The sequence below is a fragment of the Streptomyces sp. NPDC041713 genome (genome assembly GCF_055591085.1).
Genome location: NZ_JBVIZY010000010.1, coordinates 221,107 through 278,777 on the forward strand (window position 1 = coordinate 221,107; position 57,671 = coordinate 278,777).

The 57,671-nt window shown below is 71.8% G+C and carries 46 protein-coding genes (2 of these 46 only partly in view); 28 read left to right on the plus strand and 18 right to left on the minus strand.

Annotated elements, in window-relative coordinates; all coding sequences use genetic code 11:
• From ACZ6CV_RS28085 to ACZ6CV_RS28120, 8 genes are all read left to right on the plus strand, one after another.
• Nucleotides 1–1,441, plus strand: the 3' portion of a protein-coding gene (locus ACZ6CV_RS28085) for an ABC transporter substrate-binding protein (RefSeq protein WP_469253428.1). It extends 146 nt beyond the left edge of the window; only the last 1,441 of its 1,587 coding nucleotides appear in the window; the start codon falls outside the window, past its left edge; its stop codon occupies nt 1,439–1,441.
• A gap of 80 nt (nt 1,442–1,521) precedes the next feature.
• Complete coding sequence (locus ACZ6CV_RS28090) at nt 1,522–2,487, plus strand: ABC transporter permease (RefSeq protein ID WP_469253555.1); 966 nt, start codon at nt 1,522–1,524, stop codon at nt 2,485–2,487.
• On the plus strand, nt 2,480–3,400 hold the full coding sequence (locus ACZ6CV_RS28095; protein WP_469253429.1) for an ABC transporter permease: 921 nt from the start codon (nt 2,480–2,482) through the stop codon (nt 3,398–3,400). Before ACZ6CV_RS28090 ends, ACZ6CV_RS28095 begins: the two co-directional genes overlap by 8 nt.
• Nucleotides 3,401–3,444: 44 nt before the next feature.
• Nucleotides 3,445–4,410, plus strand: a complete 966-nt coding sequence (locus tag ACZ6CV_RS28100) for an ABC transporter ATP-binding protein (RefSeq protein ID WP_469253557.1) — start codon at nt 3,445–3,447, stop codon at nt 4,408–4,410.
• The gene (locus ACZ6CV_RS28105) at nt 4,403–5,071 is read left to right on the plus strand and encodes an ABC transporter ATP-binding protein (RefSeq protein ID WP_469253430.1); all 669 of its coding nucleotides are present in this window, start codon (nt 4,403–4,405) and stop codon (nt 5,069–5,071) included. Before ACZ6CV_RS28100 ends, ACZ6CV_RS28105 begins: the two co-directional genes overlap by 8 nt.
• A gap of 174 nt (nt 5,072–5,245) precedes the next feature.
• Complete coding sequence (locus tag ACZ6CV_RS28110) at nt 5,246–6,106, plus strand: phosphatidylinositol-specific phospholipase C/glycerophosphodiester phosphodiesterase family protein (RefSeq protein ID WP_469253431.1); 861 nt, start codon at nt 5,246–5,248, stop codon at nt 6,104–6,106.
• Between the two features lie 140 nt (nt 6,107–6,246).
• Entirely contained in the window at nt 6,247–6,441 is a 195-nt protein-coding gene (locus tag ACZ6CV_RS28115; protein WP_355812679.1) for a hypothetical protein, read from the plus strand.
• A gap of 80 nt (nt 6,442–6,521) precedes the next feature.
• Entirely contained in the window at nt 6,522–8,090 is a 1,569-nt protein-coding gene (locus ACZ6CV_RS28120) for a hypothetical protein (protein WP_469253432.1), read from the plus strand.
• 34 nt (nt 8,091–8,124) lie between these two features.
• On the opposite strand, the gene ACZ6CV_RS28125 is transcribed toward ACZ6CV_RS28120, so the two are convergent.
• Complete coding sequence (locus ACZ6CV_RS28125) at nt 8,125–9,414, minus strand: phosphodiester glycosidase family protein (protein WP_469253433.1); 1,290 nt, start codon at nt 9,412–9,414, stop codon at nt 8,125–8,127.
• Nucleotides 9,415–9,461: 47 nt separating this feature from the next.
• Nucleotides 9,462–9,887: a DUF779 domain-containing protein gene (locus ACZ6CV_RS28130; protein ID WP_469253434.1), complete on the minus strand. Its 426-nt coding sequence runs from the start codon at nt 9,885–9,887 to the stop codon at nt 9,462–9,464.
• A 131-nt stretch (nt 9,888–10,018) separates the two neighbouring features.
• Here ACZ6CV_RS28130 and ACZ6CV_RS28135 point away from each other — a divergent pair, with 131 nt between their 5' ends.
• Nucleotides 10,019–10,696: a L,D-transpeptidase gene (locus ACZ6CV_RS28135; RefSeq protein WP_469253435.1), complete on the plus strand. Its 678-nt coding sequence runs from the start codon at nt 10,019–10,021 to the stop codon at nt 10,694–10,696.
• Nucleotides 10,697–10,752: 56 nt separating this feature from the next.
• On the opposite strand, the gene ACZ6CV_RS28140 is transcribed toward ACZ6CV_RS28135, so the two are convergent.
• Nucleotides 10,753–12,528 carry a choice-of-anchor A family protein gene (locus tag ACZ6CV_RS28140; RefSeq protein ID WP_469253436.1) on the minus strand — a complete coding sequence of 592 codons (1,776 nt, stop codon included), beginning with the start codon at nt 12,526–12,528 and terminating at the stop codon, nt 10,753–10,755.
• A gap of 467 nt (nt 12,529–12,995) precedes the next feature.
• On the opposite strand from ACZ6CV_RS28140, the gene ACZ6CV_RS28145 reads away from it, so the two are divergent.
• The 10 genes from ACZ6CV_RS28145 to ACZ6CV_RS28190 all read left to right on the plus strand — a co-directional run bounded on the left by ACZ6CV_RS28145 (nt 12,996) and on the right by ACZ6CV_RS28190 (nt 25,943).
• Nucleotides 12,996–14,474, plus strand: coding sequence for an esterase (locus ACZ6CV_RS28145; RefSeq protein WP_469253437.1), 1,479 nt, complete (start codon nt 12,996–12,998; stop codon nt 14,472–14,474).
• 548 nt (nt 14,475–15,022) lie between these two features.
• The gene (locus tag ACZ6CV_RS28150) at nt 15,023–16,063 is read left to right on the plus strand and encodes a phytanoyl-CoA dioxygenase family protein (RefSeq protein WP_469253438.1); all 1,041 of its coding nucleotides are present in this window, start codon (nt 15,023–15,025) and stop codon (nt 16,061–16,063) included.
• Complete coding sequence (locus tag ACZ6CV_RS28155) at nt 16,045–17,364, plus strand: DUF6271 family protein (protein ID WP_469253439.1); 1,320 nt, start codon at nt 16,045–16,047, stop codon at nt 17,362–17,364. The genes ACZ6CV_RS28150 and ACZ6CV_RS28155 overlap by 19 nt, the downstream gene beginning before the upstream one ends.
• 71 nt (nt 17,365–17,435) lie before the next feature.
• Complete coding sequence (locus ACZ6CV_RS28160) at nt 17,436–18,596, plus strand: type III PLP-dependent enzyme (RefSeq protein ID WP_469253559.1); 1,161 nt, start codon at nt 17,436–17,438, stop codon at nt 18,594–18,596.
• Nucleotides 18,593–19,201 carry a GNAT family N-acetyltransferase gene (locus ACZ6CV_RS28165; protein WP_469253440.1) on the plus strand — a complete coding sequence of 203 codons (609 nt, stop codon included), beginning with the start codon at nt 18,593–18,595 and terminating at the stop codon, nt 19,199–19,201. Before ACZ6CV_RS28160 ends, ACZ6CV_RS28165 begins: the two co-directional genes overlap by 4 nt.
• Nucleotides 19,185–20,375 (plus strand): MFS transporter, encoded by a 1,191-nt coding sequence (locus ACZ6CV_RS28170; RefSeq protein WP_469253441.1) that lies wholly within the window; start codon nt 19,185–19,187, stop codon nt 20,373–20,375. The genes ACZ6CV_RS28165 and ACZ6CV_RS28170 overlap by 17 nt, the downstream gene beginning before the upstream one ends.
• Before the next feature lie 235 nt (nt 20,376–20,610).
• A complete protein-coding gene (locus ACZ6CV_RS28175; RefSeq protein ID WP_362369658.1) occupies nt 20,611–21,525 on the plus strand; it encodes an AurF N-oxygenase family protein in 915 nt (304 codons plus the stop codon).
• Nucleotides 21,526–21,554: 29 nt separating this feature from the next.
• Entirely contained in the window at nt 21,555–23,258 is a 1,704-nt protein-coding gene (locus ACZ6CV_RS28180; RefSeq protein ID WP_469253443.1) for an FAD-dependent oxidoreductase, read from the plus strand.
• Between the two features lie 623 nt (nt 23,259–23,881).
• Nucleotides 23,882–24,835: a DUF5829 family protein gene (locus tag ACZ6CV_RS28185; protein WP_469253445.1), complete on the plus strand. Its 954-nt coding sequence runs from the start codon at nt 23,882–23,884 to the stop codon at nt 24,833–24,835.
• Between the two features lie 226 nt (nt 24,836–25,061).
• Nucleotides 25,062–25,943 carry a calcium-binding protein gene (locus ACZ6CV_RS28190; RefSeq protein ID WP_469253447.1) on the plus strand — a complete coding sequence of 294 codons (882 nt, stop codon included), beginning with the start codon at nt 25,062–25,064 and terminating at the stop codon, nt 25,941–25,943.
• 83 nt (nt 25,944–26,026) lie between these two features.
• On the opposite strand, the gene ACZ6CV_RS28195 is transcribed toward ACZ6CV_RS28190, so the two are convergent.
• On the minus strand, nt 26,027–27,322 hold the full coding sequence (locus ACZ6CV_RS28195; RefSeq protein ID WP_469253449.1) for a PAS domain S-box protein: 1,296 nt from the start codon (nt 27,320–27,322) through the stop codon (nt 26,027–26,029).
• Nucleotides 27,323–27,612: 290 nt separating this feature from the next.
• On the opposite strand from ACZ6CV_RS28195, the gene ACZ6CV_RS28200 reads away from it, so the two are divergent.
• Genes ACZ6CV_RS28200 through ACZ6CV_RS28210 form a run of 3 tightly spaced genes read left to right on the plus strand, consistent with a single transcriptional unit; the run spans nt 27,613 to nt 32,332 of the window.
• Nucleotides 27,613–28,968, plus strand: coding sequence for an ATP-grasp domain-containing protein (locus ACZ6CV_RS28200; protein WP_469253450.1), 1,356 nt, complete (start codon nt 27,613–27,615; stop codon nt 28,966–28,968).
• Complete coding sequence (locus tag ACZ6CV_RS28205; RefSeq protein ID WP_469253452.1) at nt 28,965–30,989, plus strand: PEP/pyruvate-binding domain-containing protein; 2,025 nt, start codon at nt 28,965–28,967, stop codon at nt 30,987–30,989. Before ACZ6CV_RS28200 ends, ACZ6CV_RS28205 begins: the two co-directional genes overlap by 4 nt.
• On the plus strand, nt 30,986–32,332 hold the full coding sequence (locus ACZ6CV_RS28210; protein ID WP_469253454.1) for an MFS transporter: 1,347 nt from the start codon (nt 30,986–30,988) through the stop codon (nt 32,330–32,332). The genes ACZ6CV_RS28205 and ACZ6CV_RS28210 overlap by 4 nt, the downstream gene beginning before the upstream one ends.
• Nucleotides 32,333–32,394: 62 nt before the next feature.
• Here ACZ6CV_RS28210 and ACZ6CV_RS28215 read toward each other — a convergent pair whose 3' ends face one another.
• The gene (locus tag ACZ6CV_RS28215) at nt 32,395–33,000 is read right to left on the minus strand and encodes an HAD family hydrolase (protein ID WP_469253456.1); all 606 of its coding nucleotides are present in this window, start codon (nt 32,998–33,000) and stop codon (nt 32,395–32,397) included.
• Nucleotides 33,001–33,287: 287 nt separating this feature from the next.
• Between ACZ6CV_RS28215 and ACZ6CV_RS28220 the strand changes: the two genes are divergently transcribed.
• Nucleotides 33,288–34,634, plus strand: a complete 1,347-nt coding sequence (locus ACZ6CV_RS28220; RefSeq protein ID WP_469253464.1) for a phosphatase PAP2 family protein — start codon at nt 33,288–33,290, stop codon at nt 34,632–34,634.
• A gap of 64 nt (nt 34,635–34,698) precedes the next feature.
• On the opposite strand, the gene ACZ6CV_RS28225 is transcribed toward ACZ6CV_RS28220, so the two are convergent.
• The 6 genes from ACZ6CV_RS28225 to ACZ6CV_RS28250 all read right to left on the minus strand — a co-directional run bounded on the left by ACZ6CV_RS28225 (nt 34,699) and on the right by ACZ6CV_RS28250 (nt 40,135).
• Entirely contained in the window at nt 34,699–35,562 is an 864-nt protein-coding gene (locus ACZ6CV_RS28225) for an LLM class flavin-dependent oxidoreductase (protein ID WP_469253481.1), read from the minus strand.
• 55 nt (nt 35,563–35,617) lie between these two features.
• Nucleotides 35,618–36,166 (minus strand): glycine-rich domain-containing protein, encoded by a 549-nt coding sequence (locus tag ACZ6CV_RS28230; RefSeq protein ID WP_469253483.1) that lies wholly within the window; start codon nt 36,164–36,166, stop codon nt 35,618–35,620.
• 23 nt (nt 36,167–36,189) lie between these two features.
• Entirely contained in the window at nt 36,190–37,425 is a 1,236-nt protein-coding gene (locus ACZ6CV_RS28235; RefSeq protein WP_469253485.1) for a hypothetical protein, read from the minus strand.
• Between the two features lie 155 nt (nt 37,426–37,580).
• Nucleotides 37,581–37,742 (minus strand): hypothetical protein, encoded by a 162-nt coding sequence (locus ACZ6CV_RS28240; RefSeq protein WP_355819701.1) that lies wholly within the window; start codon nt 37,740–37,742, stop codon nt 37,581–37,583.
• Nucleotides 37,743–37,901: 159 nt separating this feature from the next.
• Entirely contained in the window at nt 37,902–39,422 is a 1,521-nt protein-coding gene (locus ACZ6CV_RS28245) for a SulP family inorganic anion transporter (RefSeq protein ID WP_469253487.1), read from the minus strand.
• A 53-nt stretch (nt 39,423–39,475) separates the two neighbouring features.
• The gene (locus ACZ6CV_RS28250; RefSeq protein ID WP_469253489.1) at nt 39,476–40,135 is read right to left on the minus strand and encodes a carbonic anhydrase; all 660 of its coding nucleotides are present in this window, start codon (nt 40,133–40,135) and stop codon (nt 39,476–39,478) included.
• Between the two features lie 295 nt (nt 40,136–40,430).
• On the opposite strand from ACZ6CV_RS28250, the gene ACZ6CV_RS28255 reads away from it, so the two are divergent.
• On the plus strand, nt 40,431–40,982 hold the full coding sequence (locus tag ACZ6CV_RS28255; RefSeq protein WP_469253490.1) for an AAA family ATPase: 552 nt from the start codon (nt 40,431–40,433) through the stop codon (nt 40,980–40,982).
• 54 nt (nt 40,983–41,036) lie between these two features.
• Here the strand turns inward: ACZ6CV_RS28255 and ACZ6CV_RS28260 are convergent, their stop codons facing one another.
• The 3 genes from ACZ6CV_RS28260 to ACZ6CV_RS28270 all read right to left on the minus strand — a co-directional run bounded on the left by ACZ6CV_RS28260 (nt 41,037) and on the right by ACZ6CV_RS28270 (nt 44,612).
• Entirely contained in the window at nt 41,037–41,561 is a 525-nt protein-coding gene (locus ACZ6CV_RS28260; protein WP_469253491.1) for a GNAT family N-acetyltransferase, read from the minus strand.
• A gap of 112 nt (nt 41,562–41,673) precedes the next feature.
• Nucleotides 41,674–42,630: a trypsin-like serine peptidase gene (locus ACZ6CV_RS28265; protein ID WP_469253493.1), complete on the minus strand. Its 957-nt coding sequence runs from the start codon at nt 42,628–42,630 to the stop codon at nt 41,674–41,676.
• Between the two features lie 203 nt (nt 42,631–42,833).
• Complete coding sequence (locus tag ACZ6CV_RS28270; RefSeq protein ID WP_469253495.1) at nt 42,834–44,612, minus strand: coagulation factor 5/8 type domain-containing protein; 1,779 nt, start codon at nt 44,610–44,612, stop codon at nt 42,834–42,836.
• 353 nt (nt 44,613–44,965) lie between these two features.
• Between ACZ6CV_RS28270 and ACZ6CV_RS28275 the strand changes: the two genes are divergently transcribed.
• The 3 genes from ACZ6CV_RS28275 to ACZ6CV_RS28285 all read left to right on the plus strand — a co-directional run bounded on the left by ACZ6CV_RS28275 (nt 44,966) and on the right by ACZ6CV_RS28285 (nt 50,488).
• Complete coding sequence (locus ACZ6CV_RS28275; protein ID WP_469253497.1) at nt 44,966–46,078, plus strand: DUF1996 domain-containing protein; 1,113 nt, start codon at nt 44,966–44,968, stop codon at nt 46,076–46,078.
• Between the two features lie 136 nt (nt 46,079–46,214).
• Entirely contained in the window at nt 46,215–47,975 is a 1,761-nt protein-coding gene (locus ACZ6CV_RS28280; RefSeq protein WP_469253498.1) for a discoidin domain-containing protein, read from the plus strand.
• Nucleotides 47,976–48,019: 44 nt separating this feature from the next.
• Nucleotides 48,020–50,488, plus strand: coding sequence for a glycoside hydrolase family 3 C-terminal domain-containing protein (locus tag ACZ6CV_RS28285; RefSeq protein WP_469253500.1), 2,469 nt, complete (start codon nt 48,020–48,022; stop codon nt 50,486–50,488).
• On the opposite strand, the gene ACZ6CV_RS28290 is transcribed toward ACZ6CV_RS28285, so the two are convergent.
• The 4 genes from ACZ6CV_RS28290 to ACZ6CV_RS28305 all read right to left on the minus strand — a co-directional run bounded on the left by ACZ6CV_RS28290 (nt 50,449) and on the right by ACZ6CV_RS28305 (nt 56,206).
• Nucleotides 50,449–52,131, minus strand: a complete 1,683-nt coding sequence (locus ACZ6CV_RS28290; protein WP_469253501.1) for an ABC transporter family substrate-binding protein — start codon at nt 52,129–52,131, stop codon at nt 50,449–50,451. The genes ACZ6CV_RS28285 and ACZ6CV_RS28290 overlap by 40 nt on opposite strands.
• Before the next feature lie 61 nt (nt 52,132–52,192).
• Nucleotides 52,193–54,328, minus strand: a complete 2,136-nt coding sequence (locus ACZ6CV_RS28295; protein ID WP_469253503.1) for a dipeptide ABC transporter ATP-binding protein — start codon at nt 54,326–54,328, stop codon at nt 52,193–52,195.
• On the minus strand, nt 54,325–55,224 hold the full coding sequence (locus ACZ6CV_RS28300) for an ABC transporter permease (protein WP_469253504.1): 900 nt from the start codon (nt 55,222–55,224) through the stop codon (nt 54,325–54,327). The genes ACZ6CV_RS28295 and ACZ6CV_RS28300 overlap by 4 nt, the downstream gene beginning before the upstream one ends.
• Before the next feature lies 1 nt (nt 55,225).
• Complete coding sequence (locus ACZ6CV_RS28305; RefSeq protein ID WP_469253506.1) at nt 55,226–56,206, minus strand: ABC transporter permease; 981 nt, start codon at nt 56,204–56,206, stop codon at nt 55,226–55,228.
• A 357-nt stretch (nt 56,207–56,563) separates the two neighbouring features.
• Between ACZ6CV_RS28305 and ACZ6CV_RS28310 the strand changes: the two genes are divergently transcribed.
• A protein-coding gene (locus ACZ6CV_RS28310; RefSeq protein WP_469253507.1) for a LacI family DNA-binding transcriptional regulator crosses the window boundary here: on the plus strand, nt 56,564–57,671 show its 5' portion. The gene runs 62 nt beyond the window's last position; 1,108 of the gene's 1,170 nt are visible here — the first part of the coding sequence; the start codon lies at nt 56,564–56,566; its stop codon lies beyond the right edge, outside the window.

Here is a 57,671-nt window from a genome sequence, read left to right on the forward strand (position 1 = left end):
CAGCCCGCTCCTCGGCTACGGCAAGGACGGCAACTCGAAGATCTTCGACGGGCTGCTCACCCACGACGCCGACATGAAGCTCAAGCCGGCCCTCGCCGCCGCGCTGCCCAAGGTCGCCGACGACGGCAAGACCTACACGTACGAGCTGCGCAAGGGCGTCAAGTTCAGCGACGGCAAGCCCTTCTCGGCCAAGGACGTCGTCTTCACGTACGAGACGATCCTCGACAAGAAGACCAACAACGCCTCCAAGACCGAGCTCGACGCGGTCAAGAGCGTCGAGGCGAAGGGCGACGACACCGTCGTCTTCCACCTGAAGTACCCCTACGCGCCGTTCGCCGAGCGGACCGTGCTGCCCATCGCGCCCGAGCACATCGCGGCGAAGCAGGACGTGAACACCGGCGCCTTCACCACCAAGCCGATCGGCACGGGACCGTACGAGCTGGTCAAGTGGTCCAAGGGCGAGAAGCTGACCTTCAAGGCCAACCCCGGCTACTGGGGCGGCGCTCCCAAGGTCAAGAACTTCACCATGGCGATCATCAAGGACGACGACATCCGCGCCACCCGGCTCGACGCCGGTGAGCTCGACGGCGCGATCCTGCCGCCCAACCTGGCGAAGAAGTACAAGAACGACAGCGGCAAGAAGCGCTACGCCGCCAAGACCTTCGACTACCGCGTGGTGACCCTGCCCACCGGCAACAAGGTCGCGGGCGACACCGCCGTCCGCCGCGCGCTCGACGTCGGCGTCGACCGCAAGGCGATGGTCGACTCGATCCTGTACGGCGAGGGCAAGGAGGCCTACGGGCCCGTCCCGACCGACAGCCCCTGGTTCACCCAGGGCACCGAGCGCAAGTTCGACGCGGCCAAGGCGAAGAAGATCCTCGACGACGCGGGCTGGAAGCCGGGCAAGGACGGCATCCGCGAGAAGGACGGCATCAAGGCGTCCTTCCCGCTCTGGTACCTCTCGGGTGACAAGCTCCGCCAGGACCACGCCCTCGCCTACGCCTCCGACGCCAAGAAGCTCGGCATCAAGGTGGAGGTGCAGTCCGGCACGTGGGAGGTCATCGAACCCCGCATGCCCAAGGACGCCGTCCTCGCCGGCGGCGGCTCCCCGGCCGACCCGGACTTCGACCAGTACGCGCTCCTGAAGTCCTCCCTCGCGGGCGACGGCTTCAACAACATGGCGCACTACGACAACCCCAAGGTCGACAAGGCCCTGGAGGACGCCCGCAAGAGCGGCGACCACGCCGAGCGCCAGGCCGCCTACGACACGATCCAGCGTGAACTGGTAAAGAACCCCGGCTACACCTTCCTCACCCACATCGACCACCTCTACGTCGTGGACAAGAAGTTCGGCGACCTGACCACCCAGGTCGAGCCGCACGACCACGGCCTGGCGTCCGGCCCCTGGTGGAACGTCGAGGACTGGCAGCCGAAGAAGTGACACCCGCGACGACCAAGGCACCAGGGGAGATGACCAAGGCACCAGGGCAGGCGACGCGCCGTCGCCTGCCCTGGGGGCCGATGGCCCGGCTCGCGGGCCGGCGCGCCCTGTTCGCCGTGCCCGTGCTGCTCGTCGTCACCTTCGGCGTCTTCGCCGTCGCCGCGGCCTCGCCCTTCGACCCCGTCAAGGCGTACGCGGGCACGGCCGGGCTCACCGCCTCGCAGGAGAACCTGGACCAGCTGCGCGCCAACCTCGGCGTCGACCGGCCACTGGCCGCCCGCTGGTGGGAGTGGCTGACCTCCGCGCTCTCCGGCGACTTCGGGGACTCCAGCACGCTGCGGCAGCCCGTCGCCGACGTCATCGGCGAGCGGGTCGGCTGGTCCGTGCTGCTCGCCGCGACCGCGTTCCTCGTCGCGATCCTGCTCGGCACGGCCCTCGGCGTGCTCGCCGCCCGCCGCCCCGGCGGCTGGGTCGACCGCGCCGTGACGTCCCTCGCGTACACCCTGGAGGCGGCGCCGCCGTTCTGGCTCGGCCTGCTCGCCGTCTGGCTGTTCGCGCTGAAGCTCGGTGTGCTGCCCTCCGGCGGTCTGACCGACACGGCCAGCTCGACGGTGACCGCCGGACAGGTCGCGAGCCATCTGGTGCTGCCCGCGGGCGTCCTGGCGATCTCGCAGGTGCCCTGGTTCGTGCTCTACGTGCGCCAGGGAGTCGGCGACGCGCTGGGCGACGATCCCGTACGGGGCGCACGCGCGCGTGGCCTCGCCGAGCGCACCGTGCTCCTCGGGCACGCGCTGCGCTCCGGCATGCTGCCCGTGCTCACGCTCATCGGCTCCCGCGTACCCGAACTGATCACCGGAGCGCTCCTGGTCGAGACCGTCTTCAGCTGGCCCGGCATCGCCGCGGCCACCGTGCAGGCCGCCACCGCCGTGGACTTTCCGCTGCTCGCCGCGCTGACCGCACTCGCCACGGTGGCGGTGCTGCTGGGCAATCTCGTGGCCGACCTCCTGTACGGCCTCGCCGACCCGAGGGTGGGATTCGATGGCTGAGACCACCGGGACGACGGGGACGACTGGGACGAAGGGGTCGGCCGGGTCGGCCGGCATCGTCTGGCGGGCCCGGGGCGGTGTGCGCCGCTCCACGCGCGCGTGGCGGGTGCGTACCTCCGCGGTGCTCGTCGCCGCGGTCGTCCTCGCCGTGCTCGTCGTACCGCCCCTCGTCCATCTCGACGAGCAGGCCGTCGACCTGGCCTCGAAGCTGCGGCCGCCGTCGCTCGCGCACCCCTTCGGAACCGACGACGTCGGGCGCGACTTGCTGCTGCGCTGTGTCTACGGACTGCGCGTCTCGCTGCTCGTGGGGGTCGTCGCGGCCGTCGTCGCCACCGTCATCGGCACGGCGGTCGGCGCCCTCGCGGCCGCCTCCGGAGGGTGGGTGGACCGGCTCGTGATGCGGCTCGTGGACGTCTTCTCCTCCGTGCCGCACCTGCTGCTCGGCATCTTCATCGTCGCCATGTTCCGGCCCGGTGTCTGGCCGGTCGTCGTCTCCGTGGCACTCACCCACTGGCTGTCCACCGCCCGTATCGTGCGCGCCGAGGTGCTCTCGCTGCGCGCGCGGCCCTACGTCGACGCGGCGATATCCGGCGGCGCCTCGCGGCTGCGCGTCGCCGTGCGGCACCTGCTGCCGGGCGTCCTGCCGCAGGCCGGCCTCGCCGCCGTCCTGATGGTGCCGCACGCCATCTGGCACGAGTCGGCGCTCTCCTTCCTCGGCCTCGGGCTGCCGACCCACCAGGCCAGCCTCGGCACGCTCGTGCAGAGCGCGCGCGGTTCGCTGCTCGCGGGCGACTGGTGGCCGACGCTCTTCCCCGGCCTCTTCATCATCGTGCCCACCCTGGCGATCGCGGGCCTCGCGGGCGCCTGGCGGGAGCGGATCAATCCCCGGCGCCGATCGGAGCTCATGCTGTGACGGTTCCCGTCCTCTCCGTGGAGGGTCTCTCCGTACGCTTCCGCATGCGCGGCGGCACCCACGTCCGCGCGGTCACCGACGCCACCTTCGACCTCGCGGCGGGGGAGTGCCTCGCCCTGGTCGGCGAGAGCGGCTGCGGCAAGTCCGTGCTCGCCTCCGCGCTGCTCGGGCTGCTCCCGGAGAACGCGGAGACCGCAGGCAGCGCGCTCATCCCGGCGGCCGACACCGCCGCCACCGCCGCCACCGGCGACACCTCCGGCACCGGCAACCGCGTCGACCTCCTCACCGCCGACGAGCGCACCCTGGCCCGTACCGTGCGGGGCCGCCGCGTCGGCCTCGTCCCGCAGAGCCCCGCCGCCCACCTCACGCCGGTCCGCACGGTGCGCTCCCAACTGGAGGAGACGCTGCGCGAACTCACGGGAGTACGACGGCCACACCTCCCGGCCGCGGCGGAGGCGGCCGCCGAGCGCGCCGCGTTCCCCGCGGGCCACCTCGACCGCTACCCCCACGAGCTGTCCGGCGGCCTCGCGCAGCGGGCCGCCACCGCGCTCGCCCTCATCGGCGACGCGCCGCTGCTGCTCGCCGACGAACCGACGACCGGTCTCGACCGCGACCTCGTGGACCGCACGGTGGACGAGCTGCGCCGGCACGTCGGTGACGACCGCGCGCTGCTCCTGATCACCCACGACCTGTCCGCCGCCGAACGGATCGCCGACCGCGTCGCCGTCATGTACGCGGGACGCATCGTCGAACTCACCGACGCCGAGGCCTTCTTCGGCGCTCCGGGCCCCCGCCACCCGTACGCCCGCGGGCTCCTGAACGCCCTGCCCGAGCGGGAGTTCACGCCCGTCCCCGGCATGCCGCCCGAACTGTCCGCGCTCCCCGAGGGGTGTGCGTTCGCGGCCCGCTGCGACCGCGCCGACGAGGCGTGCCGGGCGCTGCCCTTGCTTACCGACGGCACGGCCTGCCACCACCCTCACGCGGACGTGCTGGAGGCGCCCCGTGCTTGAACTGCGCTCCATCACCGCCGGTTACGACCGGCGCGCGCCCGTCGTGCGCGGCGTCGACCTCACCATCGCGCCCGGCGAGTCCGTGGGACTGCTCGGCCCCAGCGGCTGCGGCAAGTCCACGCTGGCGCGGGTCGCCGCGCTGCTGCACCGCCCCGACGCCGGGCAGGTCGTCGTCGACGGCGAGGCCGCCGCCGGGTGGCGCCACCGGGCGCCGCGCGCGCAGCGGACCGCGTTCGGCGTCGTCTTCCAGCAGCCCCGGCTCTCCGCGGACCCGCGGCTGACCCTCACGGCGCTGATCGCGGAGCCGCTGCGGGCCGTCGGCCGTGGCGCCGACGCGGCCGCGCTGGTCCCGGAGCTCGCGGCCCGCGTCGGCCTCGGCACTGACCTGCTGGGCCGCCGCCCGCACGAGGTCAGCGACGGCCAGCTGCAACGCGCCTGCCTGGCCCGCGCGTTGGTGCTGCGCCCGCGCTGGCTGATCTGCGACGAGATGACGGCGATGCTGGACGCCTCGACGACGGCGGCCCTGGTCCACGTCGTGGAGGAGTACCGCGCCGAGCGCGGCGCGGGACTCCTCGCGGTCGGCCACGACCGTGTCCTGCTGGAACGGTGGTGCGACCGCACGGCGCACTGGGACGACCTGACGGCCCCCACCACCGGGTAGCAGACTGCCCCACCCCGGGCGGACGTGAACGCACGGCGTCGATAGCGCCAACTCCCGTACAGGCAGGGTCTCCCGGCGCGGGCTGGGCCTCATACTCACTGGGTCCCGCCCGTCGTCGTCCCCCGCGCCGTCGCACCCCGACGGCGCACCGACCCGCCTTCCCGGGAGGCAGACATGGCCCTCACCACCCGTCGCAGAGCCCTCAGCACCCTCGGCGCCGCCCTCGTCGGCGGCATCGCGACGCCCGCCTACGCGCACGTGAGCCACCGCGGCCACCCACCCCGGCCGCTGCTCCGCGCCCACGCCCACAACGACTACGACCATCCGCGGCCCCTCTTCGACGCGCTCGACCACCGCTTCCACAGCGTCGAGGCCGACATCTACCTCGTCGACGGACAGTTGCTCGTCGCCCACGACCCCGTCGACCTCGACCCCACCCGCACCCTCGAATCCCTCTACCTGGACCCGCTGGCCGCCCGGGTGCACGCCAACCACGGCTCCGTGTACCGGGGTTACCACCGCACCCCCTTCCAGCTGCTCATCGACATCAAGACCGAGGGCGCGGCCACGTACACCGCGCTGCACGAGCATCTGCGGCCCTACCGGCGCCTGTTCAGCACGTACGTCCACGGGAAGGTGCGTCGCGGCGCCATCACCGCCGTCGTCTCCGGTGACCGCGCGGCGCGCGGTCCGATGGCGGCGCAGCGTGTCCGGTACGCGTTCTACGACGGGCGGCTCACCGACCTCGACACCCCGGCGCCCGCCTCGCTCATCCCGCTGATCAGCGACAACTGGGCCCTCAACTTCAGCTGGGTGGGAACGGGCCCGATGCCTGCCGCCGAACGGGCCAAGCTGCGCGGCATCGTCTCCGGGGCCCACGCGCACGGACAGCGCGTCCGGTTCTGGGCGACTCCCGACCTGCCGGGACCCCAGCGCGATGCGGTCTGGGGCGAGCTGCTCGCCGCCGGTGTCGACCACCTCAACACCGACGACCTCGCCGGCCTCGAAGCGTTCCTCGACGCGCACAGCCGCTGACCGCGCTGATTAACACCACAGCCAACACCACAACAAGGAGCACCCGTTCGGAGCACAGGTCAGACGCCCGGACGCACCCTCCGCTACGCCACACTGACGGCCGTGAGCCCGCGGTGTCGCGTGGCGGAGGAGGTACTCCCGTGGCCATTTCGATCTCAGTCGTACTGCTGCTCCTGATCCTTGCGGTGGTCTTCCTGCGCAACGGAGCACTGAAGATCTCGCACGCCATCGTCTGCGCCCTGCTGGGCTTCTACCTGGCGAGCACCAGCATGGCCCCCACCATCCGCGAGGGCCTGACCGCCACCGCGGGCATCGTCAGCGGCATCCAGCCATGACCGACGGCCTTCTTTGCGTCTTCATGAACAACTGACGCCGTTTCATGGACACTTGCGGGGCCCCGCTCTAGCTTCGGCGCATGCCCAGCAGACTGCGCCGCCTCGTTCCCGTCAGCGCCGTGGCCCTGACCGTCTCCCTCACGGTCCCCGCGTACGCCGACGAGATCCCCAACGCCCCCGGCCACCGGCTCGTCGAGAGTTACGAGGGCGCGCCCGCCGACGCCCACCCGCTGCCCGGCACCCCACCGCCCCAGCACCCGTACCTCGCCGCCAACGGCCGCAGCGGCATGCACGCCGACGCGACGGGCAGCGGAACGTACCCCTGGAACGGGCCGCTCGGACAGCGGCCCGCGGTCACCAGCGAGAAGATGGCCGCGCTGGGCGGCGAGTGCGCCACCGTCACCTTCGACCGCGCCGGGCGCATCGTCACCGTCTGCGGCACCTTCACCGGCTTCCTGGTCAAGCTGCTCGACCCGACGACGCTGGACACCCTCGCCGAGTACAAGCTCCCGCAACGGCCCTCCACGATCGAGGCCATCACCCGGCTCGACTTCTCCAGGATCTTCAAGGACACCTCGGGCGGCGCCTACTCCTACCTCGACAACGAGGACAGGCTCGTCCTCGCCGACTCCCGCCAGCACATCGTCCGGCTCGCGCACGAGCAGGCGGCGGACGGGAGTTGGCGCTTCGTCGTCGACAAGGAGTGGGACCTCACGGCACACGTGCGGCACGACTGCGTCAGCTGGACCAACCTCCACCCGAGCGGCACGTGCGACCCGGTCACCTCCGTGATGCCCGACTGGGAGGGCCGCATCTGGTGGGTGACCCGGCAGGGACGCATCGGCACCGTCGACCCGAAGAGCGGCGACATACGCTCCGTCCGGCTCGACGGCGAGGAGATCCAGAACTCCTTCTCCGTCGCCGACGACGGCGTCTCCATCGTCTCCGACCACGCCCTCTACAGCTTCCGGGCAGGCCCGGACGGCACACCGAAGGCGATCTGGCGCCAGACCTACGACCGGGGCACCGGCACCAAGCCCGGCTCGGTGAACCAGGGTTCCGGCACCACGCCCGACCTCTTCGGCGAGGACGACGACTACGTGGCGATCACCGACAACGCCGACGACCGGATGAACGTCCTCGTCTACCGGCGCGGCGCCGACGTGCCCGCCGACGAGCGGCTCGTCTGCAAGGTCCCCGTCTTCGGCTCCGGCGCCTCCACCACCGACAACTCCCTGATCACCTGGGGCGACAGCCTGGTCGTCGAGAACAACTACGGCTACGAGAACATCACGTCGCTCACCTTCGGACGCAGCGTCGTCGGCGGCGTCAGCCGGATCGACGTGCGCGAGGACGGCAGCGGCTGCGACACGGTCTGGGAGAGCGGCGAACGCTCACCGTCCACGGTGCCCAAACTCTCCACCGCCAACGGCCTGTTGTACTTCTACACCAAGGAGCCCAACCGCCTCGGCATCGACGCCTGGTACCTCACGGCGGTCGACTTCCGTACCGGCGACACGCGGTGGAAGCGGCTCGCCGGCACGGGCATCGCGTACGACAACAACTGGGCGCCGGTGACGCTCGGCCCCGACGGAACCGCCTACGTGGGCGCCTTCAACGGCTTGGTAGCGGTGCGCGACACGAAGTGACCGGCCGCCCCGCGACGGGCCGGCCGGTCACCCCTCACTTCCGGGAGAACACGCCGATGCCGTTGGGCACCGGGCGTTCCGCACCACCGCTGGGGTGGTTGCGCACCGTCACGGCATCGGCGCCCGGCGCCCGCGCGACCAGCGTGGACGTGGCCGACACCAGGGTGGAGGAGCCGCCGCCGTCCAGGCTGAAGCCGTCCCGCGCGCCCAACTCCCGCAGGGTGTCGGTCACTTCGGCGATCGTCAGGCCGGTGCGGAACTCCGGGGAGCCGTCGAGCGAGAGGAGCAGCAGCCGGCGTCCGTCGTCGGAGATGCCGGCCGCCGTGCGCACCGCCGAGGTGGCGTTGTCGAGGCCGGGCAGCGGCACACCGCCCCGCAACACGGGGAAGCCGCCGAGGGCGAAGCGGAAGGGGACGTGCGAGGCGGCGGCCACCAGGCGGTGGCTGACCGAGATCCGGTCGCCCGTCGAGAGCTTGCGCAGCTGCTGCGCGCCCTCCTCGCGTCCGACCAGGACCGTGCTGCCGCGCGCGATGGGCCCGGTGCCCGGCGTGTCGGACGAGGCCACCACCCGGCCGCCGCGGACCGTCACCTCATGGGTGTCCGTGCTGCAGGGCGCACCGCGGCTCGTGTCGGTGCCGCAGGTCGCGCGCGTCCGCGAGACGGAGCCCCAGTCGTCGGTGAAGGCGCCCACCGACCCCACCGGCAGCGCGTACTGGTTGAGGCCGCCCAGCGGGAGGCTGCCCCCGGGGGTGCGGACCTGCCCCTCCAGGGCGAGGTCGTCCAGGCGGGCCCGGCGGTCGGTCCCGACCCCGAGGACGGCCTCGGTGGTCACGCCCGGCGGCATGGCGGGACCGAAGCGCTGCCCGTTCGGCACGGCGGCCTTGAGGGCGCGGCCGTTCGCGACGGCGGGGCCGACGGGCGCGCCGGTCGCCTCGACGCCGGGGTGCTGGGTCTCGGTGATGTTGAAGAAGTCGCCGTTGATGCCGCCGACGGCGCCGACGCCGTCCGCGAGCGCGGAGACGGGTGCCCGCGCGGCGACCTTGCCGGGGTAGAGCAGCCCGACGCTCGTGCGCGGGTCGCGCAGATCCACGTCGAGGACGTGGGCGCGGGCCGTGCCGCGCGCGGTGGGGATGTCGAAGTACCGGTACTCCACGCCCGGTGCGATCGGGCTCGGCGCGCTCCGGCCCGCAGGGCCTCGCGCGGTCCCGGCGGCACCGTCGGCCGGGGCCGCTCCCAGGAGAGCCGCGCCGGCCAGCGTGCCGAGCGTCGTGATGAGGGTGCAGGCCGTTCTGAACCGGCCGCTCCGTTGCGTGCGACGTGTCACAGGTACCCCCTGTTGTCGACCGATCGGCGGACCAACTGTCCCAGCAGTCAATGGAGTTCACCAGATGCCGGTGGCTCCGCACCGACCAGCCGGGAACGGATGAGGAAACGTACGCCTTCCGGGGCCTCCAGCGAGAAGCCGCTGCCCCGGCCCGGCACGACGTCCACGATCAGCCGGGTGTGGCTCCACACCGCGTACTGGCTCCGGGACATCCAGAACGCGACGGGTTCGGCCACCCCCTCGACCGCCAGCGACGCGAGGCGCACGTCGGAGTCGCCGGTGCGGAACTCGCCGTCCGGGTAGCACATGGGGGCGCTGCCGTCGCAGCAGCCGCCGGACTGGTGGAACATCAGCGGCCCGTGCTGCTCGCGCAGCTTGCGCAGGAGCCGGGCGGCCGCCGGGGTGAGCTCGACCCGGGGATCGACACAGCGGGGGTCAACACCCCGGCTGTCCTTGGTCTCATGACGGTCCATGGGATCACTCTTCCTCCAGCCACGTTGCAACAGGGTTGCACGGCGGGGGCGCAGGATCCCCGATGGACCAATCGTGGGCTTGTCGTGCCGTGTCGCCCGGGTCGCGGCCGTGCGGCGGTGAAGCTGGGGCGATGCGCTGGCTCCTCTCGTCGATCGTCGTCCTGTCCCTGGCCGTGCCCGCCCCGCACGCGTCCGCCGCCTCCGCCGGGGGTGCCGAACCGCCGTGCCGCGCGGGCACCGCGCCCTACCAGCGCGAGCTGGAGCGGGAGCTGCGGCTGCCGGTCGACGGACGCCAGTCGCCCGCCGACTGCGCGGCCATCCGCCGCCTCCAGCAGCGGCTCGGCATCCGTCCGGCGGACGGGCGGGCGACCCTGCGGACGTACCGCCTGGTCCTCGCGGACCGGATCCGGCGCGACCCCGCGGCCCGGCGGGCCTGCCCCGTCAGGCCGTACCGGATCACCTGTGTGGACCTCACCCGGCAGATCCTGTGGTCCCAGAGCGGCCGCAGGCTGGTGTTCGACCCGGTGCCGATCCGCACCGGCCGGGACGGTCTGGAGACGCGTCGCGGCTGGCAGCGCATCTACTGGAAGCACCGCGACCACTATTCGACGCTCTACGACGTCGAGATGCCGTACGCCCAGTTCTTCAACGGCGGCCAGGCCCTGCACGGTACCCGCAAGGACCTGTTCTCGTCCGGGTCGGGCGGCTGCGTCAACCTCGCCATGAACGACGCGAGGCGCCTGTACGACCTGCTGTTGAAGGGCGACCGCCTCTACCTTTGGGGCACGAAACCGGGTACGGGCAGCTGACATCACCCGTACCCGGTGCGCGGAAACCACGCGGCCCGCGCCCACGGCCGCGTGCGTCACTTCCCCTTCTTGCCGCCGCCGCGCTGGTTGGTGAGCGTCACGGTGACGCCCTTGGCGGCGTTGCCGGCGGTCACCTTGTGCGGCCCGCTGACCCTGTTCCTCGGCAGGACGTAACCGTCGGGCACGGCCGTCTCCCTGAGGTAGTACGAGCCGAGGTCGAGGCCCCGGTACGCGCACCGGCCCCGGCCGTCCGTGGCGCAGCCCGCGTCGACGAGGGTGTCACGGGACGCCCCGGACGTCTGGAGACCCGTGCGCCCGTTGGTCTCGCGCCACAGCTGGAAGACGGCGCCCGCCAGCGGCTTGCCCGTCTTCTTGTCCTTCTTGACGACGGTGACGCTGCCTTCCTCGACGGTCGGCTTCTTCTTGTTGGTGGCGGTGACCGTCACGCCCTCCTCGGCGTTGGCCGCGGTCAGTTCGAGGGGGCCGAACACGTTCGGGTCGGGCCGGACGTGACCTGCCGGGGCCTTGGTCTCGCGCCAGTAGTACGTGCCGAGCGGCACGCTCGACGCGCACGTGCCCGGCTTCTCGGTGACGCAGCGGCTGCCCACCTTCGTGTCCGGGTCGGCGCCGCCGGTCTGCAGGCCGTCGTCGCCGTTGGTCTCCCGCCATAGTTCGAACTCGGCGCCCGCGAGCGGCTCTCCGCTGTCCTCGTCCTTCTTGACGATCTTGACCTGGCCCGTGGTGGGCGCCGTGGCGCAGTCGGGCAGGTCGCCGTCGAAGGGGTAGTTGTGGAACTCCTGCCCGCCGCCGCCCGACGCCGAGCTGGTGTGGGTGAGTGAGCCGGTGGTGAAGAACCGCCCGTTGATGCCGGGCACGCTGACCGTGGTGTTCGACTTCTGGTGGCCGACCAGGATGCTGCCCTGGAACTGCCCGGTGCCCTTGACCTCCACCGACGTCGCGTCGGGGAAGTTCCACAGCAGCCGGGTGCGCAGCTTGTTGAGGCCGCTGCTGTCGTCGATGGTGCCGCTGTAGGTGTTGATGGTGCGGTTCGCGCCGAGGATGTTGACCAGGACCGTGGCGCCGTCCGGGATCCCCTCGAAGCGGATGCCCTCCTGGCCGCCGTTGCCGCCCATCAGGTCGAAGTCGACGTTGAAGACCTGGAGATCCGAGCTGTTGTCGCCGCGGAAGAGGGTCTCGCCGCCCGAGTGCCGGACCGTTCCCGTGGGGGTGCGGGTGCCGCCGTCGGGGTGGGCGTAGCACTGGCTGGCGGCCGTCAGCTCGTCCCGCAGCCGGACATAGGGGGTGGCGGCGTCGGGGTCCTTGCGCAGGGTGCCGACGATCCTGCCGGAGGCATCGCCGGCGTGCCGCACCACGCCGCCCTCGGCGAGGAGCCGCTGCCCGCCCGCGACGGTGACGTCGCCACCGGTGGTGAGCCAGTCCGCGCCGACGGGCGGTGCCACCCGGGAGCCGACGCCGGCCTCGCCGACGTTGTAGACGCTGCTGGCCCCGGCCGTCTTGTTCTGGTCGAAGTCGCCCAGGACCACCACGCGGCCCTCGGCCTCCGCGGCCCGCCCGCGGACCAGGAAGTCCTCGCCGACATAGACGTTGACGGCGTTGTCGCGGTACTTGATCCGGTCGTTGTTGACGGGCGGATAGCCGCCGTCGGGGCAGGTGCCCGGCACACACGGGCCGAGCCCGCCCGGCAGGGGCTGGGCGGCGGCCACGAAGGACCCGGCCGGGGCGTGCCCCGGGTGCGGGGAGGAGTGCGCGGCGGCGGGCACGGCCGACAGGCCACCGCCCGCGACGACGCCGAGGAGACACAGGTACCTCATTCCGGACGGGATGAGGGAGGGGAAGGTTGCGCGCACATCAGCTCCTCACGTGATCACAGAGACGTCGAGGAGGCTCGCACGATCGGCGGGCGCGACCGCTGAAGCCGTCCGTGCCCCGAACGAAGAGCACTGCAAAGGACGAGTACTGCGCCATACGGGACGGGTCCCGGAGCCATCGGGGACGGGTTCCGCCGACATCCGGCGCACCCTTCAGACACCCGCTCCCGTCCCGCAGGCATCCGGGGCGGGCCCGTCCGCTTCCCGGGCCCCGTACCACGCGCCCTCATGCAGATGACGTACGGCGACTACAGCGTCCGCATCAACGTGGTCCGGGCGCGCAAGGAGCTCCGGCACGTCGTACAACCCTCGTGCCGCATCCCGTGTCGAACAGGGCGCCGGACAAGGAACGGGCCCTTTCCGGACACCCCCCGCGCCTGCCCGGCCACCTTCATTCTCAGGAGCCGCTCGTGCGCAAGAACCGTTCGGCCGCCCTCGCCGCGGCATCGTTCCTTCTGCTGACCGGGGCCGGTATCGCCGCCGCCCCCTCCGCCCTCGCCGGCACGCCTGGGGGAACCCACGCCGACGACCGCAACAGCGACTTCAACGGCGACGGGTACGAGGACGTGCTGGTCGGCGCCCCCGGCGCGACGGTGAGCGGTGCCAAGGGCGCGGGACTGGTCACGGTCCAGTACGGCTCGACCAGAGGCATCGGCACCACGAACGTCGCCCGGTTCAGCCAGTCGACGGCCGGTGTCTCCGGCGCCGCGGAGGCGGGCGACGCCTTCGGCAGGGCCGTCGCCACCGGCGACCTGGACGGCGACGGATACGACGACGCGGTCATCGGCATCCCCGGCGAGGACCTCGACGCCACGGCGGACGCCGGCGGGGTCGCCGTCCTGTGGGGCTCCAAGACAGGTCTTTCCGGCACCGCGAGCGACTGGCTGCAGGCCGGGGAGCCCGCCGCGGGCGCGCAGTTCGGCTCAGCCCTCGCCGCCGCGCACCTCTCCGGGGTCACGCCGGGCGACGAGCTCGCCGTCCTGGACCGCGACCACATGCAGCTGTTCGCCTACGAGCCCGCGCCGCAGCCCGGCGAGCGGGCGCCGCTGCGCCGCCAGGCCGGCGAGCGGCTCGCCGCGTCCGCCGCGGCGGAGGGCTTCCGGCCCAAGTCGCTGACCACCGGTGACTACGACGATGACGGCTACGCCGACCTCATCGTCTCCGGACTGACCGGGGGCGACGATCCGGGGCGCGGTCTGTCCGTGCAGTTCGCGGGCGGCGCGGACGGCCTCACGTACAAGAACGACCTGAAGGGCGGCCCCGCGACCGCCTCCGGTGACATCAACAACGACGGCTACGACGACCTGGTGACCGGCGAGCCGGCCTCCCCGGACGACGGCGGCGCGACGATGACCGGCGGCCAGGTCGGGGTGCGCTACGGCACCGAGGACGGCCTGCTGGAGGAGGCCAAGTGGTGGACGCAGGACTCCGCCGGCGTGCCCGGCACCGCCGAGCGCGGTGACGGCTGGGGTGCCGACCTCTCCGTGGCGGACACCAACGGCGACGGCTTCGCGGACGTCGCGATCGGCGCTCCCGGCGAGGACATCGGGACGGTCGCGGACGCGGGCGCGGTGTGGGTCCTGAACGGCTCGGAGAACGGTATGACGGCCACCGGCGCCAAGTCGTGGGACCAGGACGACGCGGACATCCCGGGCGCGCCCGAGAAGGGCGACAAGTGGGGCGGTCAGGTGCGGCTCTCGGACCCGAACCGCGACGGCCGTTTCGGGCTCCTCGCGGCCGCACCCGGTGAGAACGCCGGGGACGGCGTGGTGTGGGTCCTCTCCGCCGGGTCGGGCGGCGTGACCGGCTCCGGTTCGTGGACGTACGGCGCGGGTTCGCTGGGGGCGCCGGCCACCGGGTCCGCCTTCGGCGCGGCGATCGACGAGTGACGCCGACGCCCTGAGGGGCAGACCTCCGGGCCTGGTGGTGAGCGGGCGGCTCCGCAGCAGCGCGGGACGTGCTCACCACCGCGTCCGGAGGCCGCCCCCGCACGTACCCCCTGCCGCATGCGCTCCGTACGCATGCGGCAGGGGGCATTTTGCGTCTCGTGCCCATGTCTCCCGCCGACCCATGTCTCCCGCCGACCCGTGATCCCCGCCAAGGCGCCCCCGCGCCGGGCGGTGCTTCACGGTGCCCTTCACCGCTCAACCATTTCCTCTGGTCTGGACCAACTACCGCTCAGTAGGCCGCAGTTGAGCTGCGGAATCTTCGCCAAATCCCCTTATGGCGGGCGCGTGAACGCGGGGTAAATATCGCCCTTTTGGCCCTCAAGACGCCCAATTCAATTGTTGACACGGAGAGTTGGTCTAGTCCATTTTGGTGGTACGCAAGTTCGACAGGGGGCGGGTGAGTACGCGCTGCCCCGGCGGGCCCTTTGTGGCCCGACCCGGCGTGGAGTCCTGCCGCCGGACGACAGAACCGAACCTTGGAGCACCACATGCCAGCGAGCGACCGCTACCTCCATCGCGCCCCCTCCGACGTCCCCTACTTCAGCGCCGACGGCGACACGTACCTGGCGCAGACCCAGCTGCGCGACCTGCAGAAGACCCGGCCTCTGCGCGTCCTCTCGGAGGAGGACTTCGCCCACTGGCAGACGTACGGCTACGTCGTCGTGAAGGAGGCGATACCCGCCGACGCCGCGAAGGACCTGCTCGACTTCGCCTGGGAGTTCCAGGGGCTCGACCGGGGCCGCCCGGAGACCTGGTACGAGGAGCGCGAGTTCCGCTCCGACCTCGACCGCGAGCTGCACGTCTACGGCTTCGTCGAGGCCTACCACCACCAGCTGATCTGGGACAGCAGGCAGACCCAGCGGGTCTACGACGCGTTCGTCGACGTATGGGACTGCGAAGAGCTCTGGGTGACGCTCGACCGGCTCAACCTCAACCCGCCCAACGTCAAGAACCGCTCCCGTTCCCTGATCGCGCCCACGGAACGCGGCTTCGACATCAACCTGCACTGGGACGTCGACACCACGCTCGGCGTGCTGCCCCAGCGCGTCCAGGGGATCATCGCCCTGGACGACACCCGCGAGGACCACGGCGGCTTCCAGTGCTGCCCCGAGCTCTTCCGCCGCTTCGACCGGTGGAAGGCCCTCCAGCCCGACGGCCGCGACCCCATCCGCCCCGCCATCGACCGGGACGACATGCCCGTCGTACGGCCGGAGCTGCGCGCCGGCGACCTGCTGATCTGGAACGGCCTGCTCGCGCACGGGGTCGCCCCCAACACCTCCGAGAACGGCGTCCGCGCGGTCCAGTACCTCTCGATGATGCCCGCGCTGGAGGGCCACGAGGAGCTGCGCCGCTCCCGCGTCGAGTCCTGGCGCGACCTGAGCACGCCCGACTGGAACGCCACGCTCCTCGGCGACGCGCACAAGCACGAGTCGCTCCGCTACGGCACCGCCGCCCTCAACGAACTCGGCGCCAAGCTGCTCGGCCTCAAGTCCTGGAACGAGGAAGCCGCATGCGCCGCATCTGCCTGACGCTGCCCACCAACCGGGCCTGCCCGGACACCCTCGCGGCGATCGGCGAGGAAGCGGCCTACGCCGCCGGGCACTTCGACGTCGAGGCCCACCTGCTGATCCTCGACTCCTCCGACCCCGCCACGTACGCCGCGCACACCCGTGCCGTCCAGGCGCTGCCCGACGTGCCGCGCGTCGTCGTGCACCACCTGGACGAGGCCGCGCAACGCGCCTTCCTGCGCCGGGTGATCGCCGCGGCCCAGGTCGCCAAGCCGGAGCTCATGCTGGACCTGATGCTCCCGAACGGCCTCTCCTACGGCGCCTGCACCAACCGCGCCTTCCTCATCGCCGCGGCCCTCGGCTGCGAGTCCGTCCACCGCAGGGACTCCGACAGCCGCTACCAGACCCACGACGGCGAGCCCGTCTTCCCCGTCCACCACGAACTCGCCTCGCTCGGCAGGCCCGCCGCCGACGCCGCCCCCGGCGTCACCGAGAACACCCTGGAACCGCGCCACGCGCACCAGCGGGTGGCGATGGTCGGCAGCTCCTTCGTGGGCGAACTCTCCGTCGACATCGGCGAGATCCGCCGGCTCGACCCGGACGTGTACCACGACGTGGTCAGCCTCTGGGCACCCGACGACTGGTCCGAGAGCCAGAAGCGCGACCTCGTCGAGGACTCGTTCCGGGGTGCGGGCACGGAGCCCTTCGTGAGCGACCACACGACGCTCGGCCTCGTCGACCCGATGCGCGTCGACATGTGCAACATCAGCTTCCACGGCGTGCAGGAGAGCGTGCCGCTGCCGCCCGCGACCGACACCATCGGCAGCGACTACTTCCTCATCCACCTGGTCCACGACGCCGCGCTCCCCGGCGTCCTGCACAACCGCAACATCGTCAACTACTACACCGCGGAACGCAGGACCGACGCCGGCTTCCTCGCGTACCAGACGCGCTTCGTGAAGTTCTTCCTGTCGATGCTCTACTTCAACCACATCTACGACCGGATGACCGCGGCCGGCGAAGCCCTCCTGGACGAACGGGGGCAGGTCCGCCCCGACGTCATCGCCGGGTTCGCCCGCGAGAGCGCCCTGCTCGACCAGGCCGGAAACCACCGCCGACTGGACCGGATCGACACCGCTTACCGTTCGCTCGGCGGCCGCTACGCCGACTTCGCCGACCACCTCGCCACCCGGCGCGAACGCCTGCTCGACGAGGCGCGCCGCGACATCGAGGACTTCGCCCTGCTCACCGAGGCATGGCAGCCCCTGGTGCGCGCGAGCAAGGACGCGGGACCCACCCTGACGGCGGGACACCCGGCGTGAGCGCGACGACGACCCACGAGAGAGAACAGCCGCACCACACCCCGGCACCCTGGCGGGACGGCGCCCGCCTCCTGGACGCGCTGGCCGCAGCCCCCGAGGACCGGATCATCTTCGACCTGCCCGGCATCGAGGAGGGCTACGAGGCACTGCTCCGCGAACTTCCGGGCGTGGCCGTCCGGTTCGCCATGAAGGCCTGCCCCGTCGACGAGGTGCTCACCCTGCTGGCGCGGCGCGGCTGCGGCGTCGACGCGGCCGGACCCGCCGAGGTGGAACAGGCGCTGCGGGCCGGCGTGCCGATCGAGCGGATGCACTACGGCAACACCGTCAAGTCCGACCGGAACATCGCCGACGCGTTCCGGCTCGGCATCAGGGACTTCGCGACCGACAGCCTGGAGGACGTGCGGGCCGTCGCCGTGCACGCCCCGGGCAGCCGGGTGTTCTGCCGGCTCGCGACCACCGGCGAGGGCGCGCTGTGGGGGCTCAGCAACAAGTACGGCTGCTCGCCCGAGGACGCCGTCACGATCCTGGAGACCGCCCGCGACCTGGGCCTGACACCCGCCGGTCTCTCCGTGCACGTCGGCTCGCAGCAGATGACGGCCGACGCCTGGCAGGGCGCCTTCGACCGCATCGCCGACGTGCTGACCGCGCTCGCGGCGCGCGGGATGTCCCTGGACCACGTCAACCTCGGCGGCGGCCTGCCCGCCCGCGGCTACCACGACAAGCACGGCAGGCCCCTCGACCCGCCGATGGACAAGATCTTCACCGTGATCCGCGAGGGCATGGCCCGCCTCGGCGACATCCCCGGACACCGGCTCGGCTTCGTCGTGGAACCGGGACGGCACCTCGTCGCCGACCACGGCGCGATCCGCGCCCACGTCTCCCGGCTCTCCGCACGCGGCCGCCCCGACGGCGAGCGCCGGCACTGGCTCTACCTCAGCTGCGGCAAGTTCAACGGCCTCTACGAAATGGACCAGTTGCAGTACCGCCTGGTCTTCCCCACCCATCCCGGCGCCCCGTCGGTGTCCGCCGTGGTCGCCGGACCCACCTGTGACAGCGACGACGCGTACTCCCACGAGGACGGCCTGGTCCAGGTGCCCGCCGGGCTGGCTTCCGGCGACCCGGTCTGGGTGCTCTCCTGCGGGGCCTACGCGACCAGTTACATGACGCAGGGTTTCAACGGCTTCGGGCCGCTGCCGTACGTCTGCGTCGACGACCGGGGCGAGGGCGCATGACCGAGGAGGTACGGGTGCGTCCCATCGCCGAGGGGGACTGGGACGCCATCACGGCGTTGGAGTCCCGCGCCTACGGCCCGCTCGGCCTGTCGGAGGGGCGGCCCGCGCTGGAGTCCCGCGTACGGGCGTCCCCGAGTACGTGCTTCGCGCTGGACGCGGGGCGGCAGTTGGCCGGCTACCTGCTGGCCCTGCCGTATCCGGAGAGCGAGTACCCGGAGCTGCGCGGCACCGAACGGGGACCGGCCCGCACCACCGGCAACCTGCACCTGCACGACATCGTCGTCGCGGAACACCTGCGCCACCGCGGCCTCGCGCGGCACCTGCTGCGCCGCCTCACGGCGACGGCGCGCTCGCTGGGCTACGACCGGATCTCGCTGATCGCGGTCGGCGGCAGCGAGACGTTCTGGGCGGGCCGCGGCTTCGTGGCCCGGCGCGGGGGCTCGCCGCTCGCCGGATACGGCCCGACGGCGGTCTACATGGCGCGTGCGATCCCCGCTGGCGCGGACACCGGCGCGAACACGGGCGCGGACCTGCGGGCGCGGAGCGGGACAGAACCATCGACGGACACCGAGAAGTGGACTGATACGAGTGCTCAGGTTGCGTGATCCCTTCCACCGGAGCCAGTTGGCGATCGCGGCGCTGTTCTGCTCGCTCGGCTTCCAGTACGCCACCTGGGCGTCGCGGATCCCGGCCATCAAGGCGGACCTCGACCTGAGCGACGCGGAGGTCGGCGTACTCCTGATGGCCGCGGGCATCGGCGCGGCCGTGTCGTTCCCCCTGGTCGCGGTGTTGATGCGGCGCCTCGGCTCGCAGCGCCTCGCGCTCCTGTCGGCGCTCTGCCTGGCCCTGCTCCTGCTGGCCCTGGCCGGGGCGCCCAACTACCCCGTGGCGCTGCTCGTCATGTGCGTCGACGGTGTCCTCGTCGGCGCTTTGAACGTCGCCATGAACGCCCAGGGCGCCGAGCTGGAGAGCCGGTACGAGCGCAACGCCATGGCCCGCCTGCACGCCACGTTCAGCGGCGGTTCGCTGCTCGCCGCGCTGCTCGCCTCCGGCATGAACGCGGTGACGTCGACGGTCGCCGTGCACTTCGCCGCGGCCGCGGCGTTCCTGCTCCTGCTGGTCGCGTACGCGCGGACGGGGCTGCTCACCGAGAAGGCGGACAGCGCGAAGGAGACCGCCGAGGCGGGGGAGGAGCGGCAGCCGGCCACGCCGGCGAAGAGCAAGTGGACCGTGCCGTCCAGCATGACGCTGTGGATGTGCGTCGCCATGGCGTTCGGCACGGTGACCGAGGGCGCCATGAACGACTGGTCCGCCCTCTATCTCAAGGACGTGGCCGACGCCTCCGCCGAGCTGGCACCCCTCGGCATCGCCGTCGTCTCGGGCATGATGGTCGTCGCCCGCCTCTTCGCCGACGGCTGGCGCAGCCGCTGGGGCGACGGCCGGATCGTCCTGTCCGGGAGCGTGCTGGCGGGGGCGGGCCTGGCTCTCGCCCTGCTCAGCGGGGGTCTGGTGCCGGCGCTGCTCGGCTTCGCCTGTGTCGGCCTCGGCATCGCGGCCGTCACTCCGTGCGTCTATGTGGCCGCGGCAGGACAGGGCTCGGACTCGCTGACCCTGGTCGCCGCCATGGGCACCACGGGTCTGCTGGCCGGGCCGCCGCTCATCGGCTTCATCGCCCACGCGAGCAGCCTCGTGTGGGGGCTTGCCGCCGTCGCCGCGTCGGCGCTCGTCGTCTCCGCGTGCAGCACGCGGATCCGGTGGCCCGCGACGACGAGCGGCTGAGCGCCCGCGCGGGCTCTCTCGTACGGGCTCCCTCACGCGATCCCGCGCGCGGTCTCGTTCGGCGGCCCGCACCGTCTCATCCGCCCCACCTGCACTGCCGCATCTCGTACTTACCCGAGGGTAGGCGCGCCCGGCCCCCTTGTTATACATTCCGTCTAACAAGGGGGTCGCGGCCTGCCGTGCGACGCGGCGCCGTGCCCGCTGCCCGGACGTCGAGAGCCAAGGGAGCCGCAGCATGGCAAGCAGCACTGTTCGGCCGAGCACACAGGGCGGTTCACCGGAGGGCGACATCGCCCGGCGGCTGTTGGACTCGGCCGCCGTGCTGGCGTACGACCCGGCCACCGAGGTCGACTGGGAGACGCCGCTGGACCGCGAGTACCACGGCGCGAGCCCCGAGTGGTGCACGCTCTACGGCACCGCCTACTGGCAGGAGCTGACCGAGGCGCAGCGCAAGGAACTGACCCGCCAGGAGGCGGCGTCGGTGGCCAGCACCGGCATCTGGTTCGAGATGATCCTGCAGCAGATGGTGCTGCGCGACGTCTACGCCAAGGACCCGACCAGCGCCGAGGTGCAGTGGGCGCTCACGGAGATCGCCGAGGAGTGCCGCCACTCCATCATGTTCGCCCGGGGTGCCGAGAAGCTCGGCGCGCCCGCCTACCGGCCGCGCCGGTGGGCCGTCGAAATGGGCCGGGCGTTCAAGTCGGTGGCCTTCGGCGAGGCCGCGTACGCCGCGATCCTGGTGGCCGAAGAGGTCCTCGACGTGATGCAGCGCGACTGGATGCGGGACGAGCGGGTCGTGCCGTTCGTGCGCACCATCAACAACATCCATGTCGTCGAGGAGTCCCGGCACATGAAGTTCGCCCGCGACCAGACGCGCAAGCGGCTCGCGGGCGCCGGGCGGGCGCGGCGCCAGATCAACGCCCTCGTCATCGCCATCGCGTCGTACGTCATCGTCACCAGCATGGTGAACCGCAAGGTGTACGCGAACGCCGGACTCGACGAGGAGCGCGCGCTGGCCGAGGCGAAGGCCAACGAGCACCACAAGTCCATGATGCGGTCCAGCTGTTCGGGACTCATGGAGTTCCTCGCCTCGTGCGGGCTGCTCACCAAGCCGGCCCTGGCGTTCTACAAGCGCGCCCACCTCATCTGAGCCGATCCGAGCGAGCTGAGCCGACGACCATGACCTATGCCATCACGCAGACCTGTTGCAGCGACGCCACGTGCGTCGCCGTGTGTCCGGTCAACTGCATCCATCCCACGCCGCAGGAGCGGGCGTTCGGCAGCACGGAGATGCTGCACATCGACCCGAAGACGTGCATCGCCTGCGGCGCCTGTGCGGATGCCTGCCCCGTCGACGCGATCTTCCCGGTGGACAGCCTGCTGCCCGGACAGCAGGAGTACGCCGCCATCAACGCGGCGTACTACGACGGCGATACGGGTACGGCGGACGACGCCCGCGAGTCCGAGTCCGAGAACGAGACCGTGTCGGCGTCCGAACCCGCCCGGCAGGGGCCGAACTTCCACGTCTGGGGCGAGCCGTCCTTCCCCCGGGTTCTGCCCGCGGACTTCGCCCCGCTCAAGGTCGCCGTCGTCGGCACCGGGCCCGCCGGGATGTACGCCGTGCAGGATCTGCTGCTGCACACCAGCGCCGAGGTGACGTTGATCGACCGGCTGCCGGTGGCGGGCGGCCTGGTGCGCTACGGGGTGGCGCCCGACCACCCGGCGACCAAGAAGGTCGGCGACACGTTCGCGCGCTTCCACGGACATCCGAGGGTACGCATGCACCTCGGCCTCGACGTGGGCACCGACGTCACCCCGGAGGAGATCGCCGCCCACCACGACGCGGTGATCTACGCCGTCGGCGCATCGGCCGCCCGGCGCCTTGCGATACCGGGGGAGGAGTTGCCCGGCAGCACCTCCGCGAGCGCGTTCGTCGCCTGGTACAACGCCCACCCGGACGCGGCGGCGGACGGCGTCGACCTGTCGGCCGAGCGCGCGGTCGTCGTCGGCAACGGCAACGTCGCCCTCGACGTGGCCAGGATCCTGCTCGCCGACCCGGACACCCTCGCCCGCACCGACATCGCCGACCACGCGCTGCGGGCCCTGCGCGACAGCGCGGTGCGCGAGGTGGTCCTGCTGGCCCGGCGCGGTCCCGAGGACGCCGCGTACACCCGGTCCGAGCTGCTGGCCCTGAAGCATCTGCCGGGCGTGGAGCTGACGGTGGACGACCACGACCCGCGCGTCGCGGAAGCCGTCGACGCCGCAGACGCCCACGAAAAGGCGGCGGTCCTGCGCGGCGTCCCGCGCTCCCGGCCGGACTGGGAGCAGGCGCCCGCGCCGGGCCGAAGGATCGTGCTGCGGTTCTTCTGTGAACCCGCCGAACTCCTCGGCACGGAACGGGTCGAGGCGGTCCGGGTGACCGCGGCCACGGGGGAGCGGACGGTGGCAGCGGGCCTCGTGCTGCGCGCCATCGGCTACCGCGGGGTGCCCGTCGCCGGGCTGCCCTTCGACGAGAGCAACGGCACCGTGCCCCACGAGGGCGGCCGCGTCGCCGGACAACCGGGCACCTACGTCGTGGGCTGGATCAAGCGCGGCCCCACCGGCGGCATCGGCGCCAACCGCACCTGCGCCGCGGAGACGGTCTCCACCCTGCTCGCCGACGCGGTAGCGGGCACGCTCCCGGCGCCTCGGCACGCCGCGAAGGCCTTCCACCGGCTGGCCCGGCGCCGCAACCGCCAGGTGGTCGACGCGCGCGGCCTGGCCGCCATCGAACGGGCCGAGGTCACGCGGGGAGCGGGCACGGGACGCCCGCGGGTCAAACTGGCCACGGTGGACGAGCTGGTCTCCACGGCGAGGGCGGGCCGCGGCGGCCTCCTGCGCTGACGGCCACCCCGCGCCCTCGCGGATCCTCTCGGACGGGCGGGACGGGCATGCCCCCGCCGCCTCCCGCGACCGCAGGAGCATGCTGCTCGGCGGGTGACCGTACGGCCAGCGTACGCCGGGGAGGGGGCCACCGCGGACGAATGGCCGTGCAGGTCCGGCCGCGCCGGGCTCACCCCGTGCGGCGCGGCCGACCCGCCTCAACTACGGCCTCGGTGCGCGGGAGTTCACCAAGACAGTAGGAGCATGGAAGGCGAGGGGCGCAGGGCCCCTTTCCATCTCTACCCCGAGCACACCGCGCACACCAATTGAAGTACGGAGCACCACACGTGCCCCACGCCTCGCCCCGGGCAACAGGCGGACCCGGGGGCCAGGCGGATTCGGTGGGGACAGCAGAAGGCCCGGTCTCCCTGGGGAGACCGGGCCTTCCGTCGCGAGCGCTGGGCAGGCCTTGCACCTGCATCTCCCCACAGGAAGTGGGGCGCCTTTCCTTGGACCACCAACGCCGGGCCCGGCACCGTCGTTCCGGCGGCGAGCACATGATCGACTTTAACCCATGACCCGTCCGGGGGCCAACTCGGCGGAGGGCGCCCGTCCGGGGCGCCGACCGCCCTACGATCGCCTGCATGCTGCTGCGCCGGAAGTTGCGTACGTTCATGGCCCTCGTCGCGGTGCTCGCCGCCGCGCTGCTCTGGGCCCCCGGGGGTGGGGCGTGGGCGGCGCCGGCCGGCGAGGACCGGCCCGCGACCGGCCGCCAACTCCTCTTCTTCAACCATGCGTACGGCGTCCTCGACCGCGAGACCGCCGACGCCATCGAGCACTCCGCCTACCTGCGGGACTTCGCCAACTTCCAGGTCCGCACCACGACCGGCTCCGACGGCCAGACCTGGACCGGCCGCTATCTGATGGGCCGCGAGACCTACGTCGAGCTGTTCGGCGTCGGTGATCTGCCGGGCAAGGACGGCGAGTTCGGCGCCGGCGGCATGGGCCTCTCGGTCGAGCGCGCGGGCGATCTGGCGACGGTGCGCGAGCGGCTCGTCGACCTCGGGGTCACCCCGGCCGACTTCCAGCAGACGCGCGACTTCGGCGACGGCGTCCCGGTGCCGTGGTTCGACGGCTTCTTCGCCATCGCCGCCGACGCGTACGACTCCTTCGGCGCCTGGACGATGGAGTACCGGCCGGAGTACTTCGCCGACCCGCGCTCCAAGACGGAGCCGGCCGCCCACCCCGGCGACGTCGGGCGCGAGCGGTACCTCAACGACGACTACCGCGACCACCTGATGCGCGACGTGACGTCGATCCGGCTCGCCACCACGGCTCGTGACGTCGCGAGCACCGTACCGGTGCTGCGGGCGGGCGGGTTCGAGGTCCGCACCCTGCCGGACGGCAGCGCGGTCGCCCTGCGCGGCGGCACCACGATCCGCTTCGACGCGACGCCCCGCGCGGACGCCGGCCTGCGCGAGATCACCTTCGCGCTCAACAAGAGCGTCAAGCAGCGGCACGTGGAGCAGATCGGCCGGTCGACGCTCACGGTCGGTCCGGGCGCCCGCGCCGTGTGGACGTTCGCCGGGGCGCAGTAAGACGGCAAGGAGCGCTCCGCTCGTCGGGCACGCGGTGGTTGCCCGGGGCCAACCCCGGGCGACCACCGCGCGTCGAACGGTCGTACGGCAATGAATCCCTGGTGAACAACGGTCGTGGGAGTGCAACGGCCGCCCGCGCACGCGGTCTGAACCGGTGAGGTGGCACACCGCCACCGACGGCACCCGAGGTGCCGGCCGCACCACCGGACCACCAGGAGAACCCCGCATGTCCGCTCGACCCTTACGCACCCACCGCCTCCGCCCGCTCGGCGTCGCCGCCGTACTGGGCTGCTCCGCCGTACTCGCCGGCCTCACCGGCGCGCCGTCGGCGACCGCAGCCGCGCCGACCGCCGCCGCACCAGCCGCCACCGTGGAGCCGGTCTCCGGTTCCCGGCTCGAGTACCGGGCCGCCCCCGGACAGGTCAACCAGCTCGACGTCAAGACCCGTTACCGGTCCGTCGGGGAGAACGAGGGCGTGTACGACGTCACCCTCGACGACCGCGTCGCCATCGCCACCCCCGAGGGCTCCGGGTGCGGCCACCCGGACGCGGCCGACCTCACCCGTGTCCTGTGCACCATCGCCGACCCCGGTGACCGGGCCTCCGACCTGATCACGCTCGGCGCGTACGTGGGGGACAAGGACGACAGCGTCACCGTGGCCGCCGGGAACAGCGCCTACCTGCAGTTCCACGGCGAAGCCGGCAACGACACCCTCAAGGGCGACCTCAGCACCGCCCTGTACGGCGAGGACGGCGCCGACCACCTCGACACGAGCGGCGGCGTGTACAGCGAGGGCTCCTTCGGCGGCGCGGGCAACGACACGCTCACCAACTGCGTCTCCGACTGCGACGGCGGCCCCGGCAACGACACCCTGCGCGCCGCGTCCGGCACCGTCGACCACACCCTGACCGGCGGCGACGGCGACGACACCGTGTACGGCAACGCCGACGGGGAGCGGATCCTCGGCGGCCGCGGCAACGACAAGCTGTACGGCGCCGCGGGCGACGACGTCATCTACGGCAACAGCGGCGACGACCTGCTGCACGGCGGCCCGGGCAACGACACCCTCTCCGGCGGGCCGGGCCGCAACAAGGTGTACCAGGACTAGGACCTTTCGCCACCAACGCGCGGCAGGGCGCCCGGCATCAGCCGGGCGCCCTGCCACGTTACGACGGGGATCGGGCCGGCCCCTCAGACCGTGCTGAGGGGATGGGCCGCCGTGGCCGAGCGCGGGGGCCAGGCGCGCGGGGAGAGGATGCCGAGGACGTAGGCGCGTGCCACGAGCGCGGGGCGGGTCGCGGCGCCCAGGAGCTGCCGCAGCCGGCTGAGGTGGTAGTCGACCGTCTGCCGGGACAGCCTCAGCGAGGTGGCGATGTCGCTGTTGGTGCTGCCCTCCGCGAGCAGGGAGAGGATGCGGACCTGCGCGGCCGTGAGCGACGGATGGGCGTCGTGGGCGAGGCTCTGGTGGGTGACGACGGCCCAGACGTGCCGCGCCCGCGCGGCGGAGTGGCCGACCGTCGTCAGATGGAGCTGGGCGCGGCGCAGGCGCCCGTCCGCGTCGACGAGCACGGTGGAGGTCTCCACGCGTCTGGTGCGGCGGGCTATCAGCCCGTGCCATCTGCGGTGCAGCCGGCCGAGCTCCGGGTCGGGGGCGAGCAGGGTGTGGGCGCGCCGGCCCACCAGGTCGGGCAGGCTGAGCCGGAACAGTTCGGCGGCCGCCGTACTCGCCTCCACCACCCGCCCGTTGGCGGACAACAGCGCGCATGGCAGACCGCTGTGGTCGCGCAGCGCCTGGAGGTGCTCCTCGGCCTCCTGGCGCTGGACCAGGGTGCGCAGGTGGTCCGTGATGTCCACGTAGATTCCGGCGACACAGGTCTGCGCGTTCTCCCGTACGGGGAAGCGGTGCCCGACCGCCTGGCCCGCGCTGCCGTCCGGGCGGCGGTAGCCGAGGGTGTGCCGCACCGGTGTGCCCAGGGTGAGGATCTCCTGGTCGAGGGCGCGGAAGCGGGCCGCCTCGGCAGGGGCGTCGAAGTCCTCGATGCGCTTGCCGGTGAGCTCCGCCGGAGTGATGCCGTACAGGTGCGCGTAGGCGTGGTTGGCCCACAGATAGCGGCCCTCCCGGTCCCGTATGAAGGCCGCGGCCGGGGCCAGGTCGACGAGGTCCGCGAACGCGGCGTAGCGGCGCGGGACTTCGGTCTGGGCGTCGACCTCCATGGCGAGGCCGCGGGTACGGCTGCGGGCGCCGTTCCCCTCCGGCGGCCAGCTCACGTCGAACGTACGGCCGTCGAACCGGGCCTGCCAGCGGGCCTCCTGCGGCGGATGGCCCGAGGACGCGCGCTCCTCGTGCATCCGGTCCAGGAAGCGCTGGGCCGTACCGGTGTCGGCGAAGGCGCCGCCACCTCTCTCCAGCACCTGCCACGGCTCGTCGACCTCCCACCAGAACACGGGAAGGTGCTCGAGCAGCGCCTTGAGGCTGGAATCGTCCACAGCGGTCTCTCCGTCCGTAGTACAGCTGGCTGACGCTCCGTCACCACGCCATGGGTGCCCCGCGGTCCGGGTGGCCCGACACGGCGTGCGACTCAGGCATTTGCCTGAACGGCGGGCGCCCCCTGTGGCGCCGGGGGCGCCCGCCGCCTGGTCCCCTTGAGTGTGCGGGTGAACACGCCCCGCTACATACCCCCGGTGATCCCCCACGCTCTACGCGCGTCACCGGCCCGCAGGACAACGCGCACCAACCGGATGAATGGAGACGAACTTCTGTGAGCAAGGTGCTGTTAGTGCATGCCAAGGGTGGTCCGCCGCTCGGGCACGTCCTGTCCCGGACGGCCGCGAAGGCGGACGTGCACCTGCTGGCGCTCAGCGCTCTGCCTCCCTCCGTGGCAGGCGCCGCACGGACACTGTGCGCCTCGGTGGTGACGCCCACCGAAGCGCAGCGCTCCGACCTCGTGTCCCTGATCGTCGCGCAGGCCGGGGCTGTGGGGGCGGACGCGGTGCTGACCTTCTCCGAGTACGCGGTCGTGGCCGTCGCCGAGGCGTGCGAGAAGCTCGGCCTCGCCGGTGCGGGCGGCGCCGCCGCGCTCGCCAGGGACAAGCGGCTGATGCGCCGCACCTGGCACGAACACGGCGTGCCGCAGCCCCAGTTCCGCCCCGTCGCCACCGAGGCCGACCTGCACGAGGCGGCCGAGCACCTGCCCTTCCCGCTGCTCCTCAAGGCGGCCTGGAGCGCCGGATCCACGGCGCACCAGATCATCGCCTCCCCCGATGAGCTCTCCGCCGCCTGGCGCCGGTCGCGGGAAGTGATGGACGAGTCCGCCCAGTTGGGGTACGCCGAGCTGCATGTCGCCGAGGCGAACGCGGACTTCGTGGTCGAGCAGATCGTGACCGGCACCGCGGGGGACTGGTTCGACGAGCCCGGCTGGGGCGACTACGTCAGCGTCGAGGGGGTCGTGGCCGACGGCGTCTTCCGGCCGGTCTGTCTCAGCGGCCGGATGCCCACCGTCGAGCCGTTCACCGAACGCGCGGGCATCACCCCCGCCCTCCTGGCGTCGGGGGACGCCCAGGACCGGATCGTCGCCCTGGCGCGGCGGTCCGTCGACGCCCTCGGACTGCGTGACTGCGGCACCCACACCGAGATCAAGCTCGGGGCGGACGGCGCCATGTGGCTGATCGAGACGGCGGCCCGGTTCGGCGGCGCGATGACGGTGCCGCAGATCGAGGAGGTCTTCGGGCTCGACCTGATCGGCATGCTCGTCGACCATCTCCTCGGCCGCCCGGTCGAGTGGCCCGCGCAGGCGCTCACCCCCGAACAGGCGCGCGGCGCGGCCGGTTCGCTCGTCGTCCTCGCCGTCGACGGCAAGGGCGAGGCGTGGCAGGACCGCAGGATCTGGGACGCCGCGGTCGCCGCCGACGTGCCGCTGAGCCCGGGCAGCGAGCTGTCGGTGGTCGCGGAGAGCTCCCTGCCCGACGGCGATGTCGTGCCGGTCTACGACCCGGCCGCCGGCGCCAACACCATGGCGGCCCTGTGTCTGCTCTCCGCCACCGACCCGCGGACCGTGCTCCGCGACTTCCAGACCCTGATCGACGCCCTGCCCCGCGTCCTGTCCGCCGCGGAGCCCGAGGAGGTTTCCCGATGACCGCCCAACTGTTCGCAGGCGCCGCCGAACCGGCCACGGACCGCACGGTCGTCGGCGAGAACCTCTCCCTGCCGCTCTTCCGCACCCTCTCCGGGGTCCTGGCCGGCCACCCGTACCTCAAGGTCGTGGTCGACCGCGCCGAGAACACCTGGCACCTGCTCGACACGGCCGCGCACCCCTTCCACGTCAACTACATCGCCACCCACGTCCTCGGCATGGACCTCGCCCAGCTGGACGCGGACCTGGACGCGTTCAACGCCTCCGTGTACATGGACCCCGGGCGGCGCTTCCTGCTCGGCGTGCTCTCCCTGCACACCGCACAGGAGACGGAGGGGCGCGAACGCACCTTCCTCGTCCTGGAGACGACCGAGGCCGACACCATGCACGGCGAACTCCTCGCGTTCTTCTACGACTTCGTACGGGAACGGGTCGACGGCAGGCTGCCCCTCCTGCTCAAGCCCGCCAACCACGGCCAGGAGGAGGAGCTCGCGGCCATCAGCGAACTGCGCGTGCCGCGCATCCTGAGCCACGAACTCTTCGGCTCCCGCACCCGTACGCCGCTCAACCCCGGCGAGGCCACCGGCCGACTGCGCTTCTTCCGCACGGACGAGGAGTACGCCCGGGCGGAGGCGGAGCTCGGCTGGGCCGACATCGTGGCGATGCCGTGCCTGCCGGACGACGTGCCCCGGGTGGCCGGATTCCTCAACACCGCGCCGATCACCCCGCTTTCGCACACCAACGTCCTCGCCTCCGGCTGGGGCATCCCCAACGCGATCGTGTGCGACCTGGAGCAGCTCGTCGAGCGGGACGACCTCGACGGCGCCTGGATCCGCTACCGGGTGCGCGAGGACGAGATATCCCTGGAACGCCTCGAGGCCGAACCGGAGCTGCGGGCCCCGGCCTGGCACCAGCAGCGCATCCGCCTCGAACCGCCGCTGCTCGCGGACGTGCCGGTCCTGGCCCTGCACCGGCTGCGCAGCGCCGACCGGGACCGCTACGGCACCAAGGCGGCCAACCTCGGCGAGCTGCACCACGTCCTCGACAGCCGCACCGCCGACCTGATCGCCTTCTACGGCCGGCCACGGCCGCCGCGCGAGGACCTCTACGGCCACCTCGCGGCACGCTTCGGCCTGCCGGCGGCCTCGGCGGGCGAACTGCGCTCCACCGCCGCGGACTTCGTGGCCGCCACGGTCGACGCACCGGAGGGCGTGGCGCTGCCCTTCGCGCTCCAGCAGCACTTCCTCGCCTCCTCGCCCGCCCTCCAACAGGGCATCGGCAAACTGAAGATGGCGCTCGAACTGGACGCCACCGACGTCCTGGACTCGCTCTGCCTCCAGCTGCAGCAGCTGATCCGGCAGACCCCCGTCCCCGAGTCCGTCGTACGGCAGATCTGCCAGGCCTTCCCCGCGCCGGTGGCCTCGCGCGGACGCCTGGTGGTGCGTTCCTCGTCCAACGCCGAGGACCTGCCGGGCTTCTCCGCGGCGGGCGTCTACGACTCCGTCACCACCGTCCACGGCACCGGCGAACTCCTGGACGCCGTACGGCAGGTGTGGGCCTCGATGCTGTCGCCGCGCAGCGTGCGCCTGCGCCACCAGGTCGGCATCTCCCTGGACGACACCTACATGGGCGTGATCATCCAGGAGTACGTGCCCGCCTCCCTCGGCGGCGTCCTGGTGACCTGCAACCCGACGCGCCGCGAGGACTTCCGCAACGTCTACCTCAACTGCTCCCCGGGCTCACCGGAACAGGTGGTCGACGGCTCGGTGCTGCCGCAGCAGTACCTCTACAACACGGTGGAGGGCGGCGGCCGCACCGTCGCGCTCGGGTCCTGGGGTGAGGCACTCTCCGCCGGCACCCGCGCCAAGCTGGCGGACCTGTCCCTGACCGGACGGCTCCTGCAGTCGCACTTCAGCGGGTCGCACTTCGGCGGCGGCGACGTGGACAAGCCGCTGGACATCGAGTGGCTGATGACCGAGCGGGGCGACTTCCGGCTGGTCCAGATCCGCCCGTACGCGCTGTGAGCCCGCGACCGTGGCGGACGGCGACCGGCGAGGGAACGCGCCCCGGCAAGGGCCCGGCCGCCGGCCTCACCGACACCGCCCGCCGGATCATCCGGCTCAACTACGGCTTCCAGCTGCTGTTCAACCTGCTGTGGTGGATGCCGGTCTTCTACGCCTACCAGAAGACCGCCGGGCTCTCGGACGCGCAGATCTTCGGCATCCAGAGCATCTACTACGTGGCGTTCTGCCTGTTCGAGATCCCCACCGGGCTGATCGCCGACCGGATCGGCCCCCGCAACTGCCTGCGGGCCGGCGCGGTGGTCATGACGGCGGCGAACCTGGCTCCGGTGTTCAGCGCCTCGTACACCGGCTTCCTCGTGCACTTCCTCGCCATCGCCGCGGGGCGCTCCCTCACCTCGGGGGCGGCCAGCGCCTATCTGTACGACGGGTTGCGCGCCGAGAAGGCCGACGAGCACTACCTGAAGGCGGAGGGCACCGCCCGGGCCCTGGGGCTCGCGGCCAAGGTGGTGTGCTGGCCGCTGGTGGGGCCGTTGATGGCCGTCGCCCACGCGGCGCCCTACGTGCTGAGCGCCGCCAGCGCGGCGGGCTCCCTGGTGTGCGCGATCGCGCTGCCCCGGCTCGCCGGGGAGGCCGGCGCGGGCCGAGCGGCCGACAAGGCCGGTGGTGGGCGCAGGGGCGGCGCGTTCCTGCGGGACGCGGGCTCCGCGCTGCGCTGCGTCTTCGCCTCGCCGTGGCTGGCCCTGGTGATGGTGCAGGGCGTCGCGGTCTTCACGCTGTCGCGGATCTGCCAGGTCAACCTCTTCCAGCCGATCCTGCTCGACCACGGCATCGCGGAGGCCTCGCACGGCGGGGTGCTGGCCGCGATGACGGTGGCGGAGGCGGTCGCGTCGGCCCGGCCGCAGTGGCTGAGCCGCCGGCTCACCCCGGTCGCCTGGGTCTCGGTCCTCAGCGTCGTGCTCGCCGGCACCCTCGCGGCGATGACGCTCGGCGGCCCCTGGGTCGTGGTGGGGCTGCTCTGCCTCTTCGCCGCGGCGACCGGGTTCGCGTACCCGGTGCAGCGCAAGCTCGTGAACGACGCGGTGCCGCCGGACGCCCCGCGCGCCACCCTGCTCTCCGTGGAGAGCATCGTGGACCGCGCGGTGTGCGCCCTGGCCGCGGTCGCCGTGGGCGCCTATCTCTCCGCGGGGCACCTGGACGCCCTGCTGTGGCACAGCGCGCTGGCCACGGCGGTGCTCCTCGGCGCCTTCCAACTGCTCCTGCGCAGCGGGGCGGTGCGGCGTGACCAGGCGGGCGCGGTGCCGGAGGCGCGACCGGCACCCGATCCGGCCGGCCGCACCACCTGACCTCGGCCGCACCCCCTGACTCCGGGCGAGCCGCTCACCTGGCCCCGCTCACCTGACCCCGGTCAGCGGGAGCGGCGGCCCAGGAGTTCGATGAGCCCCACCGGCAGATACGCGGGCCGGTGGGGCCGCGCGACCTGGTACGGCACATAGCCGAGCGAGGCAGCGACCTCGACCTCCTCGGCGGTCTCCGCCTGGTAGACGACGCGGCACCGGCCCGCGTCCGCCTTCGCGCGCTGCCACAGGACGGGCGCCGGCTTGCGCTCCGCCTCGGTGCGCGGCGTGCGGATCCGGTCGCCGAAGTCCTCCCAGGCGAAGGGCGCGGACCCCTGCCAGGTGGCGTCGACCTCGTGCTTGAGCCGAGCGGCGCGTTCCGCGTCGGTCTTCCCCCAGGCCGACGGAACGTTGGTGATCAGGCCGATCCGGATGTGGTGGGAGCGCAGGGCGCGCAGGTAGGAGGCGGCGCCGGGCCGATAGCCGGTGCTGCCGTCGTCGGCGGTGTGCACCAGCGTCTCGCCCAGGTCGAAGTAGACGACGGGGCAGCCGCGCGCGCTGTCGCCGTGCACGGGGGCGGCGGCGGCCGGAGCCGTACCGCACAGCACGGTCGACGCCAGGGCCGCGCCGAGCGCGAGGCCCATGCGGACCGGGGCCCTGGAAGCGGATCTCTTCATGGCGTCGCCGCCCTCTCTTCGGTACACCCCGAGGGTGCAGGAATGTTCGGTGCATGACATACCGGCGCCGCAAGATATCCCATGCGGGACCCTCGTGTCCGGCGGTTCTCCCGACGGCTCGCGACCAGCGGAACCCCGCCGACGCCGCTCCGATAGCATGCTCGGACTCGCGGCCGATCGCCCCGATCGACCGTTCTTCACCGGAAGTACGCCCACCGGCACAATGCGTTACTCACGTAGCTGACATCTCACACATCGGCCAAAAATTGAAATCCATAGCATCGCGGGTGTCGTCCCGAATAGACAACAGAAAGACGTTGTTCGCCGCCTGGCGACAGCCACGGGCGATTCTGTGGACCGTGGCGGCCGTCGTGGCGCTCGGATTCCTCGTCGCGCTGGAGATCGCCGTGCGCCACTACGGCGAGGCCGGGCCGATCACCAACCAGGCGCGCGAGATCATCTTCGCGCCGAAGTCGGGACCGCTGCTGTACGCCAGCATGGCCCTGATGATGGTGGTGCTCACCTGGCGCGAGCGGTTCATCGCGGCCGGCGTCGCGGTCGGCATCGATGTCGTCTTCTTTCTGGTGCGGTGGATCGTCGGCGCCGACATGATGTTCGGCAACGGCGCGTTGTGGGTGCTCCTCGGCTACGGAGTCATCGCGCTCACCCGCCGCACCGGCGCGGAACGCGTGCTGCTCCTGAAGGGCGTCGGACTCGGCCTGCTGCTGGTGGCCGGCCGCAAGACCGGCGACGCCTGGCTGCTCATCACATGGAAGACCCGCCCGACGGTGCTCGACCAGTACGTGGCGACCGCCGACCACGCGCTGGGCAACCCGTCGTGGGTGGTCGGCCGCATGGTCGAGGCAACCGGCACGGTCGGCACGCACGTCCTGGAGTGGGTCTACATCCAACTCGCGGTCGCCGCCGTCGTGGTCGCGCTGTACCAGCTGCGCCACGTGGCGACCGAACGCCGCTTCCCCGGCCACCACCTGGTGCGCACGTTCCTCGTCATCGGGCTGCTCGGCCCCGCGATCTACATGATCTTCCCGGTGGTCGGCCCGGTCTTCGCGTACGGACCCGGAGCTTCCGGAACCGGTGGGGTGCAGTGGGCGGTGGCGGACCTGTGGCCCCACACGCCGCCCTCGCTGACGGCGCCGAGCCAGATGACGTACGACGACCTGACCCCGCGCAACTGCATGCCCAGTCTGCACACGGCCTGGGCCACCACCATCTTCATCCACTCCCGCAAGGGCCCGCGGGCGCTGCGGATAGCGGGCGCGTTCTGGCTCGTCGCCACGCTCGGCGCGACGCTCGGCTTCGGCTACCACTACGGCGCGGACATCATCGCCGGCGTGGTGTTCGCCGTCACGATCGACGCGGCGCTGCGCTCGCACGACCGAGGCTGGGACCGCTCGGGGATCCTGCTGGTCGCCTACGGAGCGGCGGTGTTCACCGCGCTCCTGGTGTCCTACCGCTTCGTCCCGATGGAGATGGCCAGGCACCCCTGGCTGTTCGGACCGCTGCTCGTGCTGGCGATGGCCTCCGTCGTCCACATCTACCTGCGGACGACCCGGCTGTGGGAGCCGAAGCTCGCTCCCGCCCAGCAGCTGGAGCCGCAGCCCGAGATGGTCTGAGCCGGGCCGCGCCGCGCCGGGCGGGAGCGGTCGCTTCGGTCCGTCAGCGGTGTGTCGGACGGTGTCAGACGGCCGGCGGCCCCGCCTCGACCCGGCGCAGGACCGGGGCCAGCCGGTCCAGTTCGGGGGTGTCCTGGATCTGCCGCTCGTCCCACCAGGTGGCACCGGCGTCCCGCAGCGGACCGACGATGTCCCTGGCCTTGGCCGCGTCGGCCGGGGTGGCGCCACCGAGCACCAGGTCGAACGGGCGCCCGGCGTCGTCGGCCCGCTGCTCCCGCAGGTAGGCGACGAGGTCCCGTACCTCCGTCACGTCGGGCGCGTGCCCGTGCAGGGCCGTCTCGAACAGCGGCGCCGCACCGTCCCACCGCGCCGCCCGCCGCATGGGCGCGCGGCGCGGCCAGAACCCGCCGATCCAGACGGGCGGCCCCGGCTGCTGCACGGTGGCGGGCAGCAGGGTGACGTCGTGGGCCTCGTAGTGCCGGCCGTGATGGTTCACCGGTTCGCCGGACCAGAAGCACCTCAACAGCTCCAGCCCCTCGTCAAGCCGCTCCGCCAGGACCCGCGGCTCGGCGGTGTCGCCGAAGCTGCGGTACTCGTCATCGAGCGGGCCGCCCAGACCGGCGCCGAGGGTCACACGGCCGCCGCTGAGCCGGTCCAAGGTGGCCACCTGCCGGGCCAGTTGCTGCGGGCGGTAACGGGGGACCGGCGTCAGGAGCGTGCCGAGGCGGAGCCGGGAGGTCGCCAGTGCGGCCGCCGTGAGCAGCATCCAGGGGTCGCCGAACGGCCGCCCCTGATGCTTGCGGTGCAGGACGTGATCCCACACGAAGAGCCCGTCCCAGCCGGCTTCTTCGGCGGCCGAGGCCAGGGTCGCGACGTTACGGGGGTCGGCGAAGTCGCCGAAGTTCGGGATGTTGACGGAAAAGCGCATGCCGGCAGCATGCGCATCCGGCCGCGGCGCGGCAACCCGAAAAGGAACGCCCGCGTCACTTCTCGGAGGCGTCGGCCAGGGAGCCGATCTGGTGCAGGGACATCCCCAGCTCGTCGTGGAGGAAGCGCACGACCGTCCAGTGCGGCAGCGCCGCGTCGTCGTACGGCCCGAACGCCGCCGTGTACAGCGGAATCCACCGCAGCGCCTCCTCCGCGGCCGTCTCGCGCCCCGGCGCCTGCTGGTAGGCGTCGTAGGACACGCTGCGATGGTGGATGAAGTGGCCGCCGGGCAACCGCTGTTCGCACAGTTCGCGGTACTCGCGGGTCTGCAGGATCAGGTAGTGCCAGATCTCGTCGATGTCCTGTTCGACGGGGAGGAAGAGCCCGCCGAGCCGGTCCGGGTGGCGGGAGACCAGGTAGAGGTAGCGCAGACACTCGCGGACCTGGTGGGTGACGTACGGGGTGTCGGGGGCGCCGGGCTTCGCCGCGAAGTGCCGGACGACCTCCTCGTGGAGGGCGGGACCGAGCAGCTCCTCGGCGGTGGGGGCCTGCGTCGGGGCCGCGGCGTACGGGGAGGGTGTGGCGGGGTGGGACGTGGTCGGCATGCGCAATCCTGTCGTGGTCGTCACTAGGGCGTGGTCAGCCAGGCGTACTTGCCGGAGCGGCCGATCGGCACGTGGGCGCGGTGCTCCACACGGCAGGCCCTGCCGGTCAGCGCGCCCACCGAGGCCGCGAGCCCGGTCTCCACGGCGGGCGTGAGCGGCTCGCCGTCGCAGGTCGTGCACCACAGCACGCACGCGCCGTCGCCGGTCAGCCGCAGCTGGTGCAGGAAGACCCGCGGCGCGACGGCGGCGACACGCGTGTCGAGATCGGCCTGGGCGACCGGGCCGTCGGGCGTGGCGAGGAGTTCCTTCTCGCGGCCGCAGAACGAGACGATCCGCGCCGGATCGGCGCTGCCGTCACGGGTGCGCACGCAGTCGCCGGACCGGTACCGGACCAGCGGCATGTACGGGTTGCGCACGCTGGTGACGATGAGGCTGTGGATGCCGCTGCCCGGCTCGACCGGGATCAACTCCACGCTCATGTCGTGCAGATACGGGTGGTAGAGCCCGCCCCCGGCCGCGTCCCCGTTCCCGTCCCCGTAGAAGAGATAGCCGAGTTCGGTGCTGCCGAAGAGGTCGACGATGGGGCAGTCGAAGTGGGAGCGCAGATAGGCGCGGACGTTCAGCGGCGTGTACTCGTAGGCGTGGATGATGCCGGCCGGCCGAGGGAAGCGGTCCCACAGGCCCCACGCGTCGACCCTGCGGACCAGATGCGCCAGGTGGTAACCGGAGCAGTCCAGGAGGTAGCTGCCCCGCGGATGCGCCGCGCTCACCTCCGCGATCTCGTCGAGCATCCGCCCGACTTCGGCGCGGTCCCAGTCGGCCGGGTCCAGGACGCGGTTGAGGTACAGCGTCCGGTCGTCGAGCCAGCGCTCACCCGAAGTCCGCCCGGAGTTACGGGCGTTGACGCGGGCGACGTGCTCGGTGGCCAGCACGGTGGTCAGCGAGACGCGCCGGGCGCCGTCGTGCCAGAGCGCACCCAGCGCGGGGTGCTCGCTCCACAGGCGGTAGTAGGAGCGGAGCAAGAAGTAGGGCGGACGGATGATCTGCATGCGGGCGTGGTTGGTCCCGGTGGACAGAACGAACTCCGCCTCACCCGTCTCCAGGGCGCGGGCCAGCTCCGGCGTCATCCAGTTGGCGGGGAAGTCCCGGGCGATCTCCGGCTTCTCCAGGATCGGGAAGTCGCCGCGCTCGATGGAGGGGCGGTAGAGGGGGATGTCCCGGACGCGGTCCAGGACGTCGGCGCTCGGCAAGCGGTTCAAGAGGGCTCCGGTGCGAGGCGGGGACAAGGGGTAGGAGGTAGGGGCGAGGGGAAGGGGCGGCGGCCGCAGCCCGTGACGATGCGGCCACCGCCCCTGCCGGTCGACGGGGTGGGAGCCCCGCGGCCAACCGCCCCTACCAGTCAGCCGTCAGCGGGTCAGGAGATGCAGCCGGTCTTGCCGGTGGCGCTGATGCAGCCGCTCTTCGGCGTCGCGCTGATACAGCCCTCCTTCGCGCCGGCCGCACCCTGAGCCGAGTTGGCGGCGACCCACTTCTGCCACACGGACTCCTCGGTCATGCGCTTGATGAGCTGTTCCACGGTGAAACCTCCATGATCGGTCGGCAGATCGTGCCGAGTGCGGGACCACCGGGGGCCGAGCGTTCGGTGCTCGCCCCCGGAGCAGGGGGGGGAACGGTGCGCGGTCACAACGAGAGGCGCACCAGGAGGGAAAGGGGGCCTTCAGAACCCCCAGGTCCTTCAGGACCGGACTACCGGCAGAGTCTTCATCCGGACCGCCTCGGTGCCGCTGTCGTTGTGCCGCAACGCCCAGTTCTCCAGCGTCGTACGGCAGGCGTGGTCCAGATGGCGGGCCTCGGTCAGGTCCAGCTCGATGGGCCGGTCCTTGGGCAGGGACTCCAGCGTCTCCAGGATGCGGGGGAGCCGCAGGAACGTCGCGTTGCCCATGAGGGTCACGACCATCCGTCCGTCGGTCAACTCCCGTACGTCCACCTGCACATGGGAGGTGTCCCAGGCGGACTTGACCACGGCGAGCACCAGGCCGAGCACCACGCCCTCGAACATGTTGGTCACCACGATGGCGATCGCCGTGACGCTGAGGACGACGGCCTCGCCGCGGTGCTCCCGGGCGAGCGGCACGATGTCCTTGAAGGGGATCAGCTTGCATCCCGCGTGCACCAGGACGCCGGCGAGCGCCGCCAGCGGGATGATGCCGAGCGCGGCGGGCAGCAGCACCGCGAACAGCAGGAGCCACGCGCCGTGCAGGATCCGGGAGAGCGGAGTGCGGGCCCCCGCCTGGACGTTGGCGGAGCTGCGGACGATCACGGCGGTCATCGGGAGCGCGCCGAGCACACCGCAGACCGTGTTGCCGACGCCCTGGGCGACGAGCTCCTTGTCGTAGTGCGTACGCGGCCCGTCGTGCATGCGGTCCACGGCGGCCGCGCTGAACAGCGACTCGGCGGACGCGATCAGGGTGAACGCCAGGACGGTGCCGAGCAGCGCCACGCTGCCCAGCTCGGCGAGGTCGCCGAAGCCGGGCGGCTGGATGGCGTCGACCATGCCGCGCACCGACACGTTCGCCACGTCGAGCCGGAACCCGGCGGTGACGGCGGTGGCCAGCGCGACCGCGGCCAGCGGGGCGGGCACCAGACGCGCCGCCGAGGGAAGCTTGGGCCACAGCACGAGCACACTGATGGTGCCGAGGCCGACCGCCGCGGCGGTCAGTGAGGTGGTGTCCCGCACGGTGTCGGCGATCAGACCGGGCACTCCGGTGATCTTGTCGACGCCGGAGAGCGGCTGCTTCGCCCCGGCCATCGTGTAGAGCTGGCCGAAGATCAGCACGAGTCCGATGCCCGCCAGCATGCCCTGGACGACGGAGACGGATATCGCGCGGAACCACCGCCCGCAGCGCAGCAGTCCGAGCGCTATCTGCAGGGCGCCGGTGAGCAGCACGATCACGCCGAGCATGCTGAGCCCGAATTCGCGGACCGCCTCGAAGACGAGCACGGTCAGGCCGGCCGCCGGGCCGCTCACCTGCAGGGCGCTGCCCGGCAGGAAACCGACGACCAGGCCGCCGACGATGCCGGTGACCAGGCCCAGTTCGGCGGGCACACCGGAGGCGACCGCCACGCCGACGCACAGCGGCAGGGCGACCAGGAAGACGACGAGTGAGGCCAGGATGTCCCGGCGCAGCACGCCCGGTTCGCGCAGGGCGGCGAAGGGCGAGCGAAGGGGGGAGGGCGGTGTGGGAAGGGAGGACATGAGGGTGGGGGTCCTGTCGTGGGAGCGGGCCGGTCAGGGGGGTGCGGCGGCTCTCACAGCGGTGCGAACGCCGGCCGGCCGGTGTCCGAGGGGCGGTGGGCGGTGACGGTGCCCGTGTGCACCTCGTAGTACCAGGCGTGCAGGGTGAGCGTTCCTTCGGCGACGCGCTCCCGTACGCAGGGGTAGGTCCGCAGCCGCTCCACCTGCGCGAGCACATGGGTCTGGACGGCTTCCGCCACGTCCGGTGAGGACGGTGCGAGCGAGCGCAGGGCGTCGTCGGGGGCGACGGAGTGTTCCAGCCAGTCCCGTACGGCGGGCACCGCCGACAGGTCCTCGCGGCGCACCAGCGCGCCCACCGCGCCGCAGTGCGAGTGTCCGCAGACGACGATGGAGCGGACGCCGAGCACGCACACCGCGTACTCGATGGTGGCCGCTTCGCTCACCGGGTGGTGGCCCGGGCCCGCCTCGCCCGTGCGCCCGGCACGTTGGCCGGCGGGGTAGGGCGGGACGACGTTGCCCGCCGTGCGGAGTTCGAAGAGCTCGCCGGGGCGTGCTCCGGTGATCAGGGTCGGGACGACACGTGAGTCGGAGCACGTGACGAAGAGGGCCTCAGGCGACTGCCCGGCTTCGAGTGCCTCGAACGCCGCGGCGTTCCGGGGGTCCGCCACATGTGTCGTGGCGAACGAACGGGCGTGGTCCATCAGGGATTTCAAGGTGGCCTGCCTCCTGCGTCTCTCCGGCGGGGCCGGGGCGCGGTGTGGTCGGGTCGTTGGTGACGAACAGCCTGGGCGGCCGTCGTGTCCTCCACTTTGCCATCGCATTACGGTTGGATGTCAGGGCAAAATTCTGCCAAAGAATGAGTAATAACCGCCCCTCAGCTGGGGGTTGGTCCAGTAATCAACCGTTGGGTAAAGATCGAGGTGCAGATTGTGTGGGCGAAGTGAAGGGAATCCCTTCGCGCGCCGTTGCATTCGCACCGGATCGAGGCGAGCGGAAGAGCAGGGGTACATGCCGGAAACGTCGTTCCAGGGGCAGGCCGTCGACACCGAGCCGGCCCCGCACGTCTTTCTCGTCGTCGGCATTCCGGGCTCGGGCAAGAGCTCGGTCTCGGCGGAACTGGCCCGGAGGTTCCCCCTCGGCGCCCACATCGAGGGCGACCACCTGCACGACCTGATCGTCTCCGGGAACCGGCTGCCCAAGCCGGAGGAGGACCGGGAGGCCGACCGCCAGCTGCTGCTCCGCGCGCGCAACGGAGCGGTGCTCGCCCGCAGCTTCCATGCCGCGGGTGTCGTCCCGGTCATCGACGACGTGGTGGTGCGGCGCGCGCATCTCGACTTCTACCGGGAGCAGTTGAAGGGTCTGCCGCTGCGCCTGATCGTGCTCGCGCCGTCGGTGGAGGTCGTCTCCGGCCGGCTCACCGCACGGGACAAGGTCCTCGCGGACGACTGGTCGTTCCTGGACGCGGCGATGCGCGCCGAACTCGCGGGCGAGGGCGAGTGGTTCGACAGCTCTGAGCAGTCCCTCGACGAGACGGTGGACGCCATCGTGGCGAAGGGCTGATGCCGGAGGGGTGATGCCGGCGTGCGCTCGCCGGTCGGCTCCGCCCACCCGGCCTCAGTCCAGGATGACTTCCCTGCGCAACAGGCTGTACACGACCATGTCGTGGTAGGCGCCGTTACGGAACTGGGCGCCTCTCATGACGCCCTCTCGGGTGAACCCGGCCTTCTCCAGGGCCCGTTGCTCAGCAATGTTCTCCACGTGCGTGTGCGCGTCGACGCGGTTCACCTCGGTGTGGGCGAAGAGGTACCGGGAGAGCAGGACCTGCGCCTGGGTGCCGACGCCTCGTCCGCGCGCCTCCGCCCGCAGCCCGATGCCGATGTTCCAGCCGTGGTTGAGCGGCCCGAAGGGGTTCCGCCGCCAGCCGACGGATCCGAGGAACTCCTGGTCGTCGGCGACCACGAGCACGCCGGAGTCCGGCCCCAGCAGACCGTCCTCCGCCCACCTCTGCCGCCGGGCACCGGCACCGGAGAAGCCGAACCAGTCGAAGGCCGCGCCGGATTCCGGCTCGGTGGCGTGCGGCGCGTGCAGGAGGGGCAGGTCCTCTTCCGCCACGGGGCGGAGGTGTACGCCTCGGATCATGCCCCGAGTAAACGCACGCGCCGCCACGTCCCGCTACGGGCCTTCGGCGTGATCCACGTCATAAGGCATGCGTAGGCAGGCGTGGGCGGGCGCATGAGGTGGCCGTGCCGGGTCAGGCGCGCTGCGCCCGGTCGTACACCTTCTGGGCCGTGGCCCCGAAGATCTCCCCGTACATCTTGGTCGGCTCCAGGGAGTCCAGCGCGCTGTTGACGGAGACCAGGGTGCCCTTGCCGGTGGCGGCGTCGAAGTCCGCCAGCCACGGGCCGCCGCTGGAACCGCCGCTCATGTCGCAGGGGATGGCCTGGGTGGTGCCCTCCTTCTGCGCCGGGCCGGCGCAGCGCAGGAGCTCCTCGCCGAGCTGCGGGCGGGTCGCGGAGTAGCCGAGGGCCGAGATCGTGCCGCCGACCGGCCGGTCGAAGGCGACGGGCGTGCCGCCCACGGCGTCCGTGAGCTTCTTGCCGTCCTTGCCGGCGTCCACGACCAGCGTGGCCAGGTCGTCGGTGGAGTCCGTCTCCCAGGCGCGCGGGGTCACCGCCTGGCGCACCGCGAACGCGCCGTACGGCATCGTGCCCTTGTGGTACGCGGGCACGAAGACCATCGCGACGTTGGTGTTGGCGGGCGAGGAGCCCCGGCGCACGCAATGGGCCGCCGTCATGACGGCGGAGCGGTTGACGCTGTTCACCGCGGTGGCCGTGCACCAGGTGTCGGCACCGCCCGCGTTGACGAAGAAGAGCCGCCCGACGGTCTTCAGGGTGGGGCCCCGCCACGGCTTGGCCTTCGGCCCGGTCGGGCCGAGATCGACGGACTCGCCCACGGCCTTGATGCGGCCGGGAGTCCAGTAGGAGAGGGCCTCCGTGCGCTCCTGGGCGGTGTACTTCAGTACGGAGACGGGTCCGGCGGCGGCCCGCATCCGGCTCGCCTCGGCCTTGGCCGTGGCCGCAGGCTTGGTCGGGGTCGGTGCCGCCGTCGCCGGGGCGGGGACGGCGAGAGCCAGGGCCATGCCGACGGCGGCGAACCTCGTGGCCCGGACAAGATGACGACGGGCCACGAGGGCGGAAGTCTCGGTCACAGCAGTGGTCTCCTTGACGGTGCGGCGGGTGCGACAAGTGCGATGGGTGCGGCAGACGCGCCGGACACGGCGGACGCGGACGGCGGAAGGGCCGAAGCCGAGCCGCCGTCCGCACCGCCGGACCCGCACTGCTGGAGCGGAGAACCCATTACACAGGTTGCGTCACCACCGAGCCGTGTCGACGAGCTGTGACACAAGCCGGGTCACGGATAGGAGACCACCGTCGACGGCACCGTCGACGTGCCCGACGTGGCGGCGCCCGTGTCGTTGATGACGTGCTCGTACTGGCCCTTGCCGCCCAGGGAGACGACCAGGAGGTCGTGGAACTTCACGCCCGACGTCCTCGGCGCGGCGAAGCCGTGGTCCTGGCGGATCGACGGGTCCGACGTGTAGTTGCAGTAGCTGCCGAGGCCCCAGCCCTCGTGGGAGGTCACGGAGTTCTCGACCTTGTAGGCCGCGAACCCCTTGACGTTGTCGTCCTGGACGGCCGCCTGGTTGGGCGCGTCGTACGCCTTCTCGTTCTGGAAGAAGACCGTGCGGCCGCGCTGGCCGAACCACTGCACGTCGTACTTGTTGAAATGCTCCACGAACAGGCCGGTCGCCAGGACGTCGTCGCCGTAGACGCGCACTCCGTAGTCGGCGCGGTTGGTCTCCCAGCCCACGCCGGCGCCGTGGTCCGCGCGCCACACCCAGGTGTGGTCCACGATCGTGTGGCGGCTGTTGACCTCCATGCTGACCGTGGCCTTGCCGGGGCCCGCGCCGCCGATGCGGATGAAGACGTCCTGGACGGTGATCGGGTTCGCGGAGTGGTCCCTGCTCGCGCCGCGGGGCCCGACCTGCAGCAGCACGGGGGAGTTGACGGGGCCGGCGTCGATGAGGAACCCGGCGAGCCGCACCCCGTCCACGTCGGCGACCTTCATCGCGGCCACGCCGCCGTCGGGCACCAGCGTGGCGTAGCCGAGACCGAGCACGACGGCGTCGGCGCGGTTGACCTCGATCGCCCGGTCGACGTGGTAAATGCCGGGCGTCAGCAGGAGGTTGAGCCCCTGGGCCAGGGCCTCGTTCATCGTGGCGGCGCTGGTGCCGGGCTTGGCGACGTAGAACTGGGTGAGGGGCAGCGAGGTGCCACGGGGCGTGCCGTTGCCCCAGGTCGTCCCGCGCGCGTTGGTCCGCTTCTCCGGCAGGAACACCCGGTACTCCGAGCCGTTGAGGTACAGGAACGGCTTCTCGCGCGAGATCGGCGTGGTCTCCAGGGTGGTGTACGGCGGGTTCGGGAAGCTCTGCCCCGGCGCGCCCTGCACCCCCGAGAACACCATGTTCCAGACGGCGTTGACCCAGCCGCCCACCGAGCTGTCCCGGGTGTACCACTGCTGCTGCGAGTAGGGGCCCACGCTGCCGTCGATCCGGCTGTCGGCGATGTAGCCGCCGCTGGCCCAGCCGTAGCCGTTCGGGGCGAGGTTGAGGCCGCCCCTGATGTGCATGCGGCGGAAGGGGGCCGCCTGCGCCACGGCCCACCGGTTGGTGCCGTTGACCGGAGTGAGCGCCAGGTTCTCCGCCGAACGCCAGAAGTTCTGGGTGGCGTTGCCGTTGAACCAGCCGGCGTCGACCGTCACGTCCCCGTTGATCGACGTGTCGTCGGGGGAGAGGCCGAGCCCCGCGATCGAGGTGTAGAAGCCGAGTTGGGCGTTGAGGCCGTTGTACGTGCCCGGCTTGAACAGCAGCGCGTAGCGCCCGGTGCCGAACTGCGCGCTCTCCTGCTGCTTGAAGATCTCGTCGAGTCTGGCCTGGATGCCGGAGGTGGACGGCGAGAAGACGATCACGTTGGGCCCGAGGTCGCCGCCGCCGGGAAGACGCTTGGCGGAGGTCCGGGCGGCGGTGGACGAGTCCGGGGAGGCGGCGGCGGTCGTGGGGGCGAGGCTCGCGGCGGCGGCCGACGCGGCGATCGCGCCCAGAACCGTGCGGCGTGTGGGGGAGGTTGGCATGGGGCTCTCCTGTTTCAGGAAGTGAACGATCAGGGGCCGTGGGAGCGCTCTCTTGACCGGGAATAGTTCATCCGCGTGAAGGGCGCGTCAAGAGGTAGCTCTGTAGTGACGGATGTTCTCGCTGTTGAAGCGTCAAAAAACGTATGAAGTCGGCTAGTTGGGCCGAGTCGGTGCAGGCGTGACGGCGGAGAGGCCACGCTCCGGAGGCCGGAAGCCGGGGGGAGTGTCGAGCGTTCACTTTCTATTGACACGGTCACGCCAGGACCGCAACACTCCGGAAACGGGAGAGCGCTCTCCCGATGCGCTCGCAAGGTCCCCCAAGGCAGTTCCTTCCGACGTGGCAGGAGGTCTCCATGGCACGGAGATCGAAGATCATCTCAGGGTTACTGGTATCCGGCGCGCTCTTGGTGACCTCGCTGGGGGTGGGCGGCATGGCGCTGGGCGCCGACGCCGCCCCCGTACCGGCGAGTGCGGCCGGCGCGGGGTCCGCGCACGCGGCGCACTCCCCGCAGCGGGCGGGCCACGCCATGGCGGCGTCCACCGTCCCGGCCGCCGAGGACCGTGACGGCGACGGCTTCATCCCGGCGAAGTCCCCGGTCACCGACGTGAAACCCGCACTGAAGGACCCGCCCCACCGGTACTTCCACGAGTTCCAGGCCAACTGTTCGGTCACGCACACCAGGCCGGACGACCCGATCGTCTACCCGGGCCAGCCGGGCAAGTCCCACGACCACACCTTCATGGGCAACACGACGACCGACGCCCGCAGCACCACGGACTCCCTGAAGCAGGGGAACACCGCCTGCAAGGCGCCGGGCGACAAGTCGGCGTACTGGATGCCCACCCTGTTCAAGGGCGACGAGCCGGTGCTGCCGATCGGCCCGCAGACCATTTACTACAAGGCGGGCGTCACCGACTACACGAGCGTGCGTCCGTTCCCGGAAGGGCTGCGCTATGTCGTCGGCAGCCCCATGCAGTCCGCGGACGAGTTCCGTCACCACCCCGGCTTCGTGGAGGGCTGGGAGTGCGGTGAGAGCTACTTCAACGTCGACATCCCCAAGAACTGTCCCTCCACGCAGTCCACTCAGCTCAACATCCGCTTCCAGGCGCCAAGTTGCTGGGACGGTGTGCACCTGGACTCTCCCGACCACCAGAGCCACATGGCCTATCCGCAGGTGAAGGCCGGCACGAACGACAACGTCTGCCCGGCGTCCCACCCGGTCGCGCTGCCGATGATCGAGTTCAAGATGGCGTTCCCGGTCAACGGCGATCTCTCGCAGGTACGACTGGCCAGCGGCGCGGGCCACTCGTTCCACTACGACTTCTTCAACGCGTGGGACCCCGCGACGCTCAAGGCACTGGTCGACCACTGCGTCGTCGGCGGTCTGCAGTGCAACGCCCGCGGGTACGACGAGACGCACCCCGAAGCCGGCGCGGCGCTCGACGAGAACTACGAGCTGCCGTGACCCACGCCGGGGGTGGCCCGGCTCCCCCGGGCCGCCCCCGGCCTCTCTCGGCCCCTTCCTCTCCCCGGGTTCCGTGTCGCACCCCGGAACCACCTCCCTCGCAAGCCTGCTCCTCACCCCCGTCAGGAGATCCCCCATGCCTTCGATCCCCGCGCGCCGACCAACGGGCGGCCGCCGCCTGGCCGTTCCGCTCACGGTCGCCCTGTTCGCCACCGGCTGTCTCGCACTCCCCGCCCAGCAGGCCGGAGCCGCGGGCAACGTGGTCAAGGTGACCGGCTCCCAGGGCAACTGGCAGCTCTCGGTGAACGGTTCGCCCTATCAGGTCAAGGGCCTGACCTGGGGCCCGAGCGTCGCCGACGCCGACAAGTACATGCCGGACCTCAAGTCCATGGGCGTCAACACGATCCGCACCTGGGGCACCGACGCCTCCAGCAAGCCGCTGTTCGACTCGGCCGCCGCCCATGGCGTCAAGGTGATCGCGGGCTTCTGGCTGCAGCCGGGCGGCGGCCCGGGCAGCGGCGGCTGCGTCAACTACCTGACCGACACCACGTACAAGAACCAGATGCTCGACGAGTTCCCCAAGTGGGTGCAGACCTACAAGGACCACGCCGGTGTGCTGATGTGGAACGTCGGCAACGAGTCGGTGCTCGGACTGCAGAACTGCTACACGGGTGACGAACTGGAACGGCAGCGCAACGCCTACACCACCTTCGTCAACGACATCGCCAAGAAGATCCACTCCGTCGACCCGAACCACCCCGTCACCTCCACCGACGCGTGGACCGGCGCCTGGCCCTACTACAAGAGGAACGCCCCGGACCTCGATCTGTACGCGGTGAACTCCTACAACGCGGTGTGCGACATCAAGTCCACCTGGGAGCAAGGCGGTTACACCAAGCCGTACATCGTCACCGAGACCGGACCCGCGGGGGAGTGGGAGGTCCCCGACGACGCCAACGGGGTGCCGGCGGAGCCCACCGACCGGGCCAAGGCAGAGGGGTACACCAAGGCCTGGAACTGCGTCACCGGCCACAAGGGCGTCGCGCTCGGCGCCACGATGTTCCACTACGGCACCGAGTACGACTTCGGCGGCATCTGGTTCAACCTGCTGCCCGCGGGCCAGAAACGCCTGTCGTACTACGCGGTGAAGAAGGCCTACGGAGGCGACACCTCGCACGACAACACCCCGCCCGTCATCTCTCAGCTGAGCATCGAAGGGGACGCCGCCAAGGTCCCCGCGGGCGGCGCGCTGACCCTCGCCACCCAGGCGACCGACCCCGACGGGGACGCCCTGTCCTACGAGGTCCTCGCCAACAGCATGTACATCGACCAGGACAAGAACCTGACGCCGCTGCGCCTCACGAACCTGGGCTCCGGCCGGCTGAAGGCCACCGCGCCCGACCGCACGGGCGTCTGGAAGATCTATGTGAAGGTCACCGACGGCAAGGGCAACGTCGGCGTCGAGACGCGCTCGGTGCGGGTCGTGGCCCCGCCCGTCAACGGCACGAACATCGCCCTCGGCAAGACCGCCACTGCCTCCTCCCACCAGAACGGCGGCGGCGACTGCCCCTGCACCCCCGCGGCGGCCGTCGACGGCAAGGTGACGACGCGCTGGGCCAGCGACTGGAGCGACCCCCAGTGGCTCCAGGTCGACCTCGGCTCCACCCAGTCCTTCAGGCACGTCCAGCTCAACTGGGAGACGTCGTACGCGAAGGTCTACACCATCCAGACCTCCGACGACGGGCAGAACTGGCGCACCGTCCACGAGGTGCGTGACGGCAACGGCGGCATCGACGACTTCGACGTCAGCGGCACCGGCCGCTACGTCCGCGTCAACGGCACCGCCCGCGGCACCGGATGGGGCTACTCGCTCTACGAGTTCGGTGTCTATCGCTGAACAAGCCCGCCCGCGACGAGAACGACGAGAACAAGGCGGTCCCGATGAACGACGAGGAACTCCTCCGGCTGCTCGACAAGTTGAGCACCGAGCAGAAGGTGCGCCTGCTGACCGGCGCGACGACCTGGCGCACCCACGCCGAACCGGCCGTCGGCCTGGGGGAGATGGTGACCTCGGACGGGCCCGCCGGGGTACGGGGCGAGGCCTGGGACGAGCGGGAGACGTCGGCGCTGCTGCCGTCGGCGTCCGCGCTCGCGGCCATGTGGGACGAGCCGCTCGTCGAGGAGCTCGGCGGACTGCTCGCGCGGGAGGCCCGGCGCAAGGGCGTGCACGTGGTGCTCGCCCCCACGCTGAACCTGCACCGCTCGCCGGTGGCCGGCCGGCACTTCGAATGCCTCTCCGAGGACCCGGAGCTCGCGGGCCGGACCGGGGCCGCCCTGGTCCGCGGCATCCAGGCGCACGGCGTCGCCGCCACCGCCAAGCACTACGTGGCCAACGACTCCGAGGCGGGCCGCATGACGGTGGACGTCCGGGTGGCCGAGCGGACCCTGCGGGAGGTGTACCTCGCCCCCTTCGAGGCGGCGGTACGGGCCGGGGCATGGGCGGTGATGGCGGGCTACAACGGCGTCAACGGCACCACCATGACAGCCCATCCGCTGCTCGCGCGGCCCCTGAAGGACGACTGGGGCTTCGACGGGGTGGCGCTCTCGGACTGGGGCGCGGTCCGCACCACCGTCGACACCGCGACCGCCGGCCTCGACCTCGTCATGCCGGGGCCCGGCGGCCCGTGGGCCGAGGCGCTGCTCGAAGCCGTCCGCGCGGGCCGCGTCCCCCTGGCGTCCGTCGACGACAAGGTGATCCGGATCCTGCGGCTGGCCGACCGGGTGGGCGCACTCGACCCCGCCCGTACTCCGGCCGCGCCCGTCCCGCCGCCCGTGTCCGCCCGCCGGTTGCTGCGCCGCGCCGCGGCGGCCGGCACGGTCCTCGTGTCCAACGACGGGCTACTTCCCCTGGCAGCAGAGGAGTTGAAGACCATCGCGGTGATCGGGGCCCATGCGGTACGGCCTCAGGTGCAGGGCGGTGGCAGTGCCGGGGTCTACCCGGAGCGGATCGTCACGCCCCTGGCCGGAATCCGCGACCACCTGCGCGGCCGGGCTCGGGTCCTCCACGCCCCCGGCCCGGCCGTCGGCGCCCCGCCGCCCCCGCTGGACACCTCGAACTGCGTCGACCCGCGTACGGGGGAGTCGGGCGTCCTCGTCAGGCTCCTGGACCCCGAAGGCCGAGAGCTCCACGCCGAACACCGCGCCACCGGGCGCCAGTTGGAGCCGCCGACCCCACCGGGAGCGCACACCGTGGAGGTCAGGGCGTTGCTGATCCCGACGGCCCCGGGCGCGTGGACCTTCGGCGTCGGCGGCTTCGGCCGGCTGACGCTGACCGTCGACGGGCGGCCGGTGGTGGACGGCGACTTCCCGTGCCGCACCGACGACCCCGCCGTCAAGCACGTCACCCCGCCCTGTCAGTACGGACGGGCGGAGCTCGGCGGCACCGAGCCGGTGCTCGTGGTGGCCCGACGGGAACTCGCCCCGGACACCGGCCGCGCCACCGTCGTCACCGCCGGGCCGCCCCACCCCGATCCGCAGGAGGCGCTGGCCGAGGCCGTCGAGACGGCGCGCCGGGCCGACGTGGCGGTCGTCGTGGTCGGAACCGCCGAGGGCGCGGAAGCCGAGGGCCACGACCGGAGCTCGCTCGCCCTGCCCGGCCACCAGGACGACCTGGTCACCGCCGTCGCGGCCGCCAACAGGCGGACGGTGGTCGTCGTCAACGCCGGCGCACCGGTGGAACTGCCCTGGCGCAACGCGGTCGCCGCCGTGCTGCTCACCTGGTTCCCCGGACAGGAGGCGGGCGGCGCGCTCGCCGACGTCCTCTTCGGCGGGACCGAACCGGGCGGCCGGCTGCCGACCACCTGGGGCGCCCGCCTGGACGACGCCCCGGTCGCCACCACCCACCCCGACCGGAACGCCGTGACCTACGCCGAGGACCTGCACATGGGCCACCGTGCGTGGCTGCGCGCCGGACGCTCGCCCGCGTACTGGTTCGGACACGGGCTCGGCTACACGACCTGGGCGTACGACGACGTCGAGGCACCGGCCACGGTGGTGGCGGGCGACGACTTCCGCGTACGGGTCAGGCTGCGCAACACCGGTGAGCGCTCCGGGCGCGAGGTCGTCCAGCTGTATCTGTCCAGGCCGGGGTCTGCGGTGGAGCGACCGGTGCGCTGGCTCGCGGGCTACACGGCGGTGCGGGCGGCGCCGGGCGAGACGGTGGAGGCGGTGGTGCGCGTCCCGGGACGCGCCCTGCGGCACTGGTCGACTCCGGCGGGATCCTGGCGGATCGAGGCGGGCCGGTTCTCGGTGCTCGCGGGGCGCTCCGCGGGCGACCTGCCCCTCGCCACCACCGTGGACGTGCAGGAGGGCTACTTCTCCCAACCCACCGTCTCGGGCAGCGGGTTGTAGAAGATGGTCGCGCCCACGTTCGCCAGACCCTTCTTGACGCTGTACGTCGACGGGCCGCTGTACAGCGGGAGCTTGGCGTACTCCTGGAGCGCCTTCCGCTCGACCTTGTTCACCGCCGTCGTCTGCCGCCCGAGGTCGGCGATGTCCGCCGTGGCGCGGATCTCCTTGTCCAGCGCCGGGGACCCGGCCCCGGTGATGTTGGAGTCACGGTCCGAGCAGTAGGTGTCGCACAGGTAGCGGGTCCCGAAGGGGTCCATGGAGCGGTTGCCCGAGAGGAACAGGTCGAACTTGCGCTCGTTGATGATGTGCGAGAAGTCCGCGTCGTCCGCCTTCTTGATGACCAGGCGTATGCCGACCGGTTTCAGCATCGCGGCAAGCGCACCGGCGGTGGCCTTGCCCAGCGGGTCGTCGCCGAGGAGCGTGTATCCGACCTCGAGCTTCTTGCCGCCCTTCTCCCGGACCCCGTCGCTCCCCGGCTTCCAGCCCGCCGCGTCGAGGTCCTGCTTCGCCCGGTCGGGACCGTACTTCAGGATCGCCGAGACGTTGTCCTCGTACCCCTCCTGGAAGCTGTAGAGCACCGCCGAGCCGGGCAGCGGCTCCTTGTAGTCCAGGCCCTGGAACTGGATCTTCGCGATCTGGGTGCGGTCGATGCTCTCCTGGATCGCCTTGCGCACCGCCTTGTCCCCGAGGACGGACGACTTGGTGTTGAAGTTCAGCGAGTACTCGAACGGGCTGCCGCCGCTGCGTATCTCGGTGCCCTTGAGCCCCTTCACCTGCTTGAGGCTCTCGGCGTCGACCGCGGAGACATAGTCGAGCTGGCCGTTCTTGAAGGCGTTGACCGCCGCGGTCGACTCCAGGTTCACGTAGACCCGCTTGTCGAGCTTGCCCTTCCTGCCCCACCACTTCGGATTGCGGACGAAGGTGATGTTGCCCGAGTGGGTGTCCCACTTGCCGACCGTGTACGGGCCCGCGCCCCACTCGGGGTGCGCCTTCTTCACGTACGCCTTGTTGAAGGTGTCGACCTTCGCCGCCTTCGGATGCAGGAACGTGCTGAACAGGCTCGGCCAGGCCGCGTCGACGCCCTTGAAGGTGATGACGGCCTGCTTGTCGTCCTTGCCCCGCGCGACGTCGGTGATCCGGTCGTAGCCGTCCGTGGACGACGCCGCGAAGTCCTTGTCGGAACCGTTGTTGGCCTTCCAGGTGGCTCTGATCGCGGTCCAGTCGATCGGCGTTCCGTCGTTGAAGACGGCCTTCTTGTTGAGCGTCAGGACGACCCGCTGGTTGCCGCCCCGCACGGACACCTTCACATCGCTGAAGTAGTCCGGGTTGTACCGCACTTCACCGGTCGGCGAGAAGGTGATCGCGTTGGCGTTGTACCAGGCCCACACCCGGGAGGCCGTCAGCGTGCCGTTGACGTTGAAGGGGTTGCCCTGTTCGTCGAACGTCCCCACCGTCGTGTAGGTCCCGCCGTCCCTGACCTCGTCGTACGGCGTCGGGTTGTAGTCGGCGGCTCCGGAGGCGGAGGCCGGGGTGTTCTTCGCGTTCGATGCCGCGGTGCCGTCACCGGATGGGGACTGGCAGGCGGTGGCGGTGACGGAGATGGCCGCTACGAGGGCGACGGGCAGGGCAAGTCTTGCGCGCATGAGGAAGGGTCCTTGAGGTGAAGTGTGGCGTGTCGAAAGGGGAGTTGGACGTGTGCCGCCGTTACGCGGCGTGGCAGGCGTAGGCGTGGCCCGGCTGGTCCGGCACCGCCCTGGGCGCGGGGCGTTCCGTGCGGCAGCGCTCCCGGACGTCGTCGTCGGCGAGGCGGTACAAGGGGCACCGGTCGACGAACACGCAACCGGGCGGCAGGTTCGTGGCACGCGGCTGCTCGCCCTCCAGGACGATGCGTTCGCGGGCACGTTCGCGCTCCGGGTCGGGTACGGGGATCGCCGACAGCAGGGCCTTGGTGTAGGGGTGTTTCGGGTCGGAGAAGAGCGTCTCCGTGTCGCCGGTCTCGACGATGTGCCCGAGGTACATCACCGCGATGCGGTCGCAGATGTAGCGCACCACGGCGAGGTCGTGGGCGACCATGAGGTAGGCGAGTCCCAGTTCGCGCTTGAGCCGGCCGAGCAGGTTGATCACGCCGGCCTGCACCGACACGTCCAGGGCGGAGAGCGGTTCGTCGAGGGCGAGCAGCTTCGGGTCCGTGGCCAGGGCGCGGGCGATGCCGACGCGTTGGCGCTGGCCTCCCGAGAGCGCGGTCGGGAAGCGGTCGCTCACCGAGGGGTCGAGGCCGACGAGCGTCAGGAGTTCGTGGACGCGGGAGCGGACCGTGTCACGGTCGCGGCCCACGGCCCGCAGGGGTTCGGCGAGCAGGTGGTGGACGGTCAGGCGCGGGTCGAGGGCGCCCATCGGATCCTGCATGACGATCTGCACGTCGTGGCGCAGGGTGCGTGCGCGTCCGCCGGGGCCGGATGAGGTGACCGTGGCGCCCACCGGGGCACCGGCGTCCTTGCCCGCCGCCCCGACCTCCTGCCCCGCGATCTCGATCCGGCCGCCCTCGGGGCGTCGCAGCCGCAGGACCTCCATCAGCGTCGTCGTCTTGCCGCTGCCCGACTCGCCGACCAGCCCCAGCGTCTCTCCGCCGCGCAGCTCGAAGCTGACCCCGTTGACCGCGCGCAGGGTGCCGACCCGGCGCTTGATGAACGCGCCCTTGGTGACGGGGAAGGTCTTGACGAGGTCCTCGACGCGCAGCACCACGTCGCCGCCCGTGGCACGGCTCGTGCCCGCTTCCCGGCCGACGGATACGACGCCTCCGGTGGGGTCCAGCGTGCCGGCGGCGATCTCGTCCGCGCGCAGGCAGGCCACGTCCCCGTGCCCGGCGACCTGGCGCAGCTCCGGTTCGTCGGAGCCGCACGCGTCGAGCGCGACGGCGCACCGGCTCGCGAAGGGGCAGCCGTCCGGCAGGTCCGACAGGGCGGGCGGCTCCCCACCGATCGGTACGAGGGGCCGGCGGACCCCGCCGTCCACGGTCGGCACGGCGGCGAGGAGCCGTGCGGTGTACGGCATCGTCGGCCTGCGGAACAGCGTGTGCACGTCCGTCTTCTCCACGAAGCGGCCCGCGTACATGACGGCGACGTCGTCCGCGTGACCGGCCACGACGCCGAGGTCGTGGGTGATCAGGACGAGCCCGGCGCCGGTCTCCCGCTGCGCGAGGCGCAGTACGTCGAGGATCTGCGCCTGCACCGTGACGTCGAGCGCGGTGGTGGGTTCGTCGGCTACCAGCACCCTCGGCCGGTTGGCGATCGCCAAGGCGATGACCACGCGCTGGCGCATGCCGCCGGAGAACTCGTGGGGGAAGGCCGAGGCACGCCCCCGCGGGTCGGGGATGCCGACGAGGTCGAGCAGTTCGACGGCCTGCTCCCAGGCCGCCTTCCTGGACAGGTCCTGGTGGACCCGCAGCGCGTCCGAGAGCAGCCTGCCCACGGAGAAGATGGGGGTGAGCGCGGACAGCGGGTCCTGGAAGACCATGCCGATGGATGCGCCCCGCACCCGCGACAGTGCCCGGTCGTCGAGGCCGATCAGGTCCTGATCGCCGAGCAGCACCTTCCCGCGCAGGTCGGCGGTGGGCGGCAGCAGGCCCATGACGCCCATCGCGGTGGCCGACTTGCCCGAGCCGGACTCGCCGACGATGCCGAGGGTCCGGCCCGGCAGCAGGTCGAAGCTGACACCGCGCACCGCTTCGACGGGTCCGGCCTCGGAGGGGAAGGAGATCCGCAGGTCCCGTACGGAGAGCACGGGCGTGACGTCGGCGGTGGAAGCCGGGTGGTCGTGCAGGGGGCTGGTGAGTGTCGTCATCGTCGGCCTCCCGCCGCGCCGGTCACTGAAGTGGGGTCGAGGGCGTCGCGCAGCCCGTCGCCGATGAAGGTCATCGACACGGTGAGCAGGACGACGAGACCCGCTGGGAAGGCGAAGAGCCAAGGGGCGCTGGTGACGGTGGTCGCCCCATCGGCGAGCATCGTGCCGAGGGAGACGTCCGGGGTCTGGACGCCGAATCCGAGGAACGAAAGGGCGGTCTCGCTGAGCACGGTCGCGACGACGCCGAGCGTCAGGTTGACGATCAGCAGGGAGCCGAGGTTGGGGATGATGTGGCGCAGGACGATGCGCAGCGGGCGGACGCCCATGAACTCCGCCGCCTTCACGTAGTCCCGTTCGCGCAGCGATGTGGAGACGGACCAGACGACCCGGGCGGTGGACATCCAGCCGAACACGGTCAACACGAGGATGAGGGCACGCCAGTCACCGGCCAGGCGGTTGGAGACCAGCGCGAGGATGAGGAACGAGGGGACGATCAGCAGGAAGTGGATGACGGCGAGCGTCAGCCTCTCCACCCGGCCGCCGAAATAGGCGGCGCTGGAGCCGATGACCGCCGCGACGACGATGGTCAGTACGGACACACTCACGGCGATCACCAGCGACCGCCGCAGACCGTGCACCGCACTCGCGTAGATGTCGTTGCCGCCCTGGTTGGTGCCGAACCAGTGCACGTCGCTCGGCGGCCGGGTGAGCGCGGTGAAGTCGGCGTCGGAGTGGGTGTAGGGCGTGAACAGGCCGCCGAACAGGCTGAACAGCACGAGGAGTACGAAGATCACGACCCCGGCCACGGCGAGGCGGTTGCGCAGGAAGCGTCGCAGGTAGAGCCGGCCGCGGCCGAGGTCTCCGGGCGGCTGGACGGTGTCGATTGCTGTCGCCATGTCAACTCACCCGCACCCGAGGGTCGAGGAAGACCGTGGCGATGTCCGCGAGGATGGCGCCGATCGCGGTGAGCACCGCGGCGAACGCGGCCGTCGCGACGGTGCCGTGCACGTCGTTCTTGCTGATGGTCTGGACGAAGTACCGGCCCATGCCGTTCCAGCCGAAGACCGTCTCGGTGATGACGGCTCCGGTGAAGATGGCGGGCACGCTGAACGCCACGGAGGCCACCGTCGGGATCAGCGCGGCACGCAGGGCGTGCCTGCGGACGGCCTGCCCGCGGGTGAGGCCGGTGGCCTGGGCGGTACGCACGAAGTCGGCGTTGATCGTGTCGAGCAGCAGCGAACGCTGCGTCAGGTGGTAGCCCACGTAACCCATCAGCGTCAGCGTGAGCGTCGGCAGAATCAGATGGAGGAGCCGGTCACCGATCGTGGGGAGCAGCCCCTCCACGTCGGGTGAGTTCTCCCCGGCGACGTAGAGGAAGTCGAGCCCGGCATGCTGGTTGAGCCAGATGGCGACGAAGACCACGGCGAGCGCGGCGACGGGTGTCGGGACGTTGAACACCGCGATGGATATGGCCTGTGAGACGCGGTCGGCCACACCGTACTGGCGGGACGCTGTGTAGACGGCGAGGGCGACGCCGATCACGACGGACAGCACGGTCGCGGTGACGACCAACTCGGCGCTGACGAGCGCACGGTAGCCCACCTCGCCGTTGACGGAGACACCGGTGGGCGACGTGCCCCAGTCGAAGTCGACTACCACCGAAGTGAGCCAGTTCCACCACCGCTGCACCACCGGCACGCCGGGGTCGAGGTTGTACGGGGCGAGGGCCCGGCCGATCTGTTCCTCGGTGCGGGCGGGGCGCAACTCCTTGTAGTTCGATCGCGGGTCCAGGAGCCAACTGGCCAGGAAGTACGTCGCGTTGGTCGCGACCGCGATCATCAGGAGCCAGCCACCCGCCTTGCGCACTACATAGCGCATGGCAGGAACCGCCCCCTCACCACACGCGCGGGACGCGCCGGGACGGCGCCGGAGGGACAGGTCGAGTACATGTGTGGTGGAGCTTTCTGGGACGTACGGGTGACGTACGGATACGGAACGCTGCCTCGAAGGAGGTGAATGTCAGCTTGATCCGCACTGGGGGGGCCGCGCCAGGTTTTGGGCCCTTTCGCCATGAGGCCGCAATGCTGCCGTAGAGATCGCAATGTTGGTGAAGCAAAAATGATCTCGGGTGCGCGGCGACGGGCCTGACGTGCCGGTCTCTGCGGCGTCCCGTACCCGGCCCGGACCCGGAGAGCGCTCTATCTCCGTGTGTGGAAGGGAAGTTAGAGTGCACGCATGGAGAGACGGTCGCTGACGCTCGAGGACGTGGCACGGGAGGCGGGCGTCTCCCGGGCGACCGTGTCACGGGTGATCAACGGCGTCCGCAACGTCGACCCGGCCATCCGGGACGTGGTGCGCGCCGCGATCGAACGCACCGGCTACGCGCCGAACCGGGCGGCACGCTCCCTGGTCACCCGGCGTACGGAGACCATCGCCCTGGTCATCTCGGGCGCGGGCGAGGAGAGCGAGCCCCGGACGTCCGGGGACGCAGCCACCGACGCCGGCCCGGACGATGCGGACGACGACCCCCGGTACGGGGCGGATGACGACCCCCGGTATCGGGCGGACGACGAGGCCCCGTATGGGGCAGACGACGACGCCCCGCAGAACACCTTCGCCGCCCGCGTCTTCGCCGACCCCTTCTTCGGCCGGGTCGTCAGCGGCGTGGTCGGCTTCCTGCGGCCGCGCTCGATGCACCCGGTGCTGATGGTCGCCGAGACCGAGGCGGCCCGGAGGCAGGTGACCGCCTTCCTCCGGCAGGGCAGCGCCGACGGGGCCCTCGTGGTCTCCACGCACGCCGCGGACCCGCTGCCGTCGATGCTGGTGGCCGAGGGGCTGCCCGCGGTGTGCTTCGCGCGGCCCGCGCGGCCCACCCCGATCAGCTACGTCGACCTGGCGCACCGGGACGGCGGGCGGCTGGCCGCCGAGCATCTGCTGGCCCGGGGCCGGCGCGCGCTGGCGAGCGTCACCGGCCCGCTCGACCTGCCGGCGGGACGCGAGCGGCTCGCCGGTTTCCGTGCGGCGCTTGAGCGCGCGGGGACGGCGCACGTACCGATCGCGGAGGGTGGCTTCACCCGCGAGAGCGGCGCCGAGGCGATGGCGCGGCTGCTGGCCGGGCACCCGGAGCTGGACGGGGTGTTCGTGGCCAACGACCTCATGGCGCAGGGCGTGTGCGAGCTGCTGCGCGAGCGGGGCAGGCGCGTGCCGCAGGACGTGGCGGTGGTCGGCTTCGACGACTCCAGCGTGGCGCTGACCTGCCGGCCGCCGCTCACCACGGTGCGGCAGCCGGTCGAGAGGATGACGGCCGCCATGGCCGGGCTGCTCCTGGAACACGTGCAGGGCA

Excerpts from the sequence above, each read along its gene's own strand:
- ACZ6CV_RS28090 (WP_469253555.1), top strand. The coding sequence starts at position 1,522 with ATGGCCCGGCTCGCGGGCCGGCGCGCCCTGTTCGCCGTGCCCGTGCTG.
- ACZ6CV_RS28095 (WP_469253429.1), top strand. The coding sequence starts at position 2,480 with ATGGCTGAGACCACCGGGACGACGGGGACGACTGGGACGAAGGGGTCG.
- ACZ6CV_RS28100 (WP_469253557.1), top strand. The coding sequence starts at position 3,445 with ATGCGCGGCGGCACCCACGTCCGCGCGGTCACCGACGCCACCTTCGAC.
- ACZ6CV_RS28110 (WP_469253431.1), top strand. The coding sequence starts at position 5,246 with ATGGCCCTCACCACCCGTCGCAGAGCCCTCAGCACCCTCGGCGCCGCC.
- ACZ6CV_RS28120 (WP_469253432.1), top strand. The coding sequence starts at position 6,522 with ATGCCCAGCAGACTGCGCCGCCTCGTTCCCGTCAGCGCCGTGGCCCTG.
- ACZ6CV_RS28130 (WP_469253434.1), bottom strand. The coding sequence starts at position 9,887 with ATGGACCGTCATGAGACCAAGGACAGCCGGGGTGTTGACCCCCGCTGT.
- ACZ6CV_RS28135 (WP_469253435.1), top strand. The coding sequence starts at position 10,019 with ATGCGCTGGCTCCTCTCGTCGATCGTCGTCCTGTCCCTGGCCGTGCCC.
- ACZ6CV_RS28140 (WP_469253436.1), bottom strand. The coding sequence starts at position 12,528 with ATGAGGTACCTGTGTCTCCTCGGCGTCGTCGCGGGCGGTGGCCTGTCG.
- ACZ6CV_RS28150 (WP_469253438.1), top strand. The coding sequence starts at position 15,023 with ATGCCAGCGAGCGACCGCTACCTCCATCGCGCCCCCTCCGACGTCCCC.
- ACZ6CV_RS28155 (WP_469253439.1), top strand. The coding sequence starts at position 16,045 with ATGCGCCGCATCTGCCTGACGCTGCCCACCAACCGGGCCTGCCCGGAC.
- ACZ6CV_RS28165 (WP_469253440.1), top strand. The coding sequence starts at position 18,593 with ATGACCGAGGAGGTACGGGTGCGTCCCATCGCCGAGGGGGACTGGGAC.
- ACZ6CV_RS28175 (WP_362369658.1), top strand. The coding sequence starts at position 20,611 with ATGGCAAGCAGCACTGTTCGGCCGAGCACACAGGGCGGTTCACCGGAG.
- ACZ6CV_RS28180 (WP_469253443.1), top strand. The coding sequence starts at position 21,555 with ATGACCTATGCCATCACGCAGACCTGTTGCAGCGACGCCACGTGCGTC.
- ACZ6CV_RS28185 (WP_469253445.1), top strand. The coding sequence starts at position 23,882 with ATGCTGCTGCGCCGGAAGTTGCGTACGTTCATGGCCCTCGTCGCGGTG.
- ACZ6CV_RS28190 (WP_469253447.1), top strand. The coding sequence starts at position 25,062 with ATGTCCGCTCGACCCTTACGCACCCACCGCCTCCGCCCGCTCGGCGTC.
- ACZ6CV_RS28205 (WP_469253452.1), top strand. The coding sequence starts at position 28,965 with ATGACCGCCCAACTGTTCGCAGGCGCCGCCGAACCGGCCACGGACCGC.
- ACZ6CV_RS28215 (WP_469253456.1), bottom strand. The coding sequence starts at position 33,000 with ATGAAGAGATCCGCTTCCAGGGCCCCGGTCCGCATGGGCCTCGCGCTC.
- ACZ6CV_RS28225 (WP_469253481.1), bottom strand. The coding sequence starts at position 35,562 with ATGCGCTTTTCCGTCAACATCCCGAACTTCGGCGACTTCGCCGACCCC.
- ACZ6CV_RS28230 (WP_469253483.1), bottom strand. The coding sequence starts at position 36,166 with ATGCCGACCACGTCCCACCCCGCCACACCCTCCCCGTACGCCGCGGCC.
- ACZ6CV_RS28245 (WP_469253487.1), bottom strand. The coding sequence starts at position 39,422 with ATGTCCTCCCTTCCCACACCGCCCTCCCCCCTTCGCTCGCCCTTCGCC.
- ACZ6CV_RS28255 (WP_469253490.1), top strand. The coding sequence starts at position 40,431 with ATGCCGGAAACGTCGTTCCAGGGGCAGGCCGTCGACACCGAGCCGGCC.
- ACZ6CV_RS28260 (WP_469253491.1), bottom strand. The coding sequence starts at position 41,561 with ATGATCCGAGGCGTACACCTCCGCCCCGTGGCGGAAGAGGACCTGCCC.
- ACZ6CV_RS28270 (WP_469253495.1), bottom strand. The coding sequence starts at position 44,612 with ATGCCAACCTCCCCCACACGCCGCACGGTTCTGGGCGCGATCGCCGCG.
- ACZ6CV_RS28275 (WP_469253497.1), top strand. The coding sequence starts at position 44,966 with ATGGCACGGAGATCGAAGATCATCTCAGGGTTACTGGTATCCGGCGCG.
- ACZ6CV_RS28280 (WP_469253498.1), top strand. The coding sequence starts at position 46,215 with ATGCCTTCGATCCCCGCGCGCCGACCAACGGGCGGCCGCCGCCTGGCC.
- ACZ6CV_RS28285 (WP_469253500.1), top strand. The coding sequence starts at position 48,020 with ATGAACGACGAGGAACTCCTCCGGCTGCTCGACAAGTTGAGCACCGAG.
- ACZ6CV_RS28290 (WP_469253501.1), bottom strand. The coding sequence starts at position 52,131 with ATGCGCGCAAGACTTGCCCTGCCCGTCGCCCTCGTAGCGGCCATCTCC.
- ACZ6CV_RS28295 (WP_469253503.1), bottom strand. The coding sequence starts at position 54,328 with ATGACGACACTCACCAGCCCCCTGCACGACCACCCGGCTTCCACCGCC.
- ACZ6CV_RS28300 (WP_469253504.1), bottom strand. The coding sequence starts at position 55,224 with ATGGCGACAGCAATCGACACCGTCCAGCCGCCCGGAGACCTCGGCCGC.
- ACZ6CV_RS28305 (WP_469253506.1), bottom strand. The coding sequence starts at position 56,206 with ATGCGCTATGTAGTGCGCAAGGCGGGTGGCTGGCTCCTGATGATCGCG.